Source organism: Nocardiopsis sp. NPDC055879 (assembly GCF_053615935.1).
The window spans coordinates 108197-165544 of record NZ_JBSHCT010000016.1 but is presented as its reverse complement, the minus strand read 5'-3'; the positions used below and the strand labels follow the sequence as shown (position 1 = coordinate 165544).

General features: G+C 69.9%; 49 protein-coding genes and 1 pseudogene (1 of these 50 running past the window's edge). 26 read left to right on the top strand and 24 right to left on the bottom strand.

What is annotated here, in order from left to right; all coding sequences use genetic code 11:
• Nucleotides 1–666: the final stretch of an MFS transporter gene (locus ACWGKS_RS20215; protein WP_358505095.1), read on the top strand. It extends 669 nt beyond the left edge of the window; the window shows 666 of its 1335 coding nt (coding positions 670–1335); the start codon falls outside the window, past its left edge; the stop codon is at nucleotides 664–666.
• A 59-nt stretch (nucleotides 667–725) separates the two neighbouring features.
• Here the strand turns inward: ACWGKS_RS20215 and ACWGKS_RS20210 are convergent, their stop codons facing one another.
• Entirely contained in the window at nucleotides 726–1994 is a 1269-nt protein-coding gene (locus ACWGKS_RS20210) for a M20 family metallo-hydrolase (protein WP_358505098.1), read from the bottom strand.
• 183 nt (nucleotides 1995–2177) lie between these two features.
• Between ACWGKS_RS20210 and ACWGKS_RS20205 the strand changes: the two genes are divergently transcribed.
• Nucleotides 2178–3335: a helix-turn-helix domain-containing protein gene (locus ACWGKS_RS20205; protein WP_358505101.1), complete on the top strand. Its 1158-nt coding sequence runs from the start codon at nucleotides 2178–2180 to the stop codon at nucleotides 3333–3335.
• On the opposite strand, the gene ACWGKS_RS20200 is transcribed toward ACWGKS_RS20205, so the two are convergent.
• A complete protein-coding gene (locus ACWGKS_RS20200; RefSeq protein WP_358505104.1) occupies nucleotides 3332–4135 on the bottom strand; it encodes an SAM-dependent methyltransferase in 804 nt (267 codons plus the stop codon). The two genes, ACWGKS_RS20205 and ACWGKS_RS20200, sit on opposite strands and share 4 nt — an antisense overlap.
• A 120-nt stretch (nucleotides 4136–4255) precedes the next feature.
• Nucleotides 4256–4846, bottom strand: coding sequence for a TetR/AcrR family transcriptional regulator (locus tag ACWGKS_RS20195; RefSeq protein ID WP_358505107.1), 591 nt, complete (start codon nucleotides 4844–4846; stop codon nucleotides 4256–4258).
• A gap of 50 nt (nucleotides 4847–4896) precedes the next feature.
• Here ACWGKS_RS20195 and ACWGKS_RS20190 point away from each other — a divergent pair, with 50 nt between their 5' ends.
• Together ACWGKS_RS20190 and ACWGKS_RS20185 are read left to right on the top strand one after the other, a co-directional pair.
• The gene (locus ACWGKS_RS20190) at nucleotides 4897–5784 is read left to right on the top strand and encodes an alpha/beta fold hydrolase (RefSeq protein WP_358505110.1); all 888 of its coding nucleotides are present in this window, start codon (nucleotides 4897–4899) and stop codon (nucleotides 5782–5784) included.
• A 60-nt stretch (nucleotides 5785–5844) separates the two neighbouring features.
• A complete protein-coding gene (locus ACWGKS_RS20185; protein WP_358505113.1) occupies nucleotides 5845–6666 on the top strand; it encodes a nucleotidyltransferase domain-containing protein in 822 nt (273 codons plus the stop codon).
• A gap of 250 nt (nucleotides 6667–6916) precedes the next feature.
• Here ACWGKS_RS20185 and ACWGKS_RS20180 read toward each other — a convergent pair whose 3' ends face one another.
• A complete protein-coding gene (locus ACWGKS_RS20180; RefSeq protein ID WP_358505116.1) occupies nucleotides 6917–7693 on the bottom strand; it encodes a hypothetical protein in 777 nt (258 codons plus the stop codon).
• A gap of 334 nt (nucleotides 7694–8027) precedes the next feature.
• On the opposite strand from ACWGKS_RS20180, the gene ACWGKS_RS20175 reads away from it, so the two are divergent.
• Nucleotides 8028–9407, top strand: coding sequence for an MATE family efflux transporter (locus ACWGKS_RS20175; RefSeq protein ID WP_358505119.1), 1380 nt, complete (start codon nucleotides 8028–8030; stop codon nucleotides 9405–9407).
• Here the strand turns inward: ACWGKS_RS20175 and ACWGKS_RS20170 are convergent.
• Nucleotides 9348–10853: an MFS transporter gene (locus ACWGKS_RS20170; protein WP_358505122.1), complete on the bottom strand. Its 1506-nt coding sequence runs from the start codon at nucleotides 10851–10853 to the stop codon at nucleotides 9348–9350. The two genes, ACWGKS_RS20175 and ACWGKS_RS20170, sit on opposite strands and share 60 nt — an antisense overlap.
• Nucleotides 10854–10995: 142 nt before the next feature.
• On the opposite strand from ACWGKS_RS20170, the gene ACWGKS_RS20165 reads away from it, so the two are divergent.
• From ACWGKS_RS20165 to ACWGKS_RS20155, 3 genes are all read left to right on the top strand, one after another.
• On the top strand, nucleotides 10996–11685 hold the full coding sequence (locus ACWGKS_RS20165; RefSeq protein WP_358505125.1) for a TetR/AcrR family transcriptional regulator: 690 nt from the start codon (nucleotides 10996–10998) through the stop codon (nucleotides 11683–11685).
• Nucleotides 11686–11849: 164 nt separating this feature from the next.
• Nucleotides 11850–14114 (top strand): transcriptional regulator, encoded by a 2265-nt coding sequence (locus tag ACWGKS_RS20160; RefSeq protein ID WP_358505129.1) that lies wholly within the window; start codon nucleotides 11850–11852, stop codon nucleotides 14112–14114.
• 157 nt (nucleotides 14115–14271) lie between these two features.
• A complete protein-coding gene (locus tag ACWGKS_RS20155; protein ID WP_067605165.1) occupies nucleotides 14272–14499 on the top strand; it encodes a hypothetical protein in 228 nt (75 codons plus the stop codon).
• Between the two features lie 27 nt (nucleotides 14500–14526).
• On the opposite strand, the gene ACWGKS_RS20150 is transcribed toward ACWGKS_RS20155, so the two are convergent.
• Both ACWGKS_RS20150 and ACWGKS_RS20145 read right to left on the bottom strand, forming a co-directional pair.
• On the bottom strand, nucleotides 14527–15093 hold the full coding sequence (locus tag ACWGKS_RS20150) for a TetR/AcrR family transcriptional regulator (RefSeq protein ID WP_358505420.1): 567 nt from the start codon (nucleotides 15091–15093) through the stop codon (nucleotides 14527–14529).
• 186 nt (nucleotides 15094–15279) lie between these two features.
• Complete coding sequence (locus ACWGKS_RS20145; RefSeq protein ID WP_358505132.1) at nucleotides 15280–16692, bottom strand: GH1 family beta-glucosidase; 1413 nt, start codon at nucleotides 16690–16692, stop codon at nucleotides 15280–15282.
• Between the two features lie 205 nt (nucleotides 16693–16897).
• On the opposite strand from ACWGKS_RS20145, the gene ACWGKS_RS20140 reads away from it, so the two are divergent.
• Nucleotides 16898–18436, top strand: a complete 1539-nt coding sequence (locus tag ACWGKS_RS20140; RefSeq protein WP_452523504.1) for a hypothetical protein — start codon at nucleotides 16898–16900, stop codon at nucleotides 18434–18436.
• A gap of 16 nt (nucleotides 18437–18452) precedes the next feature.
• On the opposite strand, the gene ACWGKS_RS20135 is transcribed toward ACWGKS_RS20140, so the two are convergent.
• The 3 genes from ACWGKS_RS20135 to ACWGKS_RS20125 form a co-directional block, all read right to left on the bottom strand.
• Nucleotides 18453–19508, bottom strand: a complete 1056-nt coding sequence (locus ACWGKS_RS20135) for a magnesium and cobalt transport protein CorA (protein ID WP_358505138.1) — start codon at nucleotides 19506–19508, stop codon at nucleotides 18453–18455.
• Between the two features lie 77 nt (nucleotides 19509–19585).
• Complete coding sequence (locus ACWGKS_RS20130) at nucleotides 19586–20233, bottom strand: alpha-ketoglutarate-dependent dioxygenase AlkB family protein (RefSeq protein WP_358505141.1); 648 nt, start codon at nucleotides 20231–20233, stop codon at nucleotides 19586–19588.
• A gap of 47 nt (nucleotides 20234–20280) precedes the next feature.
• A complete protein-coding gene (locus ACWGKS_RS20125; protein WP_358505144.1) occupies nucleotides 20281–22083 on the bottom strand; it encodes a mediator of RNA polymerase II transcription subunit 21 in 1803 nt (600 codons plus the stop codon).
• 129 nt (nucleotides 22084–22212) lie between these two features.
• Here ACWGKS_RS20125 and ACWGKS_RS20120 point away from each other — a divergent pair, with 129 nt between their 5' ends.
• Nucleotides 22213–22662: a hypothetical protein gene (locus ACWGKS_RS20120; RefSeq protein WP_358505147.1), complete on the top strand. Its 450-nt coding sequence runs from the start codon at nucleotides 22213–22215 to the stop codon at nucleotides 22660–22662.
• Nucleotides 22659–22991, top strand: a complete 333-nt coding sequence (locus ACWGKS_RS20115) for a winged helix-turn-helix domain-containing protein (RefSeq protein ID WP_358505150.1) — start codon at nucleotides 22659–22661, stop codon at nucleotides 22989–22991. Before ACWGKS_RS20120 ends, ACWGKS_RS20115 begins: the two co-directional genes overlap by 4 nt.
• Here the strand turns inward: ACWGKS_RS20115 and ACWGKS_RS20110 are convergent.
• Nucleotides 22988–24031, bottom strand: coding sequence for an EamA family transporter (locus ACWGKS_RS20110; RefSeq protein ID WP_358505153.1), 1044 nt, complete (start codon nucleotides 24029–24031; stop codon nucleotides 22988–22990). The genes ACWGKS_RS20115 and ACWGKS_RS20110 overlap by 4 nt on opposite strands.
• Nucleotides 24032–24102: 71 nt before the next feature.
• Here ACWGKS_RS20110 and ACWGKS_RS20105 point away from each other — a divergent pair, with 71 nt between their 5' ends.
• On the top strand, nucleotides 24103–25038 hold the full coding sequence (locus ACWGKS_RS20105; protein ID WP_358505156.1) for a LysR family transcriptional regulator: 936 nt from the start codon (nucleotides 24103–24105) through the stop codon (nucleotides 25036–25038).
• Nucleotides 25039–25072: 34 nt separating this feature from the next.
• Here ACWGKS_RS20105 and ACWGKS_RS20100 read toward each other — a convergent pair whose 3' ends face one another.
• The gene (locus ACWGKS_RS20100) at nucleotides 25073–26002 is read right to left on the bottom strand and encodes a LysR family transcriptional regulator (RefSeq protein WP_358505160.1); all 930 of its coding nucleotides are present in this window, start codon (nucleotides 26000–26002) and stop codon (nucleotides 25073–25075) included.
• A gap of 311 nt (nucleotides 26003–26313) precedes the next feature.
• On the opposite strand from ACWGKS_RS20100, the gene ACWGKS_RS20095 reads away from it, so the two are divergent.
• The 3 genes from ACWGKS_RS20095 (at nucleotide 26314) to ACWGKS_RS20085 (ending at nucleotide 30397) form a co-directional block, all read left to right on the top strand.
• Nucleotides 26314–26856, top strand: a complete 543-nt coding sequence (locus tag ACWGKS_RS20095; RefSeq protein WP_358505164.1) for a GNAT family N-acetyltransferase — start codon at nucleotides 26314–26316, stop codon at nucleotides 26854–26856.
• A 151-nt stretch (nucleotides 26857–27007) separates the two neighbouring features.
• A complete protein-coding gene (locus ACWGKS_RS20090) occupies nucleotides 27008–28210 on the top strand; it encodes a coiled-coil domain-containing protein (RefSeq protein WP_358505166.1) in 1203 nt (400 codons plus the stop codon).
• Between the two features lie 99 nt (nucleotides 28211–28309).
• Nucleotides 28310–30397 carry an FUSC family protein gene (locus tag ACWGKS_RS20085; protein ID WP_358505423.1) on the top strand — a complete coding sequence of 696 codons (2088 nt, stop codon included), beginning with the start codon at nucleotides 28310–28312 and terminating at the stop codon, nucleotides 30395–30397.
• Nucleotides 30398–30421: 24 nt separating this feature from the next.
• Here ACWGKS_RS20085 and ACWGKS_RS20080 read toward each other — a convergent pair whose 3' ends face one another.
• Nucleotides 30422–31081 (bottom strand): cyclase family protein, encoded by a 660-nt coding sequence (locus ACWGKS_RS20080; protein WP_358505169.1) that lies wholly within the window; start codon nucleotides 31079–31081, stop codon nucleotides 30422–30424.
• Between the two features lie 225 nt (nucleotides 31082–31306).
• Here ACWGKS_RS20080 and ACWGKS_RS20075 point away from each other — a divergent pair, with 225 nt between their 5' ends.
• From ACWGKS_RS20075 to ACWGKS_RS20050, 6 genes are all read left to right on the top strand, one after another.
• Complete coding sequence (locus tag ACWGKS_RS20075) at nucleotides 31307–31990, top strand: lysophospholipid acyltransferase family protein (RefSeq protein WP_358505172.1); 684 nt, start codon at nucleotides 31307–31309, stop codon at nucleotides 31988–31990.
• 280 nt (nucleotides 31991–32270) lie between these two features.
• On the top strand, nucleotides 32271–33617 hold the full coding sequence (locus tag ACWGKS_RS20070; RefSeq protein WP_358505426.1) for an FAD-dependent oxidoreductase: 1347 nt from the start codon (nucleotides 32271–32273) through the stop codon (nucleotides 33615–33617).
• 384 nt (nucleotides 33618–34001) lie between these two features.
• Nucleotides 34002–36860 carry a penicillin-binding transpeptidase domain-containing protein gene (locus ACWGKS_RS20065; RefSeq protein ID WP_452523498.1) on the top strand — a complete coding sequence of 953 codons (2859 nt, stop codon included), beginning with the start codon at nucleotides 34002–34004 and terminating at the stop codon, nucleotides 36858–36860.
• A gap of 904 nt (nucleotides 36861–37764) precedes the next feature.
• Nucleotides 37765–38034, top strand: a complete 270-nt coding sequence (locus tag ACWGKS_RS20060; RefSeq protein WP_358505177.1) for a hypothetical protein — start codon at nucleotides 37765–37767, stop codon at nucleotides 38032–38034.
• 100 nt (nucleotides 38035–38134) lie between these two features.
• Nucleotides 38135–38356: a hypothetical protein gene (locus tag ACWGKS_RS20055; RefSeq protein ID WP_358505180.1), complete on the top strand. Its 222-nt coding sequence runs from the start codon at nucleotides 38135–38137 to the stop codon at nucleotides 38354–38356.
• A 136-nt stretch (nucleotides 38357–38492) separates the two neighbouring features.
• Nucleotides 38493–39032 carry a CAP domain-containing protein gene (locus tag ACWGKS_RS20050; RefSeq protein ID WP_358505182.1) on the top strand — a complete coding sequence of 180 codons (540 nt, stop codon included), beginning with the start codon at nucleotides 38493–38495 and terminating at the stop codon, nucleotides 39030–39032.
• A gap of 254 nt (nucleotides 39033–39286) precedes the next feature.
• Here the strand turns inward: ACWGKS_RS20050 and ACWGKS_RS20045 are convergent, their stop codons facing one another.
• The 6 genes from ACWGKS_RS20045 to ACWGKS_RS20020 form a co-directional block, all read right to left on the bottom strand.
• Nucleotides 39287–39640 carry a DUF3040 domain-containing protein gene (locus ACWGKS_RS20045; protein WP_358505185.1) on the bottom strand — a complete coding sequence of 118 codons (354 nt, stop codon included), beginning with the start codon at nucleotides 39638–39640 and terminating at the stop codon, nucleotides 39287–39289.
• A gap of 190 nt (nucleotides 39641–39830) precedes the next feature.
• Nucleotides 39831–40931 carry an ABC transporter ATP-binding protein gene (locus tag ACWGKS_RS20040; RefSeq protein WP_358505188.1) on the bottom strand — a complete coding sequence of 367 codons (1101 nt, stop codon included), beginning with the start codon at nucleotides 40929–40931 and terminating at the stop codon, nucleotides 39831–39833.
• The gene (locus ACWGKS_RS20035) at nucleotides 40931–41755 is read right to left on the bottom strand and encodes an ABC transporter permease (protein ID WP_358505190.1); all 825 of its coding nucleotides are present in this window, start codon (nucleotides 41753–41755) and stop codon (nucleotides 40931–40933) included. The genes ACWGKS_RS20040 and ACWGKS_RS20035 overlap by 1 nt, the downstream gene beginning before the upstream one ends.
• Nucleotides 41752–42603, bottom strand: coding sequence for a molybdate ABC transporter substrate-binding protein (gene modA, locus ACWGKS_RS20030; RefSeq protein ID WP_358505193.1), 852 nt, complete (start codon nucleotides 42601–42603; stop codon nucleotides 41752–41754). The genes ACWGKS_RS20035 and modA overlap by 4 nt, the downstream gene beginning before the upstream one ends.
• Complete coding sequence (locus ACWGKS_RS20025; RefSeq protein ID WP_452523494.1) at nucleotides 42596–42997, bottom strand: TOBE domain-containing protein; 402 nt, start codon at nucleotides 42995–42997, stop codon at nucleotides 42596–42598. The genes modA and ACWGKS_RS20025 overlap by 8 nt, the downstream gene beginning before the upstream one ends.
• 162 nt (nucleotides 42998–43159) lie before the next feature.
• Complete coding sequence (locus ACWGKS_RS20020) at nucleotides 43160–44794, bottom strand: glycoside hydrolase family 10 protein (RefSeq protein ID WP_358505199.1); 1635 nt, start codon at nucleotides 44792–44794, stop codon at nucleotides 43160–43162.
• A 221-nt stretch (nucleotides 44795–45015) separates the two neighbouring features.
• On the opposite strand from ACWGKS_RS20020, the gene ACWGKS_RS20015 reads away from it, so the two are divergent.
• Nucleotides 45016–46299 (top strand): isochorismate synthase, encoded by a 1284-nt coding sequence (locus ACWGKS_RS20015; protein WP_358505202.1) that lies wholly within the window; start codon nucleotides 45016–45018, stop codon nucleotides 46297–46299.
• A 192-nt stretch (nucleotides 46300–46491) separates the two neighbouring features.
• Here ACWGKS_RS20015 and ACWGKS_RS20010 read toward each other — a convergent pair whose 3' ends face one another.
• From ACWGKS_RS20010 to ACWGKS_RS20000, 3 genes and pseudogenes are all read right to left on the bottom strand, one after another.
• Nucleotides 46492–48516: a PhoX family protein gene (locus ACWGKS_RS20010; protein ID WP_452523491.1), complete on the bottom strand. Its 2025-nt coding sequence runs from the start codon at nucleotides 48514–48516 to the stop codon at nucleotides 46492–46494.
• Nucleotides 48517–48937: 421 nt separating this feature from the next.
• On the bottom strand, nucleotides 48938–49090 hold the full coding sequence (locus ACWGKS_RS20005) for a hypothetical protein (protein ID WP_452523519.1): 153 nt from the start codon (nucleotides 49088–49090) through the stop codon (nucleotides 48938–48940).
• Between the two features lie 83 nt (nucleotides 49091–49173).
• Nucleotides 49174–49359, bottom strand: a pseudogene (locus ACWGKS_RS20000) (NUDIX hydrolase); the annotation flags it as partial.
• Nucleotides 49360–49575: 216 nt separating this feature from the next.
• On the opposite strand from ACWGKS_RS20000, the gene ACWGKS_RS19995 reads away from it, so the two are divergent.
• Nucleotides 49576–50241: a Uma2 family endonuclease gene (locus ACWGKS_RS19995; protein ID WP_452523489.1), complete on the top strand. Its 666-nt coding sequence runs from the start codon at nucleotides 49576–49578 to the stop codon at nucleotides 50239–50241.
• 66 nt (nucleotides 50242–50307) lie between these two features.
• Here ACWGKS_RS19995 and menD read toward each other — a convergent pair whose 3' ends face one another.
• Together menD and ACWGKS_RS19985 are read right to left on the bottom strand one after the other, a co-directional pair.
• Nucleotides 50308–52029, bottom strand: coding sequence for a 2-succinyl-5-enolpyruvyl-6-hydroxy-3-cyclohexene-1-carboxylic-acid synthase (gene menD / locus ACWGKS_RS19990; protein WP_358505210.1), 1722 nt, complete (start codon nucleotides 52027–52029; stop codon nucleotides 50308–50310).
• A gap of 253 nt (nucleotides 52030–52282) precedes the next feature.
• Nucleotides 52283–53266: an o-succinylbenzoate synthase gene (locus tag ACWGKS_RS19985; RefSeq protein WP_452523487.1), complete on the bottom strand. Its 984-nt coding sequence runs from the start codon at nucleotides 53264–53266 to the stop codon at nucleotides 52283–52285.
• A gap of 178 nt (nucleotides 53267–53444) precedes the next feature.
• Between ACWGKS_RS19985 and ACWGKS_RS19980 the strand changes: the two genes are divergently transcribed.
• The 3 genes from ACWGKS_RS19980 to ACWGKS_RS19970 all read left to right on the top strand — a co-directional run bounded on the left by ACWGKS_RS19980 (nucleotide 53445) and on the right by ACWGKS_RS19970 (nucleotide 57213).
• Nucleotides 53445–54692, top strand: coding sequence for an AMP-binding protein (locus tag ACWGKS_RS19980; protein ID WP_452456417.1), 1248 nt, complete (start codon nucleotides 53445–53447; stop codon nucleotides 54690–54692).
• 589 nt (nucleotides 54693–55281) lie between these two features.
• On the top strand, nucleotides 55282–56691 hold the full coding sequence (locus tag ACWGKS_RS19975; RefSeq protein ID WP_358505213.1) for a sigma-70 family RNA polymerase sigma factor: 1410 nt from the start codon (nucleotides 55282–55284) through the stop codon (nucleotides 56689–56691).
• Nucleotides 56692–56859: 168 nt separating this feature from the next.
• Complete coding sequence (locus ACWGKS_RS19970) at nucleotides 56860–57213, top strand: hypothetical protein (protein WP_358505216.1); 354 nt, start codon at nucleotides 56860–56862, stop codon at nucleotides 57211–57213.
• The last annotated feature ends 135 nt before the right edge of the window (nucleotides 57214–57348 follow it).

Below are 57348 nucleotides of genomic sequence, written 5' to 3'. Positions count from 1 at the left end.
GAGGAGTCCCCCGTCTTCGAAGAGATGGAACAACAGCAGGAACGCTCCAAGGTTCCGGCCCTGGACGTGTTCCGCCAGGCCTGGGGCCGGCTGCTGATCGCCATCGCCTCGGCCATGCTCGGCGTGGGCGGCTTCTACGTGATGACCACCTTCGCGATCAGCTACGGCACCGACACGCTCGGGCTGCCGCGTCAGCTCATGGTCAACGCCACCCTGATCGCCGCCCTCGCCCAGATCGCCGTCATCCTCGTCTTCGGTCGCCTGGCCGAACGGATGGGCCCGGGCCGGGTGACCATGTGGGGCGGCCTGGCCACGGCCCTCATCGCCTTCCCGGTGTTCTGGCTGATCGACACACGTTCCCCCGTCCTGGTCGTGCTGGCCGTGGCCACCGGGGTGGCCGTGTTGTCCATCGCCTACGCGGTCTCCGGAGCCCTGCTCACCGAACTGTTCCCCGCCAGGCTGCGCTACAGCGGGGTGTCCCTGGCCTACAACCTCGCCGGAGCGCTCAGCGGCTTCCTGCCCTTCATCGCCACCGCGTTGCTGAACAACGCGGGCGGTGGTTCCTGGGTGGCGGCCCTGCTGCTGGCGGGCATCGCCCTGGTCACCGCGTTCGGTGGGTTGTACGGCGAACGGCTGCGGGTTCGCGACGAGGTCGTGGTGCGCTGACCCCGACCGCACACGCGTGGGCCCCGACCGGAAACGCTCCGGCCGGGGCCCACCCGCTCTCAGTTCGACGCCGCGGGGTCGTAGGTACCCGTGGAGGTCAGCCCACCCACGCCCAGGCGACGCACCACCTCGGTCAGCATCGCCGTCCCGGCCACCAGGTCCGCGTCCTCGGTGTACTCGCCCTCATTGTGGGAGACCCCCTCCACCGACGGCACGAAGAGCATCACCGTGGGCACCCGCGCCTTCATGTTGATCGAGTCGTGTCCGGCCACCGTCCTGACCTCGCGATGGCTCAACCCCAGACGACGCGCGCCGCCCCTGGCCAGCTCCACCCCCTCGGGCTGGTAGGGGTCGATCCCCCAGGCGTGGGACAACTCCAGTTCCACCGACACCGACGCCGTCTCCTCCACCGCCGCGACCCGCTCGCGCAGCAATCGGTCGGCCTCGGCCAGCACCCCCTCGTCCTCCGAGCGCAGGTCCAGCAGCAACTCGGCGCGCGAGGCCACCACCACCGGCGAGTTCGGATACACGTCCATGCTGCCCACGGCCGTGTGCAGCGCGCCGGGGAAACGGTCGGCCAACTCACGGGCGGCCACCACCAGCATCGAGGCGCCCAACAACGCGTCCCGACGGTCGCCCATCACGGCCGCGCCCGAGTGCGCCTGCTCCCCACGCACCACGATCCGATACTTACGAGCCGCCCAGCAGGCCGCCACCAGCCCGATCGTGGTCCCGGAGTCCTCCAACACCCTTCCCTGCTCGACGTGGATCTCGGCGCAGAACGCCGCCTCGGGGCCGTCGTCCTCGCCGAGGAGACCGGTGTCGGCCAGGGCCTCGGCCACCGACACCCCGGCCCGGTCCCGCACCGCCAACGCCGTCTCCAACGGCATCCTGCCGGTGTACACGGCACTGCCCATCATGGACGGGGCGAATCGGGAACCCTCCTCGTTGAACCAGTTGACCACCGCCAGGTTGTAGACCGGGTCCACTCCCTCGGCCGCGTCGTCACGGGCCGCACGGGCCACGGCGTGCACCGCGGCCAGGACACCGTAGGCCCCATCGAAGCGCCCCGCCGTGGGCTGGGAGTCCATGTGGGAGCCGACCACCACGTAGGGCGCGCCCGGAACCCGTTCCACCAACCCGAACTGGTTGCCCACACGATCGTGGACCACCCGCATCCCGTGTCCGGTCAGCAGCTCCGACAGCCACCGGCGCTGGGCGATGTCGGGTTCGGTGGCCGCCTGCCGGTCCACCCCGCCCGAAGGGGTGGCCCCAAAGGCGCTCATGGCCTCGAAATCCGCCAGAAAACGGGTGTCGTCGCTGTTCAAGGGGTGAACCTCCCGGGTGAGACGTGATGCGCCCCGAACTCGTGCACGGGGCTCCGTCCATCCTGGGCACACCCGCCGGTCCCGCTCAATCGTCATCCACCCACGTTTTCCCAGCGGTGCTGTGCACATGACCATCCATAACGTGGCAGCATCGTCTTCGCACGTCGGACAGGAGGAGACACCGTGACACAGGCACCGGGACCACGTTCCTGGCCCGGCACACTCGAACTCCTGGCCCGGGACCGTGATCGACTGGTGGAGGACTTCCTCCAACGTCTGCGCTCCCTGGGCCACTACGACGACGAACTCATACCCGCCGACGACCTGCGCCAGACCGCCAGGGACACCTTCGACCTGCTCACCCGGCGAATCTCCGGCCTCCCGGTCTCCGCCCACCTGGGCGACCTGGCGACACGTCTGGGCGTGCGCAGGGCCCGCCAGGGCGTGGCCCGTGACGACCTCCTGGAAGCGGTGCGTCTGGACTTTCGGGTGCTGTGGGCCGGGTTGGTGCGCGCCGGCGGCGTCGACTCCGCGCCCACCCTGGTCCTGCACGTGGAGGAGATCCTGGAGACGGTCGAACAGTTCATCAGCGACGTGCAGGCCGCGTTCCTGGAGGAGCGCGCCGTCCTGGAACGCGACTCCCGCGCGGCGGCGGCCCAGGCCTTCGCCCGACTGTTGAGCGCCGGAGAGCGCACCCCCGAGGTGGCCGAGGAGGTCGCCTCGGTATTGGGGCTGCCTCTGCACGGTGTTCTCGAAGTGACCTTCGTGGCCATTCCACCCGAAGGCGATCGCCCCGTCGACACCCGCGCACTCTCCCGCGCCGGTTGCCTGACATGGGAGTTCAACGACGGCGTGGCCTTGGTGCGTGACCCGGGACGCACGCGCCCGCCCGCACTGGCGGAGAAACCGGCCGGCGCCCGCGTCCGCGACACCCGGGGCCTGGCGGAGGTGCCCGCGGCCATCGAGGCCGCCCGCGTCCTGGCGCGCTACGCCCGCCCCGGGGAGGCCCCGGTGGGTCCCGAGGACGTGTGGCCCGCTCTGGCACGCGACCGGGTGGAGGCCCTGGTTCCGGGCTTCGGCCGACGTGCGGTGGAACGCCTGGAGGCGTTGGAACCCGAGGTGCGCGCCCGGTTGTTGGAAACGCTTTCCCACTACACGGGCACCGGATCGGTCAAGGCCACGGCCGCGGCCCTGTACTGCCACCGCAACACGGTCGTCAACCGGCTCCAGCACTTCCGCGAGGTGAGCGGCCTGGACCCGACCGTCCCGGCCCAGGCCGCCCTGGCCCTCGTGCTGTTCGCCGACCGAGCCCCCGCCCGGCAGGGGCGGGCGGGCGGCTAGTTCTTACGGGCGATACCGCCGTACTCGGCGACCGGGCGGCTGTCCCCCACCTCGGTGGGGTCCGGGCGCCACAGGGAGCAGGACACCACGCCCGGCTCCAACAGCTCCAGACCGTCGAAGAGCGACTCGATGCCCGCCGCCGTCCGGATGGTCAGCTTGGGGGTGCCCCGCTCGTTCCAGGCCTCGGCCACCTGGTGGGCCCTCTCCTGGTCTATGTCATCGGTGGGGTGGGAGACGACCAGGAAGCTGCCGGGCGCCAGGGCCTCGATCAGCCGGTCCAGGATGGAACGTACCTCGGCGTCGTCACCGATGAAGTTGACCACGCCCAGCAGCATCAGGGCCACCGGACGCGACAGGTCCAGGGTCCGCGACGCCGCTTCGAGGATCGCCTCGGGGTCGCGCAGGTCGGCGTCGACGTAGTCGGTGACCCCCTGCTCGGAACCGACCAGCAGGGCGCGGGCGTGCGCGAGCACCAGCGGATCGTTGTCCGCGTACACCACCCGCGCGTCGGGGGCCACTGCCTGGGCCACCTCGTGGGTGTTGTTGTGGGTGGGCAGTCCGGTGCCGATGTCCAGGAACTGCCGGATCCCCTCTTCCCGGACCAGGTGGGTGACGGTGCGCACCAGGAAGGCACGGTCGGCGATGGCGTTGTCGACGATCTCGGGGAAGAAGGAGCGGATCTGCTCGCCCATCTCCTGATCGACCGGGTAGTTGTCCTTACCGCCCAGCCAGTAGTTCCAGATACGGGCGTTGTGCGGGATGGAGCTGTCGATCTTCGCTTCGGGGATCTCGGGGGGCACGGTCCTGCTCTTTCCACTACGGGTCCCGGCGGACGCCGGACGGGGTACGGCACCAGTAAACGGATCTCCCACCTGTCGCACAAGTACCAAAACCCCTTCTACGCCGGGAAATCGGATGTTTCAGGCAAGTCGTGACAATTGGTGGTCGATCGCTGCCACGGCCTCCTCCGAGGACACACAACCGGTGAGCAGATCCGATCCCAGCCCATTGACCACCGCCATCAGCAGACGCGTCTCCAACCGCACCTCCAGATCGGGGCGCAGACGCCCCTCGACCACCGCCGACCGCACCCGGTCGCCCAGCACCTCCATCAGCGCCTCGTCCCCCCGGCGAAGGTCCCCGACCAGTTCGGGATCGCGCAACGCCCGAAAGAACACCGCGATGCCCACCAGCGCACCCGCCCGCCCCTCCTCGTCCAGGGGCAACAGCGCCAGCAGGATGGCGCGCAGCACCCGCACCGAGTCACCGGACACGCCCTCCAGCCTGGACCGCACCACCCCGTCCACCCGAGCACGCAGGGCCACCGCGGCACGGCGCACCAGATCGTCCTTGCTCTCGAAGTAGTACTGCACGCGCCCCAAGGAGACCCCCGCCTCCATGGCGACCTCGCGCATGGTCACCGCCTCCAGACCGCGCCGGGCCGCGATGCGCCACAGGGCCCCCACGATCTCCTCCCGACGCAGTCCGTGATCGACCTTCCGTGGCACCATGCCCGCCTTTCGAGTACCGTTTAAATACAAATGTATTTGAACGGGGGACCATGAACGCCATCGGCCACTACCCCACACCCGCCCACAAGGCCCGCTTCGACTCCGTCTACGACGCCGGCATGGCCACCCTGCCCCCACCACAGGAGACCCACGACGTCCCCACCACCTACGGCACCGTCCGTGTCTACCGATTCGGCACCGAGCCGGGCGAACCCCTCGTACTCCTCCACGGCCGCTGCGGCACCACCGTCATGTGGGAACCCAACATCACCGAACTCATCCGCCACCGCACCGTCTACTCCGTGGACCTGCTCGGCGAGGCGGGCCGCAGCGAACAGACCGCCCCCATCACCGACTCGGCCGACCAGGCCTCCTGGCTGGCCCAGACCCTCACCCACCTGGACCTGGCGCCCGCTCACGTGGTCGGCGCCTCCTTCGGCGGCCGACTCGCCACCGACCTGGCCACACGCCACCCGGACAAGGTCACCACGCTCTGTCTGCTCGACCCGGTCCAGACCTTCGCCCGCCTCTCCGTGGGCCTGGTGGGGCGCACGGTTCTGCTCTTCCTTCCCGGCATCGGACCGCGCTACCAGCCCCGCTTCCACGACTGGATCCACCAGGGAGAAGAGGTACCCGAGGGCCACCCCGCCCTGCGCACCATCATGGCCGCCCAAAGCGAGTTCACCCTGACGCTGCCCTACCCCGACTACCCCACCGACGAGCAGATCCGCGGCCTCGACATGCCCGTTCTGGTCGCCATCGCCGGACGCAGCGTCATGCACCACCCGAAGCGCGCCCACCGACGCGCCCTCGACCTCCTACCGAACGCCCGGGTCGAACTGTGGCCGGACGCCCTCCACGGCCTCGCCGCACAGGACCCCGAACGTGCCGACCGCGCCATCCTGGAGTTCGTCGCGGGCACGGAAAACCGCTCGTGACCGCGCCGGGCCGAACGATAGGTTCGGTGACGCCACGACCCACCGAACCTGGAGGCCCGGGTGAAGCACTCCGACGAGGAGAACGCTCGCATCGCCGCACAGGGCACCGTGTTGCGCTGTCAGGTCGGCTCCCGCGTCCACGGCCTCGACCTGCCCGGCTCCTCCGACCGCGACGAGATGGGCATCTGCCTCGAACCGCCCGAGTACGTCATCGGCCTGCGCTCCTTCGACCAGTACATCTACCGCAGCGGCGCCGAAGACACCCGCTCCGGCCACGACGACCTGGACCTGACCGTCTACTCCCTGCGCAAGTGGACGCGTCTGGCCCTGGACGGCAACCCCACCGTGCTGCTGCCGCTGTTCGTCCCCGAGTCCGAGATCGTCACCGTCACCGACGTCGGCCACGATCTGCGCTCCAACGCCCACCGGTTCGTCTCCCGCAGGGCGGGAGAGCGCTTTCTCGGTTACCTGCGCGCCCAACGCGACCGGATGGAGGGGGTTCGCGGCGGCAAGCACACCAACCGCCCCGAACTCGTCGAACGGCACGGCTTCGACACCAAGTACGCCTACCACATGGTCCGGCTCGGCCTTCAGGGCGTGGAACTCCTCTCCACCGGCCACATCACCCTGCCCACCCCCGAACCCGACCGCTCCTGGCTGCTCGCCCTGCGTCGCGGTGAGCACACCCGAGCCCAAGCCCTGGAACGCACCGGCGACCTGGAGGACCGGCTCACCGACCTGTGCCGCTCCTCGTCCCTGCCCGAGTCACCCGACGCCCGATGGGCCGACCGGTGGCTCTCCGACACCTACCGACACCATTGGGACCAGGGACACGCTGGTCGGGGCCGCACCCCGAGTGGCCCCGCCGCGACGGCGAGATAGGGTGAATCACCGAAGAGATACATGCCGCGTCCGGAACTCCGGACGGCCCGGCGTGCCGGTGCCGGGGACACGGCCCCCGGCACCCGGAGGACGACAAGTGAAGGAAACACCATGGTCGGAACCATCGGATTCGTGCTCATGATCATCAGCCTGTCGATGATGATCATCTCCGGTCTCCTCGCGGCCGTCGTGAAGACCCGATAGCACCGCGTCGGCGGGTGCGCCTCGATCGCACCCGCCGCCTCGCGCGCTAGCTCGGATTCTCCACCTTCTCCAGGGTCAGCCGCGCCATCTCCCGGCCGTCCGCGTCGGTGATCACCACCTCGTCGCCGACGATCTCGTAGAGGGTCTGCCCGGACTCGGCCACATAGCCCTCCTCGGTCCGTTCCGCGGGCACGACCATCGCCTCGCCCTCACCATCGAGGAACTCTCCGAAGTAGAACAGCTCTCCCACGCTGTTCGAGCACAGCATGATCCGGTGGCGTACGGTCTCGTACGCCGACTCCAACGCGCCCGGCCCCTCCCCCGGTACCAATTCCGAGACCCGGTCGGGGCAGAACTCCTCGACGGCGGGCTCCCCCGGCACCCCGTCCGTGGCGTCTCCGGCCAGGTTCGGCGGCACCCACACCAGGATCAGCACCACCGCACCGACCACCACCAGTGCCAGAGCACGCACCGTCCCTTGCGGCCACCGCGGCAGACCCCGCTTCGACCGTCGACGGTGGGATTCGGCCCCCGGCCCTGCTTCGGTGTCGCCCTCGTCCGTTCTCGTGGTCTCCCCACCCGAGCGGGATCCCGCCGGGACGAACATCGAACCCGATTCCGCGCGTCGCGGCGGTCGCCTCACCCGGAGCGGTGGCGCCTCCTGGGGTGAGAAGGCCGTGCTCTCGGTCGGGGCCAACAGGTCACCCTCGTCGGAGTCCTCACGCGTACCCACGGCGCGCACCGTGTCGCACACCATGCAGGTGTGCTTGGACGGTTCATTGCGGGCGGCGCACATGCCACACCGCCAGAGCCCCACTGCCATGCGTACGCGCCCCTCCGCCACGTGGCGGCCCGACCGTCGTCTCGGCCGCCGGATCAGAGAACATGCAACACCCATGGATACGTGCGCACAAGGGGAGGGCCGCGCGATCCACACTTCACACCCGTATCGGACCACGAGGTCGGTCCGGGGCATCCGTCCACTACGCCCCGAACCGACCCCTTCGCGCGAGAACCGCGCGGGAACAGCCTACGGAACCCGATACGAGGATGAACTCGGACTCCCGAATCCGCACCTTTATGACGTAGATTGTCCGATTCGCTCCAGTTCTCACGCTGGTAGGTTGACGCCGACTCCTCGACCACGAAAGTAGGCCATGTCCTCCTCGGCCGACGCCCCTGGATCCCCCGACGAACCATCCACGGGCAACGCCGCCACTCGCCCCATCCCCGCCCTGATCAGGGACATCTCCGCCAAGACGTTCCCGCTGTACCTGTCGATGGTCGCCGGTGTCGTGGGCACCCTGGTCACCGCCGCCGTCCTGGGCCACGCCGGCACCGCGTCCCTGGCGGCCTACGCGATGACCGTCGCCGTGTTCAACCCAGCCGTCATGATCGTCCAGGGCGCACTACGCGGCTCCATGCCCTTCGTCGCCCAGAGCGGCGACGATCCCGGCGAGCTCGAATCCACCTTCCGCGACGCGATGTGGCTGGCCCTGTGCGCCGGCGCCCTGGGCGGCCTGGCGGTGACCGCCGTCCCCGCCCTGTCCACTCTCATCGGCGTACCCGAGGCGACCCTCGCCGCCTTCGGCCCCTTCCCCTACCTGATGGCCCTCACCCTGGTGGTCGTCTCGTTCCAGGCCTCGGCCACCACGCTGCTGATCGCCCTGGGCCGCTCCAAGGAGGCCCTGTGGGTGGGCCTGGTCGGCACCGGATCCTCGGTCGTGCTCATCCCGGCACTGGTCCTGGGACCGGGGCCGCTGCCCGCCCTGGGCATGACGGGCGCGGGCGTGGCCATGTTCGTCAACGCCACCGCGGCACTGTCCACCGCCCACCTGTTGTTGCGCCGCCGCACCGCCTTGAACGGGCGCCGCGTCGGCCTGGGCCGGCCCGTTTGGAGCACCGTGTGGCGCATGGCCCGGGTCGGGTTGCCCATGGGCTCCACCATGCTCATCAAGTTCGGTGTGCTGGGCGTACTGGCGATGGCCGCGGCGACCGCCGGCGTGGCCGACGCCGCCGCCCACCAGATCATGGTCACCCTGGCCACGTTCGTGTTCCTGCCGGCCACGGCCGTTGGCCAGGCGACCGTGCCGTTCATGGCCCGGGCCGCCGCCGACACCGACCGACACGGCTACCGAGAGGTGCGCCGTTCCCTGTTGGCCGGGGTCTGTCTGGCCCTGCCGGTGGTGGCGGCCAGTGTGCTGCTGGTCTTCCTGGTGGCCCACCCGCTACTGGGTGTGTTCACCCCGGACCCTCGGGTGCGGGCGTTGGTGATCGCCCTGCTGCCGGTGTTGTTCGTCGTGGTGGTGGCCGACGGGACGCAGGTCCTGCCCGGCATGGGCCTGCTCGCCATCAAGCGCACCACCCCGACGCTGTACACGTTCGCGGTCTGCTTCGGGGCGTTGGCCCTGGTCGCCTTCCCCGTCGCCGCCGCCGGCGGACTGGCGTGGCTCTGGGCCGCCTACGCGGTGGCTTCCCTAGGCCTTGTCCTGGGCCAGGCCGGCAACTTCCTCAGGTTCACCGTGACGCGTCCTTGACCACCGGACGGACTCGACCGGTTCGGCGGTCTTCCCACGGCCGGGCAGGAACGCGGCGATGACGAACGCGGTGAGCGCGGCCAAGGCGCCCAGACCCAGGATCAGGGTGAAGGCGTCGCGATCGGGGAAGACCTCTCCTGCCGCGCTCATGGTCACGGTGGCGATCACCACTCCGGCGACGGCGCTGGCCACGGAGGTGCCGATGGAACGCATCAGGGTGTTGAGGCTGTTGGCCGCCGCGGTCTCCGAACGAGGGACGGCCGCCATGACCAGGGCGGGCATCGCACCGTAGGCCAGGCCCACACCGGCTCCGATGACGGTCGAGGCGATCATGAGCTCCCAGATCCCCGACATGAAGACCATGCTCAGACCGTAGCCCAGCGCGACCAACAGGGCACCGGCCATCAGGGTCGTCTTCGGCCCCCTGGCTCGGGAGATGCGCGCCGAGACCGGCGACATGGCCATCATGACCAGGCCGTTGGGCGCCATCACCAGGCCCGCGATCAGGATCGTCCGTCCGAAACCGTATCCGGTGAGCTCGGGGAGCTGGATCACCTGGGGGATCACGAGGGACATCGCGAACATCGAGAAACCGAACACCACCGAGGCGGCGTTGGTCAGCAGCACCTGGCGTCGCACGCTGACCCGAAGGTCGACCAGCGGCCTCGGCGTGCGCAGCTCCCACCAGACCCAGATCGCCAGCACCACCGCCGCCACGACGAGCATGACGCCCGGGATCCCGCTCCCCCAACCCCAGTCGGACCCCTTGGAGACGGCGAGCAGCGATAGGAGCAGGACGATGGACAGCCCGAAGGAGCCGAGCAGGTCGAATCGGCCACCGGTACGGACTCCGGAGTCGGGGATCAGGGCGCGGACCAGAACCGCGACCACGACCGCCAGCGCCGCGGCGATCCAGAACATGACGTGCCAGTCCGCCTTCTGCACGACGAACGCGGCGGCGGGCAACCCCAGCGCGCCGCCCACGCCGAGCGAGGCGCTCATCAGCGCGGTCGCCCCGGCGAGCCGCTCGGCCGGAAGCACGTCGCGCATGATGCTGATGCCCAAGGGGATCACACCCGCGGCCAATCCCTGGAGCACCCGTCCGACCACCATGATCGGCAGGTTCGTGGCCAGGCCGCAGAGAACGGAACCGGCCGCCAGCACCGCGAGGCTGATCAACAGCATGCGGCGCTTGCCGTACATGTCTCCGAGTCGACCCACCGTCGGGGTGGCGATCGCGGCGGCGAGCAGCGTGGCGGTGATCGCCCAGGCGGTGTCCCCGGGGGTGGCTCCCAGGAGTTCGGGGAGCATCGGCACCAGGGGAATGACCAGGGTCTGCATGAGCGAGACGACGATGCCCCCGAAGGCCAGGACCGCGACGACCACTTGTGGCCGCGGGTATGAGGCCTTCTCGTTCTCCGCCGCCTCGGCGATAGCTTGGTCCATAGAGCAGATCCCCGTTTCCGAACACACGAAGACACCCGAACTTTAAGTCAGGTGCATGACTTAGTCTTACTGTAGAGGGGAGAAGGTCCCTCCCGAGCACGGAGTGAGCGGTGGGGAAGGGCACGTCGATACGGTGGATCCCATGAACGACAGGGTGACGAGATCGGATCGGGTCTCCGCGACGAAGGAGAGGATCCTCGTCGCAGCCGAGCGACTCATCGCCGAACACGGGCCCTCCGGTGTGTCCAACCGTCGGATCGGTCAGGCGGCGGGCCAGGGGAACAACACCGCCGTCACTTACCACTTCGGCTCCAAGGCCGCTCTGGTGCGCGCGATCGCGCGCAAGCACACCGAGGGGATCGAGGAGATCCGCCTTGGGATGGTGGCGAGCGTCGACGGCTCCACCGAGGTCAGGGACTGGGTCTCCTGCATGGTGGAACCCTTCGTCCAACACCTCGCCGACCTGGGCACGCCCTCCTGGTACGCGAGGTTCACAGTCCAGGTCATGAGCGACCTCTCCCTGCGCGAGATCGTGACTCGGGAGGCCCTCGACTGCTCCTCCCTCGTCCGAGTGGGGGAAGCGCTGCGCGCGTGCCTGCCCGACCTTCCCGACGAGGTCCGCGCCGAACGCCAGGACATGACGCGGCAACTCATGCTCTTGACGTTGGCACAGCGCGAGCGCGCCCTGAGTGAGGGTACGGACACGCGCCGAGACTCCTGGAACCGCGCCGCCGTCGGACTGACCGACGCCCTCACCGGCCTCTGGCTCGCGCCCGTCACCGATGTCCCGGAACCGGGCGAGCCGGAGGTCGTGCGTTCCACGCGCTCCTGAACACCTGTGCGGGCGCACAAGCCACGGATAAGGGCTTTCGCGCCCGCCACACGGACGCTAGTGTGCGAGCAGGCCCCGCCACGGGGCGTCACGGTGCGTAGCTCAGCAGTAGAGCGCCCGGCTCTAGCCCGGGAGGGCGCGGGGGCGGAACCCGCCGCACCGGCATGGAACACCGACCTCCCGTCCACGTCGGCCGGACCTACCCCGCGAGCCGACTCGCCAAGGCACTGAGCACCGCCGCCTCCCACGACGACCCGGACGTGCGCCGGGCCGCCGAGCGGCGTGCCGCGTCCTGGTTGCGTGTCCTGGGCGGCATGGGCGATGGCACCCTGGCCATCGGGTCGCGCACCCCGGTGCGGGACCTGCCCGCGTGGGTCACCCCCGAGGTCGTGCACGGTGGATTCGCCACCGGTGCGGCCGCCGCCGGTGGTCCGCTGCGCCCGCACGAACTCGAACTCATCGAACGGCACGGGCTCAGGGCCGACCGCGGCTCGCTCTACTCCCATCACCTGACCGAGACCGGGCTGGCCCACCTGGGCGCGCTGCTCGACAGCGGCGGCTATGAACTCGACCAGCCCGAACAGGCCGCCCTGCTCACCGTGGTGTGGCTGCTACGGGCCGGGGACACCGCCGCCGCCCTGCGGCTACTGAGCGCCCTGGACCCCTTCGCCGCGTCGCTGTGCCTGACCCCGCGCCCGGCCCCTGCCGTGGACCTGCCCAAGGGATCGGTCTTTCGCTGGTCGGTGGCGCAGGTGCGCACCGGGTTGGAGAGGGCCGCCCGTGAGCCCGCCCCTCGACCGACCACCCAGCGCGAGGCGCTGCGCGTGTGGAACCCCTTCGCCGACCGGGTCCTGGCGCACTGGTGGGAGACGGTCGAGGACGAAGTGGTCGACTCGCGCCGCACCGAGGGCTGGAAGGCGCACGGCGCCGAACTGCTGGCGGAGTACGAACGACTGGCCGCCGAGCACACCCTGTGTTCCAAACACCGTGATCCCAAGGAGAACCTGGGGATCCTGCTCGCCGCGCTGCGCGAGGCCCTTTCCGAGGAAGGGCTGAGCACACGCCGACGCGGCCTGCTCCGGCACGCGGTGGACTCCATGGTGGCCAAGCGGGGCGTGCCCGGTTCCGCCGAGCACACCGCCCTGCGCGCCGCCCAGGCCGTGCAGGCGGCGCCGCCCACCCACGACGTGTTCGCGACCATGTTGTCGGATCGGTTGTCCGCCTTCGCCGCCAACTCCGGGCTGGCCGACCCCGAGTCGGTGCTGACACCGGTCTCCCCCTTGGAGGAGGAAGAGTTCGACATCCCCGAGGCCACGGCGATCCCGGCGCCCCTGCGAGAGCGGGTGGAGCGGGCGGTCATCGCCCCCTTGGACACCCTGGTGGAACGCGGGCTGATCCCCTCCGCCGAGGTTCTGGCCTCGCTGGTGCCCACGTTGGCCGCCACCGCCGAGGCCGCCGCGATCGAGGACCCGACCCTGAACCGGCTGGTGGCCGTGCACCACCGCGCGTTCGCCGCGCGGCGTTCCCTGTTGCTGCTGAACCTGTCCTCGCAGGTGCGGCGAGAGGAACTGCCCTGGGTCCGGGAGGCGGCTCCCCACCACGCCACGGACGACCTGCGCCGGTCCGCGGCCCGAACCCTCATCACCCGTCTGGGCGAGACGACGTTGACCCGTTTCCCGGGGACCATCACGCCCAATCCATTGGTGCGCGAGCTCAACGGGCTGGCCGGCACCGCCGACTCACCGGTGCGGTTCGTGGAGGAGTTGGCCGCCGACATCTTCATGCGCGACTTCTCCGCCAAGTTCGTGCGGGCCGCCAAGGTGGCCGCCGACCTGCTGGGTGATGGCCTGTACGCCCGCTACTACGGGATCGACACCGCCCGCGTACTCGCCTTGGACGACGAACACGACCCGGCCGGTTTCGCCGCCCTGTGCGTCGAACGGGCCGGCGACCCCGACTGGTCGGTGCCCGGCAACGGCATGATCATCGAGCAGGCCCAGATCCTGACCACGCACAACCTGGCGGCCCTGACCCTGTCCGGCGCCCGCCCCGCCGACGGGTGGGCCGAGGCGGCGCGCCGGGCGCACCTGCACACGGTGCGGCTGGTCGAGACCCTGCCGAGGGTCTTCGACGTCTTGGCGCACGTGAAGAACGCCGCGTTCTCCTGGCGGCAGACGGTGTTCCTCTTGTCCCGTTGCTCGCCCGAGGAACAGCGGGCGAGCGTGGAGTGGATGCGGCACCTGTCCGAACGGCAGCCGTCCCACGTGCGCGACCGCCTGACCCCGGTGGTGGCCGGGCTGCGCGCGGCCGTGGCGGGACGACCCCCAGAATCGAACGGGGGGACGGTGTTCCTGGGGTGGACGATCCGGCCGCACTGGATGTCGGCGATCGCCCCGGAGACGCTACGCTCCCCCAAGGGCGCGGTTTGAACCGACAAAGCCGATGGGTGGCCGGATCCGGCCATCCACACGAGAGCGTGCACGTGCACCTGCACCGCCGGTGATAACACTGGAGTACGCAGTCGCCCACCTCGGACCGGGAGGTCGGCTCCGCCGTCGGCCACACGCCGTAGTTAGGGTGAGACGCATGTCGATATGGGCGCGGGGAGACCGCACCGGGAGAGTCGGTGAGGCTCTCCTGATGCTGGAGGGGCAGGGGATCATCGACGGTCTGGAGATCCTCCCCTCCGAGGACAAGCCCTACCGTGTCCGTGTTCCCGCCGGCATCGTGCACATGGACGAGGACGAGGCCTCCATGTTCGCCCTGGGTGCGGTCGTGGGCGCCTTCGGGGACGTGGCCCGCCAGCGCGCCTGACCCGACTCGACTCGCCCCCACGGACCCCTACCGGCGGCCCATGGTCCGCAGGATCGCGTCCAGCAGCAGGTCCCGCACCATGGTGCGGTGTTCGAGTTCGTGCGGGACCGTCAGCTCGTTGTTGAAGGTGGACAGGCACATGCCCACCGTCATCTCGGCCAGGGGCCCGGCCGGGCGCCCGTCCTTGGGCAGCTCCTCCACGAAACGGGCGACCTCGATGGCCTCGCGGACCGCTTCGATCCACGGTTCGACGCGCCCACGCCACCATGTCCGCTGAGGGCCGGGCTCCGCGCCCATCCCCGAGGCCGCCGCCAGCAGCGCGCCCGATTCCAGCCACAGCTCGATCCAGCCGTCGACCAGACGTCCCATGTAGCCGTCGATGGATTCCATGCGCCCGAACGTCAGGTCCACCTGGGAGACGAACGCGGTCAGGCGCACGTCCACCGCCGCCTGGAGCACCTGGTTCTTGTGGTTGTAGTAGCGGTAGACGGTGGAGCGGTCGATGTCGACGCCCTCGGTGATCTCCTTGTAGGTGACCTGGCTGAAGGGCTTGGTGCGCAGCAGTTCCACGAGGCTGTTCTGCAGCTGGAGCATGCGCTGCGCGGCGCGCAGGCTCCCGCTGGTCCCCGGACTCGAATCCTGCGGCGCCGTCATACCCGATCCGTCCGTCATGGGCTCCCACAGCCCTCGCGTAACTAACGGAGTCCAGCTTGCCCCAGATCGAAACGGATGCCAACACGGCGTTGGCCACCGGGACACCCCTGTGGAACGGGGTTCCGGTCAGGCACCGTCGGCTTTCGCGCGCGCGGCCCGGTGGGCGGTCAGGTAGTCGCGGTACCAGTGGAAGCTGTCCTTGGGGTGGCGCTCCAGCCGGTCGTAGTCGACCCGCACCAGTCCGAACCGGCGGTCGTATCCATAGGCCCATTCGAAGTTGTCCAGCAACGACCACACGAAGTACCCGCGCACGTCCACCCCGGCCTCGATGGCGCGGCCCAGCGCCGCCAGGTGGTCGCGCAGGTAGTCGACGCGGTCGGTGTCGCGCACATGGCCGGTGTCGTCGGGGGCGTCGGGTTCGGCCGATCCGTTCTCGGTGATGAGGATGGGCGGCAGGCCCGGGTAGCGGCGGTCCAGGTCGACGAGCAGGTCGGTGAAGCTCTCGGGCACCACCGGCCAGCCCATGGTGGTGTGTCGGACGCCCTCGTAGGGGACCTGTTCCACACCGATGTCGACGGCGGTGCGTCGGGTCGGGTCGGGTTCGACGTGCGGGGCGTCGCGCAGCATGATCGGTCGGTAGAAGTTGATCCCGAGGAAGTCCAGGGGCTGCCCGATGGTCTCCAGGTCGCCCTCGACGCGGTGGGCGCCCTCGGCGAGCGCGCCCCACACCTCCTTCTCGTTGTCGGGGTAGGCACCGGTGAAGATGGGGTCGAACCAGGTGCGGTTGTGCAGGGTCCGAGCCCGCTCCACCGCGGCGTGGTCGGCCGCGGAGTCGGTGGCGGGCACCAGGTGGTCGGGGTTGAGGGTGATGCCGACCTCCCCCGCGGCGGCGGCCCGCAGTTCACCGACGGCCATGCCGTGGGCCAGGAGCAGGTGGTGGGCCGCGGCCAGGGCGGGCGCGCCCTCCTTGGTGCCGGGGGCGTGGCGCCCGATGGCGTGCCCGACGAACGCCGAACAGAAGGGTTCGTTGAGGGTGATCCACCGGTTGACGCGGTCGCCGAGGCGTTCGGCGACGATCGCGGTGTACTCGGCGAAGCGGTGCGCGGTGTCGCGGACCCGCCAGCCTCCCTCGTCCTCCAGGGCCTGGGGAAGGTCCCAGTGGTAGAGCGTGAGCACGGGTTCGATGCCGGCGCCCAGGATCGTGTCGACCAGCCGGTCGTAGAAGGCGAGCCCCTCGGGGTTGGGGCGGCCGCTACCGGTGGGTTGCACGCGCGGCCAGGAGACCGAGAAGCGGTACAGGTCCACACCCAGTTCGGCGAGCAGGGCGACGTCCTCGCCATAGCGGTGGTAGTGGTCGCAGGCCACGTCGCCGCTCTCACCTCGGGCGACGCGTCCGGGGGTGCGGCAGTAGGTGTCCCAGATCGAGGGACCTCGACCGCCTTCGTCGGCGGCGCCTTCGACCTGGTAGGCGGCAGTGGCGGTGCCGAAGAGGAGTTCTGCGGGAAGCACGGGGTCTGCCTGGGAGTACGGGCCGGCCATAGGGTTCACCCTCCTTTGGGAGCGCTCCCAATTGTGATCCACGCGACCCCGAAGATCAACCACCACCGCGCGTTCGATCGAACACGCAGGGTGACGTCGAAAAGGCTACCGAGACGAGACCTACCGCGCCGAACCGGATCGGACCCGGCACCGTCACAACCTCCAGCGCGCCGCGTCCCCCGCGCGCCGTAGAAAGGGCGAAGGCATGAGTTGGACCGACTACTCGCAGAACGTGCGCATCCGTGACCTACAGGAGAGTCTCGACAGCGCACACTCACAGATGGCCCGTGAGCGCAGCCGCATGCGCTCGGAGCTGGGACGGCTCAAGGGCGGCCTGGAACAACGACTGGATCGGGTCTCCGCCACCCTGGACGCCTTCATCGAACTCAGCGACCTGCGCGTCACCCTCACCATGTTCGACGGCGCCGCCATCGCCCGGCACCGCACCCTGCAGATGATCGACGGCTCCGTGCCGAGAAGCCTCGAACTCGACGACGTGCCCGGCTACTGGCTGGCCCCGGCGGCCCGAGGCCTGCACTGCCTGCTCGTCGGCGACCTCGCCCGGGCACGGGTCCGCTTCGACGAGGCCGCCGCGATCGACCCCGAGCGCGCCCGCAGCTTCAGCGCCCTGGCCGCCGCGCTCACCAGCGCCGAACACGCCCGCGCCCTCGGCGAGAACACGGCCGCCGACCTCCTCCCCCACCTCCCGGTACCGGGCACCCGGCTCACCCGCGGCCAGCGCGCCCTGTGGTTGCTGAGCGCCGACGGTTCCCTCGGCGAGGACGCCCGCGAACGACTACTGCTGTCCAGCCTGCGCCACTGGTCGGCCCAGGGAGTCCGAGCACCGAAGGTGGAGGCCTGGTTCGCCACCACGCCCTCCGGCCGCGGGCCCCGATCCGAAAGCGGACTCGCCGCGCGTTCCGGTGCGGCCCGCCGCCTGTCCGAGGTGCGCGAACGTGTCACCCGCGTCACCACGCTCAGCGCGGAGGACAGCCCCACCGAGGTGCTCGCGCCGGACCAGGACAGCGCCGACTTCCTCCTGCAGACCCTGCGCCTGTTGGTGGAGGAGGGCAGCCCGGAGGAGGCACCCCTGCTCGCCGAGGCCAACCGACTGCGCGCGGTGATCGAGGGATCCGGCGAAGAGATCGTCCTGCCCTCCTGGGGCGAGAACGTCGAGGAGGTCGGCACCCTGCTCCAGCGCGACCTGGTCTCCGAGAAGGCGCCCCCGCACCGTCGGACCTTCGCCCTGGTGTTGCAACGCGGCGCCGTGCTGGAGGGGGCCGAGGAGCTGGCAGCCCGGGCCACCGAGTCCGCGCCCGACCGGACCAGCGTGACGCTGCGGGGCACCTCCGTCACCATCACCGCCTCCGGAGCGGACCGCGGACAGCTGGAGCAGGCCCGAAAGAAGGCCGAGGTCGCGGCCACCCCCGGCAGCGACTCCCGCAGCATGCTGTGGATCACGATGGCCACGGCCGGCGTGCTGCTGATCCTGTCCCTGCTGACGATGCACGGTTTCCTATGGTTCCTGACGCTGGTCGCTCTGGGCGGCATCGGGCTGGCCTACCGCTCCACCACCAAGGAACGGGAGAATACCGAGCAGGTCCGCTCCCATGAGCTGCGCCGGATCAACGAGCAGGTCGAGAAGGCGGTCCGTGAGTGGCACGAGAACCAGGCCGAGGCCGAGCGGAACCAGGCCATGGCCGGCGAGGACCTCAAGGAGATCCGCCGCCTGCTCAACCCGTGAGTGCGTCCCCCGGGCCCTACAACCAGCCGTTGCGCCTGAAGATCAGGTACAGGACGAGACTGACCATGGCCATGGCGGCCAAGGTCAGCGGCCAGGTGAACAACCAGTGGAAGCCCGGCTGGGGGGCGATGTTCATCCCGTAGACCGAGGAGATGAGCGTGGGCACCACCAGGATGCCGCCCCAGGAGGAGACCTTCCTCATCACCTCGTTCTGGGCCTGGTCCACGAGACTGCTCTCCACCGCCATGATGTCCTGCAGGAGTTGACGGAAGCCGTCCACGCGTTCGCGGATCGCGGACACGTGGTCGGCGACGTCGCGCAGGTAGGTGATCAGTCCACCTTGCGTTTCCCCCTTCGATCGCTCCCAGCGCTCGGTGAGTTCGTCCAGGACCTCGCCGAGCGGATCCACGGCCCGTTGCAGGATGATGACCTCGCGCATCAGGCGGTAGATACGCCGTGAGACACCCTTCTCCTCGCTGAAGACCTGGTTCTCCACCTCGTCCACGTCCTCCTGGAGTCCGGCGACCGCGGGCGCGTAGTCGTCGACCACGCGGTCCAGGACGGCGTAGACGATCCCGAGCGCGCCCCGCTCCCTCAGGTCCGCGTGTTCCGTCAGGCGGGCGCGGATCCGCTCCAGGTCCGGCCCGACCCCGTGGCGGAGGGTGACCACGAGGGAGGGGGCGCCGAAGACATGGAGTTCACCGACCTGCAATCTCTCTTGGTCCTCGTCGTAGACCGTCGGGCGCAGGGCCACGAACAGGGTGTCTCCATAGGTCTCGATCTTGGGCCGTTGGTGGGCCACGATCGCGTCCTCCACCGCCAGGTGGGGCAGGTCGAAGTGGTCGGCGACCTCCTCCACCTGCTCGCGGTTGGGTTCGCTCAGCGCGACCCAGGCCACGGTGGCGGGATCCGCGGCGATCGCCTCGTCGACCTCGGTGAAGCCGTCGACCTCACGCGTTGGCTCCCCCTCCCGGTACAGGAGGATCCGGCGTTCCCCGGACGGCGCGTCGACGGGCAGGACGGCGTCCTTCCTGCCCAGGGCCATGATGCGCTCGGGCGCGGATTCGGTCATGGGTCGGCCTCCTTCGGTTCTCCCCACGCCCGATCCTGGCCAAGGCGGGGACCTTCGGCCAGGAGGACACGCTCCGATCAGTCGCCGATCCCGGAAGCCCGGACGGTGATGTTGAGCCGTCCACGCAGGCCGAGCGCGGGATCGGCGGTGCCGGGACGCACCCGGGGCACCCCGTGGTAGGCCATCCGGGAGGGGCCACCGAAGACGAACAGGTCGCCGCTGCGCAGTTCGACGTCGGTGTAGGGCCGGTTGCGGCTCTCGGTGTTGCCGAAGCGGAACACACAGGTGTCGCCGAGGCTGGCCGACACCACGGGGGCGCGGGAGAGTTCGTCGCGGTCCTGGTGCATGCCCATGCGGGCGTCGGCGTCGTAGAAGTTGACCAGCGCGACGTCGTAGGGGTCGCCCTCGTGGGGCGCTCCATAGGCCTCCCCGACCGCGCTTCGCGCCAGGTCGCCCAGCAGGTCGGGGAAGGGCCGAACCGGGGTCCCATCGGGCAGGGAGCGGCTGTAGGAATACGGTTTCCAGTGCCATCCCAACGAGACCATCGCGACGCTCATCATCCCGCCGCGCGGCATGACGTGCCGTCGCATCCCGGCGGGTCCGCGCGACCACTCCCGGCAGCGTTCGAGCAGTTCGCGTTGGGAGTCCAGGGGGATCCTCCCGGGCAGGTGGACCGCTCCGGGCGCCACGTGCACCGGTGGGGAGCCGAACAGGGCGTCGTCCATGGACCCCATTGTGCCCCGTGCGGGCGTGCCTCGCACGGGGCTCGGCTTCAGCGTCGGACGAGGTCGCGGATGTTGACGATCAACAGCACCACGACGATGAGGCCGATGGGGACGGTGACGGCGATGCGCCAGTCGGCGACGAAGGCCATCACCACCCCCAGTAGGACCGCGGTGATCACGATCAGGGCGGCCACCCCGGTGAGGTACTGGACGAACCTGCGGCGGGCCACGGAGTCGATGGCGGCGAACAACAGCACGACGCCGAGCATCGCCCACAGGGTCATCTGACCGTCGAGCAGGAACAGGGTCAGCGCCAGCGAGATCAGCAGCAGCGGGGTACTCAGGGCCACCCACAGGTACAGGAAGCGGGTGGACTGCTGCTCCCCCGAGGCGTAGGGCATGTGCGGGGCCTTGAGGTGCCCGGTCGGCGTGGGCACCAGCGGGATGGCGCTTTCCAGGGCACGCAGGTGGGTGTCGCGTTCGTCCGCGGTCAGGACGCGCTTTTCGTAGACCTCCGCGAGTTCCTCCTCCAGGTCCTCGATCCGCTCCTGGTACTCGTGGGCGAGGGCTCGGGACTGGGCTTCTCGACGCAGGACCAGGCGCGCGGCCTCCAGCCGGCGCAGTTCGTCACGGCGACGAAGGATGTCGGCGTCGTGGGCACGCACGTTCCCCTCAAGGGTCCGCACATGGGCGCGTAGTTCGGCGCGGGCGGCGGACTCGGTGGGGGCGACCTTCTGCAGCCCCACCCAGGCCAGGGGGTCGGCCCAGGAGCGGCGGATGGTGCCGTCGCGTTCGTAGCGGGGCCCGCTGGGGGCTCGCTCGCCGTCGAAGAAGTCGCCGGTGTCGCGCCCCCACAGGCCGCGGAAGCCCTTGACCCAGGAGGTCTCGTCGTCGATGAGGACGGCGTTCCACTCCCGGTCCCCTCCGGGGCCCAGACGTTCGCCGTCACCACGGGCGTAGTCGACGAAGGGCACTCCGATGCCGTGCCGGTTGATGGCGCTGTCGGCTCGGAAGAGGCGGCTGGTGAATCGTCGCCAGAATCGGACCAGGCCGCGCAGGATCGCCGGGTCGACCTGGATGAGGTAGTCGCCGGGCAGCATCTGGTGGGAGTGGGAGCCGGCGCCGACGTAGACCATCGGATGGTCCCCGTCCCGGTGCAGGTCCGGGTCCTGCCAGGAACGGCGCAGATCGTCGCCGTGGTACTCGTGCGAGGAGGCGCCGACCCAGACCGGACGAGTGGTGCCGTCGGGGTTCTCCACGACGTAGATGGTGACGCGTTCCCAGTCGGCCTCGTGGTCGTTGACCCCGCCGTAGATGGTGCGCCAGTCGTTCATCGCGTAGAAGAACCAGTACTGGAGGATGGTGTAGCCGCCCTCGCGGGTGACGCGCCCGTAGTAGGTGGCGCCCCCGTTGTCGACCCGCTCACGGAAACGTGTGACGGCGGCGAAGGTGACTCCGCCGGGGACCGCGCCGCGGATGAGCAGGGACAGCTTCATCAGGATGTCGAGGACGCGGCCGAGCACGCCCACGGCGGCCAGACGGCCGCTCTTGGGGATGACCGAGCGCGCGATGCCCTTGAAGCGTCGGGCTTCCTCGCGCAGGGTCTCCTCTTGGACGAAGCGCAGGTGCTTGTGCCGGCGCGGCCATTCCTCCTCGGCCTGCGCGAGGCGATCGAGGGTGAGCTCTCCGACGGGGACGATGACGCTCTCGCGTCCGCCGGGTTCCTCGATCCAGAGGCTGCAGTTGCGGACGTAGGCGTCCACGTCGGTGGGGAAGAAGAGTTCGCCCTTGGTGCACACGAGAACCGGTTCGTGGGCACGCAGGAGTTCGAGGTCAGTTGTCTCGGCCATGATTCGCACCAAGTTAGTGCATTCGGCGCCGGGCGCGTGCTTCTCGGGAACGTGGGACGTGCCATGCCCCGGTAGGTTTCTTCGTGGAAATTACTTGCCAGACTGGAAAGTCAATGCCAACATAGAAACATGACGACCACGGAAGGCGTGCACATGCGCAGGGAAGATGCCTGGGACGCACTGGAACAGGCCCAGAACTTGAACGAGAGGGTCCGCCCCATGGGCGGTTGGTACGCGTTCTACGGAATCGCCTACGGGATGGTGAGCCTGGGACTGGTGCTGTCCTTGGGCATCACCAACTCCGCGGTCGGATCGCTGGTGGCCAGTGTGGTGGCGGTGACGATCATCTGCCTGCTGAGCGTCTACTCGGCGCGACAGCCGGTCAAGCCCCTGGGGTACGGCCCACTGCACGCGTGGGGCATCGCCGCCTGGGGCGTGATCTACGGCGTCGCCCTGTTCGTGGGCATGTACGTCTTCCCCGGAGACCTGCTCTGGTGGGCCCCGATGGCGGTGCTGAGCGCCCTGCCGACCACGGTCACCGGACTGATCGCCCTGCGTCGCAGCAGGAACACGAAGTGAACCATCCACGCGTTCGACTGGACGAGGTCATCCACTCCCCCGTCCGCTTCTCCGTCGTGGCCGCACTGGCCTCGGCCGACACCATCGAGTTCCGCGTCCTACGCGACCTGGTGGAGGTCAGCGACTCGGTGTTGTCCAAGCAGATATCCACTCTGGAGGACGCCGAGTACGTCGCGGTGAGCAAGTTCCGGGTGGGTCGGCGTACCCGCACCTCGCTCACGCTGACCTCGCAGGGGCGCAGGGCGTTCGACCAGCACGTGCGGGCGCTGCGCGACATCGCCGACGGGATGACGTTCCCCCCGTCCAAGGACGATCGAGAAGGCGATTAGGCCGCGGTGACCCCGCGCACCGGCTCCCGGTCCTCGAACCCTTCAGGATCGAGGACCTCGGCGTGTGCGGGGGTGTGCGGCCCGGAGGCGCCGTCCTTCACCCCCGGACCCGTTCGGACCCGGCGCTCGCGCACCACCTTCTTCTCTGGGACGGCCGGCCTGGAACCACGGTCCCCGCGCGCCGCACCGATACCGGCGATCACCACCAACCCCATACCCACCAGCTGGACGGTGACCGGCGCCTGACCGATGACGATCATGCCCATCACCAGGGCCACGGCCGGCTCCAGACTGGAGAAGGTGCTGTAGCCGGTCCGACTCATCCGCTGCAGGGCGATCATCTCCAGCAGGAACGGCACCATCGGGAACAGCAGGGCGATGAGCAGGGTGAACCCGATCAGTTCGAGGTTCGGTTCGGCGATCACGGCCGGGGCGCCCAGCGGGGCGGTGACCAGCGCGCCGACCACCATCGACAGGGTCAGCCCATGGACGGCGCCGAAGCCCGCGCCGACCTTCTGGGTGAGGATGATGTAGCCGACCACGCAGACCGCGCCGGCGAGCGCGAAACCGACACCGACCAGGTCGAGGTCGCCGTGCCAGGGACGGGTCAGGCACACCACGCCGACGACGGCGGCGACGATCCACACGAGTTCGCGACGTCTGCGCATCGCGGCCACGGCCACCACGAGGGTTCCGAGGAACTCGATGGAGGTGGCGGTGCCCAGCTCGATCCGCGCCGTCGCCTCGGAGTAGAACATCATCATCCCCGCGCTCGCTGTGCCCAGGATCACCACGGCACCCAGCTCACGCCGGGTCGCAGCGCGCACGGCCCGCCACAGAGGGCGACCACCGATCGCCAGCAGCAGTACCGCGGCCCAACTGAGGCGGAGCCAGGTGACCGTGGCGGGCCCGGCGTGCTCGAACGCGGTGACGGCGAGCGCGCTGCCGGTGTGCAGCGTGAACATGCCGATGAGCAGCATCAGCGGAGCCGGGACCCGGAAGCGGGCAGGGCTGAATGAGGGGAGGAATGAGCGGATCACCCGATCATTCGATCCAAGCTCTTCGTTTCTGTCCACGAACTCATGGTTGATGGACCATGTAGTTTCGGTGGATGGATTTCACGCGTCTGCGTCTCCTCGTGGAACTGGACCGGCTCGGCACCATGGCGGCCGTGTCCGAGGTCACAGGCATGAGCACCTCGGCGGTCTCCAAGCACCTCGCCGTTCTGGAGAAGGAGGCGGGGGTGGACCTGCTCGCCCCCGACGGACGCCGGGTACGGCTCACCCCGGCCGGGCGCAGGCTCGCCGAACACGCGGTGCACATCCTCGCCCGGGTGGAGGCGGCCCGGGCCGAGTTCGCCGGTGAGGGCGACCCGGTGGGCCGCGTCGACCTGGTCATGTACACCTCGGCGGCGCCGATCGTGCTGCCCGCGCTACGCCGGTTGAGCCGTGATCACCCGGGGATCGACATCCACCTGACCGAGTACGAATCGGAGCAGGCGCTGGCGCTGTTGCAGGATGGCGAGGCGGATCTGGGGGTGGTGTACCAGTACAGTCTTCTCCCCCGACGTTTCCCGGGGACGCTGACGGTGCATCCGGTGGGAACGGAGGGGCTGCTGTTGTCCCAGCCCTCTCTTGGGGCGGACAGCCGCACCCTCACCCGTCGGCGCCTGCGTGAGTTGGCCGACGCGGCCTGGATCGCCAGCCCCTACCGGGGAGACGAGGAGGCCCTGGTGCACCGGATGTGCGCCGACGCGGGGTTCACTCCGCGGATTGTGCACCGGATCGACACCCTGGAGCTGTTCGAGGAGTTGGTGGCCACCGGGCTGGGCGTGGGCGTGGTGCCCCGACTGTCGACGGCCACCCGGCGCGGGGTGGCCCACGCACCCCTCGGCGAGTTGGGCGGGGTGCGACAGGTGTACCTGGCCGGGCGTACCGGCGGCTGGTCCTGGCGACCGATCCGGGTGGTCGCCGCCTATCTGCACCAATCCGCCGAGGACGTACTCGACGACGTTCCACCGTTGCCGTGGTCCACGACGGCGGAGTGATCAGGAGGGTCGGGGAAGGGGTGGGCCCGCCGGGTCAGCCCGCGATCGCGAAGGGGCCCACCGAGGGCACCGGCACCTTGCTCGCGGCCTCACGGACCGCGGCGAGCAGGGGTTCGGGGGTGGCCCCGGCCCGGGAGAGCACGATGATGTGCCGGCGTGCGGTCTCGCGCACCCCGCGCACGACGATCTGTGGGTGGTTGAGACCCGTCCAGGCCAGACGGGGCATCAGGGCGACGCCCAGACCCGCCTGGACCATGGAGAACACGGCGCTGAAGTCGTCGACGGTGTGCAGCACGTGCGGCTGGAATCCGGCCTGGTTGGCGGCGGCGGTCACGCAGGCGTGCCAGGCGGTGCCCGGCCCGGACAGGATCCAGCCCTCGTCGGCCAGGTCATCGGCCAGGTGGAGGCTGGTGCGGGTGGCCAGGGGGTGTTGGTAGGGCAGGATCGCGTCGAAGAGCTCGACCATCACCCGGTCGGTGCGAAAGTCCGGGTCCCCCGCGGACGGCAGGTGGCTGGAGGACATGGTGACGGCCACGTCCAGGCGGCCCGAGCGCACCATCTCGGCGCTCTCCTCGGGCTCGGCCTGCACGACCTCGAAGCTCCACCCGGGGTGGCTGTCGCGCAGTCGAGCCAGTGCGGGCGCGACCAGGTCGCTGATGGCGGTGGAGAAGGAGCCGACGCGAACGACGCCGCGGTCCCCGTCGGAGTACTCGGCGAGGTCGGCGGTGGCGCGTTCCATCTCCGCGAAGATCACGTGCGCCCGCTTGAGCAGCACGCGCGCGGCCCCGGTGAGCAGGAAGCGCCGGCCCTGGCGTTCCACCATCGGGACACCGGTCTCCTTGGCCAGGGCGGCCAACTGTTGGGAGACGGCCGAAGGTGTGACGCTGAGCGCCTCCGCGGTGGCGGCCACCGTGCGGTGGTGGTCGAGGGCCTGGAGGAGCTGCAAACGTCGGACATCGATCATGAACCCAATTTATGGCAGGGCCCTAAGGTTTCGATGTGATTTCGATCCGATCATGGGTTCTTTGCGGGTGATTCGCTGCACACGACCCCACCGAACACGCCACACTCCCGCAATACCTCCATAGGAAAGATTCGTATTTTTTCTCGATTAGCGATGCCGCGCGTGGTTTTTCCACGTGTCGCGCCTTCCCCTTCCATTACCGGCACGTACAGTCAGACTCACAGCTCAACCACGAATCCGCATCGGGCGGCTTCCAGGCTTCCAGTGCCCAAGCTGGTGGAACGGGTGAGAAGAAAATGCAAAATTCGCTGATGACCAAACCTCGACCGAACAACATCGGTGTTCTCGGTTTTCGCTACCTCGGCGCCCACGAGGTGGAGGAGCTCGCGGACCTGTGGGGCGCACTCCACCAGCAGCACACGGTGACCGCCCCGCACCTGGAGGACATCATCAGCGCCGTGAGCCTGGACGAGTCCTGGCGTCGGCGTCGCGCCCAGTACCTGTCCTGGATGTCCGATCCCGACACCATGGCGATCCTCGCCGAGAACGAGGGCGACCTGGCCGGGTACGCGATGGTGACCCTCCGCGAGAACGCGCAGGGCAGCTGGGACCGGGGCGCACAGGTCGCGGTCGTGCAGACCTTCGCCATCGACCCCGAGTACACCGGCACCGGGGTGGGCTCCAAGCTCCTGGAGGAGGTCCGCCGACAGCTGGCCGCCATGAACGTGCGGGACATCGAATTCTCCGCGATGGCCACCGCCTCCGAGGACATCCGGTTCCTGGAGCAGGAGGGTTTTCGGCCCTTCGTCACCACCATGGTGTGCCGCGTCGACGGCTTCGGCGCCCACGACTGACCAAAGGTCACCTGGCCGGCCTCCCCTTCGGGTCGGCGACTCGAACCGGCCCCCGCGCGGTCATACCCACGTCCCGCGCGGGGGCTTCCCCGTGTCGGACCCCGGCGACACACCCCGGCGGCTCGAAGGCCGAAGACGCTACGCTCGCCCCGTGGCCTCCTCCGACTCGAACACCTGTGTCTTTCCCGGCTGTACCCGACCGGTCCCTCGCGGCACCGCCCCCGGACGTCCGCCGCAATACTGCGACCTGCCCGAACACACGCGGTGGCGGGCCTGGAAAGAACGCCAGCGGCTGGCCCAGGAGGCGGAGAACGCCCAGAGCGAGGCCCTCGCCGAACAGCGCGAACACGCTCCCGCCACCACCCCGCAGGCCGCCGAGCCCGTGACCGCCGCGCGGCTGCGCGCCGACGACCTGCTCACCCGCTTCGCCGTGCAGACCGAACAGCTCGGAGCGACCCTGACCGCGGCCACCGAGGCCTTCACGACGATGTCCGACCCCGCGGCAGCCGAGGCCCAGGTGGAGGCGGCCCGTCTGGAGTCCGCGCGCAGGGTCTCGGAGGCCGACTCCGCACGGTTGGAGGCGGAGAACCGTCGCCGCGAGGCCGAGGCGGCCAGGCGGGCCGCCGAGGAGGCCACCGCCGCGGCGGTGGCCGACACCCAGGACGCCGAGCGCATGGCCGAGGACGCCTTGGGTCGTAGGGACGCCGCCGAGGCCGAGCGCGACCGGTCGGCGGAGTCCGCCCGGGCCGCGGGGCTGGAGCGCGACGCGGCCGTGGCCGAGGCCAACGCCGGGTTGGCCGCCGCCGAGCGTCGGATCGCCGACACCGTCGAACGCGCCCGCGCCGACCTGGAGCGTGAGCGCACCGAGGCCGCGCTGCGTCTGGACCGCTCACGTGGCGAGTTCGAGCGGGCACGGGCCGAGCTCAACGAACAGTCCCGGTTGCGTGAGGAGGCCGATCTGGCCGCGCGGGAGGCCCGCGCCCGCGCCGAGGCCGCCGAGGATCGGACCCACCGGGCCACTCGGGACCTGGAGGCGGAGCGGTCCCGGTTCGACACCGAGTTGGAGCGTGCCCATCAGCGGTCGGAGTCGGACCGCGCGGCCGCCGAGGCCGAGCGGGCGCGCCTGACCGCGGAGTTGGAACGGGCGAACGCCGAACGCGAACGTCTGGCCGCGGAGTCGGAGTCCCAGCGCCGCAACTCCGAGCTGACCTTGAACGAGGCGCGCGAGGCCGGGACGGCACGGCTGTCGGTGGCCGAGGAGGCTCGTGACCTCGCCTTGGAGCGGGCCGAGCGGGCCGAGTCGGAACTCGATTCCCTGAGGGAGCGCGCTCGCGAGGAGGCGGGATCCGCCTGAGCCCACCCCCTCATATGACTTACGTCCCCTTTTGCACCTTTTATTCGGCTTAGGATGGTGGCCGTGCGAGATCTGGGAACCACTGGTGAAACCGGCCCGATGCCGCTGGGCGATGGTCGGTCCGACCAAGCTCCCCGGCGTGCGACCATCGGCGATCGCCCCAGCCCCCGAATGGACCTTCGGGCGCTCTTCGGCCTGGAGGCGGGGCACTGGGCGTGGCGGACCGCGGTGCACGCCACCGTGGCGATGACGGTCTCCTTCGCCCTGGCCACGATGCTCTTCGGCCCCCAGCTCGGCACCCTGGCCGCGCTCGGGTCCATGACCGTCCTGTACGAGAAGAAGACGCCCTACTCCTACCGCGCCGCCGCCCTCGCCCTGGTGGGGTTGGGTTTCGTCGCCGCGGTGACCTTCAACTCCCTGGCCTCGTCCTTGTCCCCTTGGGCGGCGGTGGCCTCCATCGGTCTGACCGCCGGCGTGAGCACATGGGTCTGCGCGGCCTGGCGGGTGGACAAGCCCGGACCGATGTTCTTCGTCCTTGTCGCCACCATCTCCACCATCGCCCCCGGCGGGGTCGCCGAGGTCCCCCTGCACGCACTCATCGCCGCGCTGGGCGCCACGGTGGGCTGGACGGTCTCGATGTCCGGTGCCCCGTTCCGGTCCCGTCGTCCCGAATACCACGCGGTGGCCGAAGCCTTCCGGGAACTGGCCGCCCTGCTGCGTTCCGTGGGCACGCCCGAACTCGACCACGCCCAGCACCAGGCTTCGGTGGCGGTGGCCGAGGCCTGGCGGATCGTGTTGTTGGGGCAGACCCGGGGTTACAGCCCCACCCCCGAGGCGGCCCGCCTGCGCGCGCTGCTGCGCTGGGTCTCCGACGTCCATCTGGCCGCGACCCAGGTGTGCATCGCCCGAACCACGCCCCTGCCGGCCCAGGCCGCCGAATTCGCCGAGCGGCTGGCACCGGCCGTCGCCGACCCCTCTCAATCCCCCGACCCCGAGTCCCTGCACGAGTTGCGCCGTGGGATGCGGCCACGCTCGTTGGAGTCCCGCCTCTACGGCCTGTTGACCAGGACCGCCCAGACCGCTCGTCGTAGCGCCGAGGACGAGGACGTCGAGGACGACCATCGCTCCGCCGGCCTGCACGACGAGCGTTACCCGGCCCTGGCGAGCGCCCTGCGCTCCAGCCTGAGTTCGGAGTCCCTGATCCGGCCCACCGCGCTGCGCATGTGGCTGACGGTGACCGCCGCCGGGATGTTCGGTCTATGGATGGGGCTGGACCACTACTACTGGGTGGCGCTGACGACCACCTCCGTGTTGCAGGCCGGCAACGTGGCCCTGGCCTTCAACCGTTCGGTGCAGCGCTCCCTGGGCACCCTGCTGGGTGTGCTGGCCGGGGTGGGACTGCTCATGTTGAACCCACCGCTGGCCGTGGTGATCATCCTGGCCGGGTTGTTCCAGGGCACCACGCAGCTCGTGGTGGCCCGCAACTTCTTCTACGCCTCGATCGTGTTGACCCCGATGGCGCTGATGCTGTCCTACACGGCCCAACCGGCACCCCTCGCCGACCTCGCCGAGTCCAGGTTCATCGACACCGTGGTGGGTTCGGTGTTCGGTCTGGCCGGGGCGCTGCTGCTGTGGCGCAAGGCTTCGGCGACCCGCCTGCCACAGGCCATCTCCAGTGTGCTGGAGCGCACCCGCCAGTGCATGATGGCGGTGTTGGACCAGGACTCGGAGATCACCGAGGAGCACCGGTACCGGCTACGCAGGGACATGCGCGCGGCCACGGTGAGCCTGCGGGGTGTGTACGAGAGCGCCCTCGGCGACGCGCCCCGGGCGGCCTCCACCCGACCGCTGTGGCCGGTGGTGGTGGCCACCCAGCGCATCGGTTACCTGGCGCTGGCCGCGCTCTCCCAGGACCGCGGCCCCGATCCGGTCGGCGTCATCACCCTGCAACGCGTGGACCTGGCGTTCGGCGAACTCATCTCGGCCATGGAGGAACGGCGGACCCCGCGGCTCGGCGCGCTGCCCAGACTGCCCGCCTACCCGCGCATCAACATGGAACTGCGGGCGCTGGCCACCGCCATGACGACCGCGGTGGCCCAGGACGAGAGGTCGGCCCGACAGGAGGCCGAGCGACGGGCCCACCGTGAACAGCGTCGCGCCCAGCGGGACGTGGACGCCGACCTGTAGCGGCCTCGGCGGGCCCGCCGAGGCTCAGTCCTGGTCGAGGACCGCGAACGCCCGGACCGGGAAGGCCGCCACCGCGCGCACCTTGGCCGGGACCGCGTGGAAGGTGAACCCCTCGGCGGGCAGCCGGTCGAGCAGGCACAGGTGGCTGACGATCGGCACCCCCGCGGTGAGCAGGGTGGCCTGGGCCGGACGGGACCCCTCGGTGGCCGGCGAGGTGTCGTCGACCCCGATCGAGTCGATGCCGACCAGGGTGACCCCGGCCTGGACCAAGGTCTTGGCGGCCGTCTCGGTCAGGTGCGGGTGGTCGTGGCCGCCGTAGGTCTCGGTCCGCCAATGCCGGTCCCAGCCCGTGCGGAGCAGAACGGCGCGACCGCGCAGGTCCAGCCCGGCGAAGGCCTCGGGTCCGATCCGTCGTCGAGCGGTGGCGTCGACCACGATCCCGGGCAGGCAAGCGACCCGGTCCAGGTCCAGATCGGCGGGGTCCGCGGCGTCACGGTAGGGGTGGGCGGGGATCTCGACGTAGGTTCCGGTCGCCCCGACCATCGAGACCCTGCCGCTACTGTCGCCGTGCCCGGGGACCCCGCCCGCGACGGTGGTGCTCTCCTTGATCACGGGTTCGGGCAGCCCGGGGCAGGTGCTCATTCCGTCGGTGATCTGGTGGCTGACGTCGACCAGTTTCGGCATGGCTGTGCTTCCTCGCTCGTATCCGTCAGGAGGGCCTCTGAACCGGGCCAGAGGTCTAGACCACGACCCTAGCGCGCATGGCACAGGTCACGACAGGGGTTGAGGACCCCGATCGAACGGCATCCGGCCCCCGCTAAGCTCGTAGGCACCGCGGCGGACCGTCGACCCCCGACCGTCCGCGCACCCCCACAGCAGATTCACCCGCCGAGAAGGGGCGACTCCATCGTGTCAATGTACGGAGCGGCCAAGGCCCTCGTCGCGCCCGCCAGCCGCATGGTGTGGCCCCAGCGCGTGGAGGGCGTTCACCACGTCCCCACGAGCGGCCCGGTGATCCTGGCCGTCAACCACCTGGCGCTGATCGACCCCCTCTTCGTCGGTGTGGCCTGCCCTCGACCGGTCCGCTTCATCGCCAAGCAGGAACTGTTCGACGAGAGCACCTTCGTGAAGCGGATCATCGCGCGAGCCCTGCGGGCCCTGGGCCCGCTCTCGGTGGACCGCCGGCCCGGCCAGAGCTCCCAGGAGGCCATGGACAACAGCCTGGCCGTCCTGGAGAGCGGCGAGGTGTTCGGCATCTTCCCCGAGGGCACCCGTTCTCCCGACGGCCGCCTCTACAAGGGACAGACCGGGCTGGCCTGGTTGGCCCTGACCACGGGGGCGCCGGTGGTCCCGGTCGCGCTGACCGGAACCGAGCGCATCCTGCCGCCGGGGCGCAAGGTCCCCTCCTTCAACCGGGTGGGGCTCCGTTTCGGCGAGCCGGTGGACCTGTCGCCGTGGCGGGACAAGGCGCACAAGGCCAAGCCCCGCCGGGAGGCGACCGACGCGATCATGGGAGCGATCGCCAAGCTGTCCGGGCAGGAGCAGGTGGCGCGGTTCGCCGCCTCGGTCAAGGCGGAGCTCGAACAGGGGTGATTTTCCCCACAGAGTTTCCGGGGCTCATTCGCCCTTGACGAGACGTTGACCCGAAGTCGAGGGCCCTTTTTCAAGCTCGAATCCGCGCCCCGGCCTGGCTTTCGAGCACACGAGCCCCTCGGGTCACTCTCGCTTGTCCCATCGGCGAGAGAAGAATTCCCTACCCTTATAGTGGGTTTTCCCGGTGGCCACACCGGATAGATTAGGCAAGCCTTACCTTTCGATGGCGTCCGACCCTGGCGCGAAGACTTGGAGCTGTGCGATGACGCGACCACTGCGAGTGGGAATCGTGGGTGCGGGCCCGGCGGGCATCTACGCCGCGGACCTGCTCACCAAGGACGAGACCCTGTCCGCGTGCGGCACGTCCGTCAGCATCGACATCCTCGACAAGCTGCCCTCGCCGTACGGCCTGGTCCGTTACGGTGTGGCCCCCGACCACCCCCGGATCAAACAGATCCAGGGTGCGCTGCACAAGATCCTCGACAAGCCCCAGGTCAGCTTCTACGGCAACGTCGAGTACGGCGTGGACCTGAAGCTGGAGGACCTGCGCCGCCACTACGACGCGGTCGTCTTCGCCACCGGCAGCGACCGCGACCGACCCCTGGACATCCCCGGCGTGGACCTGCCCGGCAGCCACGGCGCCGCCGACTTCGTCTTCTGGTACGACTCCCACCCCGACGTCAACCCCTCCTGGCACGTGGAGGGCACCAGTGTCGCGGTGATCGGCGCGGGCAACGTCGCCGTCGACGTCGCCCGTATCCTGGCCAAGGACGCCGACGACCTGCTCTCGACCGACATCACCGACAACGTCTACGAGGGTCTGCGCGCCAAGCAGATCACCGACGTGCACGTGTTCTCCCGCCGTGGCATCGCCCAGTGCAAGGCCACTCCTATGGAGTTGCGCGAGCTGGACAAGCAGCCCGGTGTGGAGGTCCTGGTCTACGCCGAGGACTTCGACATGGACGAGGGCAGCCTCCAGGCCTGCGATGACTCCAACCAGGTCAAGACCAACGTCAAGGTCCTGCAGAACTGGGCGATCCGGGACGAGCGCGGATCCGAGCGCCGCCTGCACCTGCACTTCCTGCACGCTCCCGCCGAGATCCTGGGCGAGGACAAGGTCACCGGGATCCGTACCGAGCGCATGGAGCTGACCGGCGACGGCAACGTCAAGGGCACCGGCGAGTTCGTCGACACCGAGGTCCAGGCCGTCTACCGCGCCATCGGCTACCTGGGCTCGCCCCTGGCCGACCTGCCCTTCGACGAGGAGCGGGGCGTGGTCCCCAACTCCGAGGGCCGGGTCCTGGACCTGGACGAGAACCCCATCGACGGCGTGTACGCCACCGGTTGGATCAAGCGCGGCCCCGTCGGCCTCATCGGCCACACCAAGGGCGACGCCCTGGAGACCGTCACCAACCTGGTCGCCGACCGCGACTCCTTCACCCCCGCCACCGAGCCCGACCCGGTCTCCTTCCGGGCCCTGCTCACCGAGCGCGGTGTCGAGTACACCACTTGGGAGGGTTGGCAGCGCATCGAGGCCAAGGAGGAGGAGCTGGGCGCCGAACGCGGCCGCAAGCGCCTCAAGCTGCTCAGTCGTGAGGAACAGACCAGCGTCGCACGTCAGGCTTAGCCTCGCGCGTGATTCCCGGCCGGTCCCGCGCCCCTCTGCGGGACCGGCCCTTGCCCTTTACCCACCCTTGGCGCTTCTGGCACCGTGAGATTGCACATTCGGCTCTCTCCCGGTTCGTGGAACAACTGCCCGGACCGATGGGTTAGAGTCACTGTTGGTCGGTGTGGTAGCAAGTGTCCCCCGGGCCTCAACTATTGCCTTCGCGGAATACCGCGTCCGGCACCCGCCCCTCGGGGTGGGACGGACCGGACGGCCAGGAGCCCCGTTGTGCCCCGCGCCGAGAGGCGACCGCCATGCCGACCATCAACCTCTTGCCCCGCTCCCACCGAAGTGGGAGTGGGGCATCTTGGTCTCTCCCGGAAACGCAACGAAGGACGGTCAGGCGTGGACGATTGGTCCCCCCGACAGCCGGATTCCTCCGGACCGCCCGACGATCGGTCGGACGGTGACGGCGCTCTGCAGCCGCGCCCGGAGAACCCCTATCGCATCCCCCAGCGGCCATCAGGGGCTCGTCCCAAGGACTCTGGGGGCTTCGGGTTCGGGCATCCGCGTCCCGCGGACCCCGAGCCGGGTGAGCCCGCCACCGAGGCATGGGAAGTGCCGCGGGAGACCGGTGAGACCCAGGACCGCGAGAGCGTCGCCGAGCCGGCCCTCGACCACGGTCCCCGCCCCTGGGACGTGAGCCCCACCGATCCCGTGTCCCAAGATCGCGAACGGCCCGCGGAGAACTCCTGGGACACCGCCGACCGTAGCTCGTGGGACACCCCGGGCGACGGCTTCGAAGAGCCTCGGGAGGGTTCCACCGAACCCGTGTGGGAGAGCCCGACCTCCGCCGGCGAACCCGAGCCCGGCGCCGCCGGCTGGGGTCTGGCCCCCGAACCACCCTCCGGTCAGGACAGCTGGGACCACGGCCACGTCGCGGAACCGGAGCCATGGAACGCCCCGCCCCCCGAGGCGTCCTGGGATCAAGCACAGAGCGGTCGAGGCGACTCGCCCGAGCGGCCCGCGTGGGAGGAATACGGCGGACAGGCCGGCGACCCGCGCAGGCTCTGGGGCGAGGAGACCTTCCCCGAACAACCCGCCGAAGAGTGGGGCGGCCCCGCCCAGAGTCCTTCCTGGGAGCACCGGTCGGCCTCCGGAGCAGGCGAGGAGCGGTGGGGCACCCCGCCGGAGGCGGAGTCCGCCCCCGGCGAGCGGGGAGGCCCCGTCGAACCCGTACAGGAGCAGTGGGGCGCGCCGAGCACCGGCGCCCACACAGGATCGGGACAGCACGCAGGGTCGGGACGGTCCACCCCGGAACAGCCCTCCATCGAGTCCTGGGAGACGCCCTACCGCGGACAGCCCACCTACGGGGGCGACACCCCCTACCCGGGTTCGGCCCCGCTCGGGCCCGAGGAGGGGTCCGCCCCGCGGGCGGACCAGCAGGGTCAGGGATACGAGTACCTCTACAGCGGTCCGGGCGGCCAGGGCCCCGGTGGGCCCGGTGGCCCCGGCGGGCCCGGCGGTCCCCAGGGTCCGCACGGCCCCGATGACGGTGACGGCTACTACGACGACTCCTACGACGCCGGGCCGCCGAAGAAGAAGTCCCGTCGCGGGCTGCTCATCGCCCTGGCCTCGGTCGTGGTCGTGCTGGCCCTGATCGGTGGTGGCGTGGGCTGGTACGTCTACACCCTGCCCGAGCCCGAGGAGGCCACCGGCGAGTACGAGGCCGCTTGGGAGGAGCAGGACTTCGCCCGTCTGGCCGCCGTCACCACCGGTGACGACGCCGAGGCCATCCTCGGTGGGATCGACGCCGGGCTGGGCGTGGACGGTGTCGACGTGGAGATCGGCACACCGGTCACCGACGGTGGCACCGGCAGCGCCTCCTACGAGGTGACGTTGTCGCTGACCAACGCCTCGGACTGGGGCTGGGAGGGCGAACTCCCGCTCGTGCGCGAGGACGGTGAGTGGTGGGTCGACTTCTCACCCGAGGTCGCCTACCCCGGGCTGGGCGAGGGTCAGGTGCTCGCCCGCACCGCCGTGTTCGGTGAGCGCGGCCAGATCCACGCCGCCGACGGCACCCGGCTGGACACCCCGGACACCTCCGGTTCGCTGCAGATGATCGTCGGCACGCTGGGCGAGGCCGACGAGGACGACATCGAGAGATTGGGCCCGGCCTACAACATCGGTGACACCGTCGGTAAGAGCGGGCTCCAGCGCACCTACGAGGAGCGCTTGGCCGGTGAGGCCGCTACCACCATCCTGATGGTGGACGCCGCCGAGGCCGAGGACCCCGACTCGCTGGAGGCCACCGAGGAGAACACCTTGGCGACCCTGGACGGGTCCGACGGCGAGTCGATCACCACCAGCGTCGACATGGGTGTCCAGAACGCGGCGTCGAACGCCATCATCGACGCCGACGACCCGGCCGGGTTGGTCGCGATCCGCCCCTCCACCGGGGAGATCCTGGCCGCGGTGAACGTGCCCGGTGGGTTCAACCGGGCCTTCGAGGGCCAGTACGCGCCCGGTTCGTCGTTCAAGATCGTCACCTACAGCGCACTGTTGGACAACGGTCTGTCCACCGACGCCACGATGGACTGCCCCAAGGAGTACGAGCTGGGCGGGTGGCCGTTCCGCAACGCGGGCGACGCCGAGTACGGCGAACAGTCGGTGACCGAGGCGTTCGCGACCTCGTGCAACACCGCCCTGGTGCACGAGATCGGTGAGCACCTGAACCCGGAGACGTTGCTGGCCAGTGCCGAGCAGTTCGGGATGAACAAGTCGCTGGACATCGGTGTGGCCACTCACGAGCCGAGCTTCCCGCCGGTGGACAGCACCACCATGATGGGCGCGCAGGGCATCGGTCAGGGTCAGATCCTCACCTCGCCACTGCACATGGCCACGGTGCCCGCGGCGGTCGCCGACGGTTCATGGCGCCACCCGGTGCTGGTGACCGAACCGGCTGCGGAGGAGCTGCCGGAGCCGACCGCCATCGGCAACGCCGAGGCGCTGCGGCCGATGATGCGCGCGGTGGTCACCGACGGCACCGCCAAGGGCGTCGACTTCGAGGGCGAGGTGTACGGCAAGACCGGCACCGCCGAGTACGGGACCGCCGAGGACGCCGACGAGGACGACGAACTGCCCAGCCACGCGTGGATGGTCGGTTACAAGGGCGACGTGGCGTTCGCCGTGGTGGTGGACGGTGGTGGAGGCGGTTCGGCCGTGGCCGGTCCGCTGGCCGCGAAGTTCACCAACGCGCTCTAGGTGTACTGAGCCGAGGGCCCGCCCGGTGATCCGCTCCCTGGGAGATGGACTGGAAATCCGGTTCCATCGACCGGGGAGCGGCCCCATGGGAACGGCTGACCTGCCCATCTCCCCACACCAGGTCGCGGCGGGACCCGGCGACCGGGACGAACGTGTCCGCGCCGACCGTCGGCCCAGGGGCCTGGCCGGGTGACGGAAGGGCGCGGGTCCACAATGCGTCGCCCCGATGCCTTGGCCGCGAGGCCAGGACCTGTCCGAGTCGGGCGAGCACGCGCGGGGCCGCCCCCGAGTCCGGCGACGGCCCCCTCTGCACCCAGGGTCAGCGGGCTTCGGTTCCTCCGGGCCGACTCGTCTGGAGCCTTCGGTCGCTGACGGAATCGGACCGCGACGAGTTCCCCCCTCCCGTGGCCACCTACCGGCCGGCCGACACCACCACGCACTTCGCAACCTCCTACACGGGTCCACGAGAATCCCTCCGTGCTCGGGCGGGCAAGGACGAGCACAAGGGCGTGGCGTGGATTCGTTGTTCGCCCGGAACAGGCTCGGCCCTCGAACCCGCCGACCGACCAGGGACGAGAGTGCCCGTTTCGAACGGCCGGGCGGTACGGGAGCCCCATATGTGCCCGCCCTCGACCATCAGAGCCGTGTCCGAGTCGGGCTTTTTCGGCTACGAGGACGAGTTCATCCCCCACACCACTGTCGCCCCTTCGACGCGCAAGAAGGAGGACGGGATTACTCCAGAGAGAGTTATTATTACTTTGTGCAACTCTATAATTAGATAACGTTATCGGCAGGGGTGTTCGGGAATTCCAACCTGTGGCGCCGAAAGGGCTTCGCCGACCGAGGGTCGACGGAGCAGGCGCCCGGACCGGCAGGGTGTCGGTCCACATGGGAAGGGCAAAGCATGAACCGCAAGACTGTCGCTCGTATCGCCTTCGCCGCTGTCGTCGCTCCGACCCTGGCCTTCGGTGCTCCCGCCGCCGCGATGGCGGACAGTTACTTCTCCGCCGAGTCGACCGCCGCCGGCTTCAAGGGCGCCACCAGCAACAGCGTGAAGGCCGTGGCTGTGGACGGTGACCACAAGCACGGCGGTGGCTCCTACTACGAGCACGACTCCAGCGCCGCCGGCTTCAAGGGCGCCGCCAGCCACAACATCACGAGTGCGGCCAACTGACTCTGACCCTGCCGGGCGCGGCGCGTCCCGAACCGCCGCGCCCGGCCACGCACCGGAGGAAGAGGTAGCACCAATGCCCTCAGTAAGAGGAGCGCTGTGCGTGGGTATCGCGACACTCGGCTTGACGGTGGGCGCGCCCTCACTGGCGATGGCCGACGCGGGTTTCCAGCACGACTCCAGCGCCGCGGGGCCGGAGGGCGCCACCCTGAGCGTGGTTCGCAGTCACGTGAGCGATGACGGAAACGTGAGCTACGAACGTGTGACCTACACCGCTGGGCCTGAGGGCGCAGCGGTGGACCGGGTCAACAGCATGGCCGAATGAACCATCACGGCCAGGGCGGGCAGTCATCGACTGCCCGCCCACATGTGTCCGAGCCAGGAGCCCGACCGCGCACACGGCTGATCGCACGAACGGTGAGCGGAAGGAAGAGATGCGCCACCATTGGAAACCCATACTCATGGGAACGGCTCTGACGTTGTGCTGCGCGGGTGTGACGGGCGGAGCACACCCCGACACGACCGGCACGAACCCGGGTGCCACGCTCCCGGTCGCCCAACCCGGCGTCACCGGCGAATGGCCGCCGACCTGGCTCGAAGCCTCGTCGACGCAGGCGTGGTCCGAGGCCGAGGAGGAGACCGTGCACCTGGTGAACCAGGAGAGGGCCCGAGGCGGCTGCGATCCGGTCGAGGTCGACGAACGCCTCGCTCGGGTCGCTCTCGAACACAGTCGACACATGGCCCGACAAGGCACGGTCACCCACGTCGGTTCCCAAGGCCGCTCCTTCACCGAACGGGCCAAGGCGGCGGGTTACGACCGGCCCTCGGGCGAGGTCACCGCAGCCGGCTACGACACGGCCGCGGAGACGGTGCGGACCTGGATCGAAAGCCCGGGGCACCGAGAGGTGATCATGAACTGCGACTCGGTGGACACCGGTGTCGGAGTGGTCACCGCCGAGGACGGCGTCTACTGGACCCAGGTCTTCGGCTTCGGCCCCTGAGGCCGCCTCCTGCCACGGAACGGCCGTTGCGCCCGCACACACCGCGTCTTCCGTTCGCGGTCGGGTTCACCGACACTCTGAAGCCGACACGCGTGGGGGAAGGTTCCGTCGACCGACGGGACCTTCCCCCTACGTTCGAGAGCCGGCCGGTTCCTGCCGTGGTCGCCCGAAGGGCCCCGCTCCGGCACACGGTGCCCCGAGCGCGACGCGCCGGGTCCGTTCGGCGAGCCTCGGCGGGCGTGGGACCCGAGACGCTACCCGACCGGGTCGGCGGGCTCGGCCGGTTCGTCCACGGTCTCCCCCTCTGGGACCGGGTCCGACACGGTATCGGTGCCCTCGCTGTTCTGCGAGGTTCCGGTGGATCGTGGCTGCTCCGGTTGTGGGGCGCTCGGTGTCAGAACGAACAACAGCACCAAGAGCCCCGCGGTGACCGCCGCGATCAGGGCACAGGCCACCCATGGTCGCCAGCTCTGTAACCCCGGGTCGGCCGGGACGTCCGGGTCCTCGGTTCCGAAGGCCTCAAGACGGCCGGCCAGCTCCGGAGCGTCCTCGCTGAGTTGTTTCTCGATCTCGGCGAGAATCCTGCGTTCGTGTTCTCTCAGGGACATGGCACCCTCCTCAGCCGCCGGGGGAAGGACTGTGTCGTCGCCGGGTGCTAACAGTCTCCCCCAGGCGGGCCGCCCTTATCCAAGCGTCCACAGGATTTTCCTGGTCCCTTTTCATCCGATTCGTGAAATCGGGGCGAGAGGCCCGTTCCCGCGAGGGTCATAGGTCCTGGACCGACGGGGAAGGAGGTCCTCAACCGGGGTAGCACTCGACCTCGGTGGCCTTGACGCCGGCCCAGACCTCTTCGCCCCGGGCGAGCCCGAGTTCGGCCAGGGCCGCCGGGGTGATGTCGGCCGCCAGGGACAGCCTGCCCTCCAGGTGCACCCGCACCTGGTCGCCGAATCGTTCGATCCCCTCCACCCGTAGCCGCCACATGTTGCGCGGGCTGCCGTGCGGGTGCTCCTGGTACAGGGCCACAGAGCGCGGCGGAAAGGCCACCAGGACGGGCCCGTGGCGCGCCTCACGGGTCTCCACCCTGGGAGGTTCTCCCCCACCGTCCGTGTCCAGGGTGACGGTGCTCTCCCGCGCCCGGCCCCGGAACAGGTTGAGCCCCACCAGTCGGGCGACGTATGTGGTGCGGGGGCGGCGCGCCACCTCGGCCGGAGTGCCCTCCTGCACCAACCGGCCCTCCTCGATGACGGCGATGTGATCGGCCAGCACCATGGCGTCGAGCGGGTCGTGGGTGACCAGGACCGTCACCCCCTCGAACTCCTCCAGCAGGCGCCTCAGGCGTGAGCGCACCGCCACCCGGGTGCTGGCGTCCAAGGCGGCCATGGGTTCGTCCATCAGCAGCATGCCGGGACGCACCGCCAGGGCACGGGCCAGGGCGACCCGTTGGGACTGGCCACCGGACAGTCGCCGGGGTCGGGAAGCGATGTGGTCGGCCAGGTCCATGTGCTCCAGCAGCGCGCGAGCGTGTTCGCGGGCCTCGACGCGCCCCACGCCCTGGCAACGCGGCCCGAAGGCGACGTTGTCGAGAGCGCTCATGTGCGGGAACAGCAGGTAGTCCTGGAAGACCATGCCGATGGGGCGGTGTTCGACGGCCGTGGCGGTGTGGTCGTCGCCGTTCAGGCGGATGTGCCCGCCGGTGAGCGAGACCAGACCGGCCAGGGCGCGCAGGGCCGAGGACTTCCCCGCCCCGTTGGGTCCCAACAGCGCCAGGACGCGTCCGGGCGGGCAGGAGAGGTGGACGTCCAGGTCGAACGAACCTCGGGTCAGTCGCAGGTCGGCGTCCAGGCCCGGACGCGGAACGGGATCGGGTTCGGTCGGGGTGCGGGTGACCGGGGCGGCCATCAGGAGTTCACCCACCTCTCGCGCAGGGTGGCCAGGACGGCCAGGGAGACCAGGAGCAGGACCAGACTGAGCACGATGGCGGCCTCGGGATCGCGTTGCATGGCCATGTAGACGGCCAGCGGCATGGTCTGGGTGGTTCCGGGGAAGTTCCCGGCGAAGGTGATGGTGGCACCGAACTCGCCCAGGGCGCGCGCCCAGCACAGGATCGCGCCCGCGCCGATGCCCGGCAGCACCATGGGCAGGGTGACACGGGTGAAGACGGTGACGCGGCTCGCACCCAGGGTGGCGGCGGCCTCCTCATAGCGTCGGTCGGCGCCGCGCAACGCCCCTTCGACACTGATCACCAGGAAGGGCATGGCCACGAACACCTGGGCGATGACCACGGCGGCGGGGGTGAAGGGCAGGGTGAGTCCGAACCAGGCGTCCAGGTATCGTCCGACCAGCCCGTTGCGGCCCAGGACGAGAAGCAGGGCCACACCTCCGACCACCGGTGGGATGACCAGGGGGATGGTGACCAGTGCGCGCGCGAAGCGACGGCCCGGAAACTCTGTGCGCGCCAGCAGCCAGGCCAACGGGACGCCGAAGATCAGGGAGACGAGGGTGGCCACCGTGGCGGTGGACAGCGACAGCCACAGGGCGGCCAGTACCTCGGGCTCGGTGACGCGCCGGACCATGGTAGACCAGGGCGCGCGCACGAGCAGCCCGGCGAAGGGCAGGATCAGGAACGCCAGGCCGGTCAGGGCAGGAAGGACAAGGATCCAGGGCACCCGCCCCGACCGGGTGCGCGGGGCGCGCCGGTCGGGGCGGGGCGTGAGGGCGGTCATGGCGTGCCGAACCCCGCGTCCCGCAGGACGGGGGCACCCTCGGTGGTGACGAAGTCGACCCAGACGGCGGCCAGGTCGGGGTCGCCCGAGGCGGAGAGAACACCGATCGGATAGTCGTTGATCGCCTCCTCGGACTCGGGAAAGTCCAGGCCTCGCACGCGGTCCCCGGCGGAGATGACGTCGGTGGCGTAGACCAGACCGGCGTCCACCTCCCCCAGTTCGACCTTGGTCAGGACGGCCCGCACGTCCTCTTCGAGGGTGACCGGGGTGATGTCCAGGTCGGCGGCCTCCAGCGCGGTCGCGGTGGCGGAACCACAGGGCACCTCCTCCGAACAGAAGGCCACGTCGACGTCGTCCTCGGCCAGGTCGTCAAGGCTCTCGACGTCGGCGGGGTTGTCCGGCGGCACGGCGATCCGCAGGTTGTTGGTGGCGAAGATCCGACCACCCTCACCGTTCTCGGCGGCCCAGTCGGCGTCCAGGCCCTCGCCGGCCACGACCTGGTCCATCGTGTCGGTGTTGGCGGCGGCGAACACGTCGGCGGGTGCGCCGGAGTCGATCTGTTGGGCGAGCTCGCTGCTACCGGCGAAGTTGAAGGTGACCTCCACCCTCGGATTCTCCTTCTCGAAGGAGGCGGCGATCTCCTCGAACACGTCGATGAGGGACGCGGCGGCGAAGACGGTGAGTTCACCACCGGGGGCGGCGCCGTCGGCCCCTCCCCCGGCCCCTTCGTCGGTGTCGGTGGTCCCACCCGAGCAGGCGGTCAGTGCCAGGACGAGTGCGAACGTGGCCGCGGTCGGCCCTTGGGCGACACGCCTCGCACGGGGGGCGCGGGTGGTGGACTCACGCATGGTGTTCTCCGGTGGTCTCGACGACGACGTTGGTGGACTTGACGACGGCGGTGGCCACGCTCCCGACCTCCAGGCCGAGTTCGTCGGCGGCCTCACGGCTCATCAGGGAGACCACCCGGTGCGGTCCGGCCTGGAGTTCGACGGCGGCCATCACCTGGTCGCGGACCACACTGGTCACCAGTCCCCGGAAGCGGTTGCGGGCGGAGGAGACGCGACGGCCGGGGTCATCATCGGCGCCGGCCCGCATGAAGGAGGCGAGTTCGGCCCCGTCGAGGTTGCGGCGTCCGGTGGCGTCGCGTTCGGCGGCCAGTTTCCCCGAGTCGACCCAACGTCGGACGGTGTCGGCGCTGACCCCGAGAAGCTCGGCGGCCTCACTGATCTGGAAGGTGGGCATACGAAGAACCTACTAGTCGCATAAGCAAGGGTGAAATGGAGCTTCCGCTAGCAGATCATAACTTTTCACTCGTTCTTCTGGGGCATGAACCGATTCCGCGCACATGAGAGGGGCCCGTCCCCCGTAAGGGGAACGGGCCCGTCGTGTGTTCCGACGACCGGATCAGCTGCGCACGTCGGCGACCTCGCCGACCGGGCCCTCGGCACGGTAGTCGTCCAGCGCGGTGACCACGTAACCGGCACCGTCCTCCATGGGATCGGTGTCGGTCAGGGTCGACCCACCGGTCATGCCGACCAGGTTGTCCGCGGTCAGCGCCGTGCAGTAGGCGTCCTCGTCCCCGGACTCCAGAGCCTGGACGGCCTCGGCCGACAGTCGGTACAGGGCGTAGAAGCGGGCGTCCTCGATCTCGCCCCACTCCACCTCGACGCCGCGATCGACGTTCTGCGCGGTCACGTCGTCGACCGCGCCGACCAGGGGCTCATCGCCCTCGGGGTTCTCGATCACCGGTGGCAGGGCGGCGTTGGCGTAGTGGCCGTCGAGCAGGTGGTCGACCACGTCGCCGTTCTCGCGCAGGTTCTTGATGGAGAAGTAGATGTCGCCGGAGACCTCGTCGAGTTCACCGGAGTAATCGAGTTGGTTGCTCAGGGCGTCGTCGCCGGTCCAACCGTCCTCACCCAACCGGTAGGCGCCCTGGCCGACGTACAGGTCGACGTCGGTGCCCTCGACCTCGTTCGACCACCAGTCGGTCATCGCCTCGTAGTCGGCGGTCTCGAAGCCGCGCTCCCAGTAGAGCTGGGGGGCGATGTAGTCGACGGTGCCCTCCTCGATCCAGGTGCGGGTGTCGGCGTACTGGGCGTCGTAGGACTGCAGTCCGGAGCTGGGCGAGCCGGAGGAGTCGGTGCTGTCGTTGCGCCAGATGCCGAACGGGGAGACACCGAAGCTCACCCAGGGCTTGCTCTCCTGGATCCTTCCGTGCACGTCCCGCATGAGCTGGTCGACGTTGTCGCGCCGCCAGTCCCCACGGTCGTCGAAGTCGCCCCCGTGGGCCTCCCAGCTGGCGTCGTCGTCGAAGGTCGCGCCCTCCTGCGGATAGGGGTAGAAGAAGTCGTCGAAGTGCATGCCGTCGACGTCGTAGCGGTCGACGACGTCCATGATGACCTCGGTGACCCACTCGCGGACCTCGGGGTTGCCCGGGTCGACGTAGGCCTCGGTGCCGAAGTCCACCAGCCACTCGGGGTTCTGCTTGACCGGGTGGTCGTCGGCGAGGTTCTCCACGTCCGGGTCCTGCAGGCCCACGCGGTAGGGGTTGAACCAGGCGTGCAGCTCCAGACCGCGCTCGTGCGCCTCCTCGACCGCGTATTCCAGCGGGTCGTAGCCGGGGTCGCCGCCCTGTTCACCGGTGAGGTAGCGGGCCCACGGCTCCAGTTCGGAGTCGTAGACGGCGTCGGCGGTGGGGCGGGCGTGCAGGAAGACGGCGTTGAGGCCCATCTCCACCGAGTCGTCGAGCCAGGCGTCCAGTTCGGCCTTTTGTTCCTCGGCCGACAGGCCGGGCTCGGAGGGCCAGTCGATGTTGCGCACGGTGGTCAGCCACGCTCCGCGCATCTGACGCTTGTCGTCGTGGGCCTGGCAGGAGACGGGGGCCGCGATGCCCTCGCCGCCCGGCTCGGGGGCATCGTCGGAGGAGGGGCCCTGGCCGTTGGCGGAGCAGCCCGCCAGCAGCACGGTGGCCGTGGCCGCGATCGCCGCCCACCGTCCCCCGGCGCGCGGCTTGGTCAGGGCCCGTGCCATGGATCGCATCAAGTTCTCCTTCGGGGATGTCCGCGCGTCGCCGTTCGGCCTGGCGCCACGCCGGGACCCAGATTAGGGCAAGATGTCAAGTTTCGGATACGATTCGGCCAATGTGTGGATAACATCGCACAGGACGTACCACGGGAATGTCGTCCCAGGTCAATGGAGCACCCCGAGGACGGACGCCCGGACGTGCCCGCTCCCCGGGCGAGGTTCTAGACTCGGGTCCCGTGAACGCAGTGCAGAGCCCACCCGAACTCTTCGTCCATACCGTCCCGTTGCGCGACCACGTCGGCGACCTGATCGACCGGCTGCCGGAGGGGACACCACTGGCCTGGTTGAACGGAGACGACGGCCTCGTCGCGTGGGGTCGGGCGGCACGCTTCGAACCCGAGGTCGCCCCCGAGGGCACCGCCCCCACCGACAACTCCCGCATCGGGCAGGCGGCCCGATGGTTCGCCGACCTACTGGACAACGCCCGGGTCGAGGACGAGGTGGGGCTGCCCGGCACCGGCGCGGTCACCTTCGGCACGTTCACCTTCGCGCCCACCTCCGCCGGTTCGGCGCTCGTGGTGCCCAGAGTGCTCATCGGCAGACGCGGTGACCGCACCTGGTTGACCACCATCGGCGACGAGCCGGGCGAACACCCCGAGCAAACACTGCGCACGGTCACCGAACCACGCCCCGTGGGCTCCCTGAAATGGAGACCCGGGTCCCTCACCCCGCAACGGTGGAAGGACGTGATCACCTCGACGGTCACGCGCATCAAGGCCGGCGAACTCGAAAAGGCCGTCCTGGCCCGCGACGCCCACGCCGAGGCCGAAGCGCCCTTGGACGTGCGCATGCTGCTGAAGCGCCTGCACGCCCGCTTCCCCGACTGCTTCACCTTCTCCGTCGACGGCATGGTCGGGGCGACCCCCGAACTCCTGCTGCGGGTGGAGGGTAGTGAGTTCGATTCCCTGGTGCTGGCCGGTACCCGCCCGCGCGGAGATGACGAGGGATCCGACCTGCGTCTGGGTCAGGAGATGATGACCTCCGCCAAGGACGTGGAGGAACACGCCTTCGCCGTGGACTCACTGCGCGCCTCCATGGAGCCGCTCACCCAGGAACTCACCGTCCCGGACCGGCCGCACCTTCTCAAGCTCGCCAACGTCCAGCACCTGGCCACCAGTGCCCACGCGCGTCTGGCGCCCGGGGTGTCGGCCCTGGACGCCGTGGCGGCGCTGCACCCGACCGCCGCCGTGGGCGGTACCCCCACCGAGGCCGCCATGCGGCTGATCGCCCGGACCGAGGGCATGGATCGTGGCGGATACGCAGGCCCCGTGGGCTGGCTGGACGGAACGGGCAACGCCGAGTGGGGCATCGCCCTGCGCAGCGCACGCGTGGACGGGGCGAGCGCACGCCTGTACGCGGGCGGTGGGATCGTCGCCGGGTCCGACCCCGAGTCCGAACTCGCCGAGACCGAGGCCAAGTTCCGTGTGATGCGCGAGGCCCTCACCGACCCTGGGACGTGAACCGGCCCCGGTCCTCCCCCACGACGGAGAGACCGGGGCCGGTGGTCGGTGTCGGTTACGCACCGCCGCTGGGGCGCCGCGCAGCAGGGTAGGTGTTCGCGGAACACGCCCTAACGCTTCGTCCCACCCGTCGCCCGCCACCACCCTCAACGGACGCCTTCGGCGCAGCCGTTTCGGGTGCTCGGGCGGGTGTCAGTTACCGACGTCGCGGCCGCCCTTGTGCCAGGCGCACACCACCGACGGGCGCGGGAAGTCGCCGTCGGGCCAGACACTGGTGGGCTCCTCGACGGTGCCGTTCTCACCCGGGTGTTGCGGGGCGAGGAACACCGTCTTCTGGTCCTGGGAGATGAGCGGACCACAGGTCTCGGCCTCGACCGGGACGGTGGCGAAGGTCCGCAGCTCACCGCGGAAGCGACCCTCGACCGGCATCACGTGCAGGGCGTCGTTGGTCTGCAGGGTGCCCGGCTGACCATCGGTGGAGATCCACAGGTTTCCGTGCTTGTCGAACGCCAGGTTGTCGGGGGCCGAGATCGCCATGACCTTGGACTTGTCGAAACCGGCGTAGTACGTGGAGTCGTCCTCCGGGTCGCCGCACACCAGGGGCACGACCCAGGTGAACGTGGTGGCCGCGGAGTCGGCGCCGTCCTCGATGATCTCCAGGACGTGACCGAACTTGTTGGGGCCGCGGGGGTTGGGCTCGTCGGCCTGACCCGGTTCGCGGGAGGTGTTGTTGGTCAGCGCACAGTACACCTTGCCGGTGACGGGGCTGGGCTCGACGTCCTCGGGACGGTCCATCTTGGTGGCGCCGACCTTGTCCGCGGCCAGGCGGGTGAAGATGAGCACCTCGGCCACGGAGAACCCGTCGACGAAGCTCTCGGAGTCGGTGCACAGCGCGGTCCACTCGCCGGTGCCGTCGAACTCTCCGTCGGAGGGCAGCGTGCCGGTGCCGTCGATCTCCTCGGCGGGGCTGTTGCCCTCCAGCCGCGCCACGTAGAGCGTGCCGCTGTCCAGCAGCGTCATGTTGTGCTTGTGCGAGCCCTCGACGTACTTCTTGTCGCTGACGAACTTGTACAGGTAGTCGAAGCGCTCGTCATCGCCCATGTAGGCGGCCACCCGGCCGTCCTCGGTGATGTTGACGTTGGCGCCCTCGTGCTTGAAGCGGCCCAGCATGGTGCGCTTGACCGGGGTGGAGTCGGGGTCGTGCGGGTCGATCTCCACGATGTACCCGAAGCGGTGGGCCTCGTTGGGGTGCTCGGCCAGGTCGAAGCGCTCGTCCACCCGGTCCCAGCGGCGACCGGAGTAGTCACTGGAAAAGCCGTAACGGGCGTAGGACTCGGTGTCGGGGGCGCCAACGAAGTACTGGTTGAAGTTCTCCTCGCCGCTGAGGACGGTGCCCCAGGGCGTCATTCCGCCGGCGCAGTTGTTGAGCATGCCCAGCACGTTCACGCCCTCGGGGTCGGCGTCGGTGCGCAGCAGCTCGTGCCCGGCCGCCGGACCCGCCACCCTGAACGGGGTCTGATCGGTGATACGACGGTTGAAGGGACGCTCGCCCTCGGTGATCAGCTTCCACTGACCGGTGCCGTCGACCCGCTCCAACTCCACCACGGAACCGCCGTGCGCGGCCATCGCGATCTTGATCCACTCCGGGTCGGCCGACTCACCGTCGGTGTACCCGGCGAACATGATCTCTTCGTTGGTGTACTCGTGGTTGACCCACAGCAGACCGTGGTCGTCGTCCAGGGTGAAGAAACCGACGTAGTCGCAGTTGTAGCCGAACTGCCGGGCCTGCGCCTGAGCGGTCTGGTTCGCGAAGTCGAACTCGGGGGCATCGGGAAGCACCGGGTCGCCCCAGCGGACGATGACGTGGTGGTCGTAGCCCTCGGGGACGGTGATCTCGTCACGGTTGTTGGGCAGCACGGTCTTGAACGTGGGGCGCGGCGCGGGATGCGGGCGGTTCGGTCCGCGGTCCGCCGCGGCCGGGCTCAGGGCGGCCACGCCCAGGGAGCCCGCGCCGGCACCGACCAGTGCCCCCTTCAGGGCGGAACGGCGGGACAGTACGCCCTGGAAGATGTCGCCGAAGTAGGCGTTTTCGCTCTTGTTGGGGGCGGGGTGGAAGCAGGCGTTGCCACAGCGGTACAGGCACGTCTTCGCGGATCGACCACCGCCGACACCGCCGATGAGCGGCAACAGACGGCGGCGGGGCGCGGATTCGGGCACGCGTTCTCCTCGGAATGGGTAACTGCTCCGCGGTCCCGAGGGGGCTTGCGGGGCTCCGCTCGGGGGTGCGGAGTGGTGCGGGCAGTGGGTCCTGCCGGTCGTTATCGACCTTGGCCGAGGTTCCACACGTTCGGGTGAAACCGGTGTGAACGCCCCTACAACTCCTCTACACGGCTGAGGTCATCCCACATAGAGCAGTAGTACGAACACCCACGGTCGGACCTCGTGGTGATCCTCGCCTACCCGTTCCGCCACGTCCACATGCCTCGCCCAGGTGGGCAGGGTCACGATCCGGTCATCCCGTCGAGTTCGTCCGCCATGCCCTCGGCGTCGGGGCCGTCGACCGCGCAAAGGAACTCCGGCTTCGCGGCCGGGGTCATCCCGTGCCCGTTCTCGTTCGCCCGGGGCGAGGCCGGCCCGCTCAATCGAAGAGCCGCCCGATCAACGCCCCCTGGCCGGACCGCCACACGTGCGCGGCGGAGAGGGGAACCCAAAAGCACTCGAACCTGATGGGTTCGCCCACTCCGTCGTCCTCCTCGGCCGAGGACCAACGTTCCGGGACCGGGCCGTCCACCGCCGGTTCGAAGACATGGCGGCGCTGGACCTCGAACCGGTAGGGGTGAGTTCGTACTCCACCACGCCGAGCGGGCGCACCACGCGCAGCCCGTCCAGACCGGTCTCTTCTCTCAGGCCTCGCGCAACGCCGCCGCCTCGGGGGCCTCCCCCGGCCGAACCTCCCCGCGGGGACCTGAAGACCCACATCCTCGGGGCGTGGTCCACGTGCCGGAACACCAACAGGTGTCCCTCCCGCGCTACGCAGCACAACGCCTTGTCCCGGACCATCCGTTCGCCCACTCGGCGACCCGGGCGTGTTTCGTCCTGGAGTGGGCTGTTCTGTCCTGTGGTCACACCTGGCTCCTTCGTTCGCCGTCCTCGATGAGGAACCCGAGTGCGTAGGCAGGACCGTTTCCCGTGTGCCACCCTCAGGGAACATCCATCGGTAACGCACCATGGCCCGGATGGGGAAATCGCCGAAAGCACCACGGCAAGGTGATGAGGATGGCTACCGTGAGCAACGAGAACGATCCGACCACCGAAGGCAGTCACGTGTCCGCTCCGACAGTCTCCCCGCAACGAGAGTCAGAGGTCACCGACGGCGTGGTCATCCCCATGCCCCCACAGGACGGTTTCACCGCCGAGGACCTCGACCGCATCCCGGATCTTCCGCCGCACACCGAACTCATCGACGGAAACCTGGTGCTGGTGAGCCCGCAGAAGCTGTTCCACATGCTCGTCCTCGAACTATTGGGGGACGCACTGAAAGCACACGCACCTGGATACCTGCGTCTGGCGAGAGAGTTCTCGGTCAAACTCGACGAACGGCAACGGCCGGAGCCGGATCTGATGCTGGTGCGAGCAAACGCTTTCCGGGAACTGGACCAAACGTGGTTTCCGCCGGAGGTCGTCGAACTGGCGGTGGAGGTGGTCTCCCCGGAATCGGAGATCAGGGACCGGGAGCGCAAACCCCAGCTCTACGCCCGTGCCGGTGTCCGATTCTTCTGGCGGATCGAACGGGATGGGAACGACGCCGTGCTCTACGAGTACGAGAAGGACCCGGCCTCTCCCTCCGGTGGCTACGGCAGGCCGACCATCCACCGGGGAACCCTCAAGACCTCCGTCCCGGTGAAGTTGGAGTTCGACCTGACGGACATCCTGCACCGTTGACCCAAGTGACGAAGGGGAGACATCGACCTCCGATGTCTCCCCTTCGTCACGTCGCCCCGACCCGGGTCAGAACGTCCCGGCCACAGCGGTGTCGACGGCGTCCTGCAGCCGGCGGCGCAGGGCCGCGCTACCGGCGCGTTCGGTGCACACCTCGATGATTCGCAGGCTCTCGCCCAGAAGGGCCTTGGGCAGGTCGGTGGCCCACTCCACCCGGGTGTAGGGCAGGTCCGACAGGGCGGCCACCCTCTCCATGGACACCCCGTGCGGGGTGCCGAACACTCTCTCGAAGTCCGGATGGCCGGCCTGTTCGAGACCGGAGAAGATTCCGCCGCCGTCGTTGTTGACCACCACGATCGCCAGGTCCGGGCGCGGCTCACCGGGGCCGATGATCAACCCGTTCTGGTCGTGCAGCAGCGCCAGGTCGCCGAGCAGGGCGTAGGTTTGCCCCTCCCCCTCGCTCTGATGGGCCAGCGCGGCACCGATGGCCGTGGACACCGTCCCATCGATGCCGCTCACGCCCCGGTTGCCCACCAGACGCACCCCGCAACGGGGGTGCATGGTGGCGTCCAGGTCGCGGATGGGCATGCTGGAGCCGGCGAACAACAGCGAACCCGCGCTCATCTGCGAGGCGAGGTCACGGGCCAGACGCGGCTCGGTCAGGGTCTCCTCGGCGTCCAGTACCCCGTCGACGGCCGCGCGGGCGGCGGCCTCGGCGCGTTCCCAGGAACGCGACCAGTCGGTGCACGCCGACTCGTCCCGGTTCGGTCCGTTGGGCGGGGCGACCGCGGCGACCACGTCGGTGGCGGTACGGGCGGGGTCGGAGAAGTCGTTGAGCATGCTCGCCGCGGGGTCACCGACCGTGGCGGCGGTGACCACCACGTGCCGTTCCGCGCGGCGGAGGTAGGCGAGGATCTGCCGGGAAAGGTTGGGTTTTCCCACGCTCACCACGAGTTCGGGGGTGTGGGCGTCGGCGAAACCCGGCACGGCCAGCAGTTGCCGGTAGGTGGAGACCGCGCCCGAGCGGCGGGCGTTGGAGGTGGGTTCGGCCAGCAGCGGCCATCCGGTCAGTTCCGACAGCGCCAGGAACGGCACCGGGTCGTAGTCGCCGTCGCCGCAGACGATGACGCCGCGTTCGACGTCGGGCAATACGTAGGGCGCGGGTTCGGTACGCGGGCCGGGCCGTGAGATCCAGGGGCGACCGTCGGCGCGTCCGTCCAAGGGCTCGGTCCACTCAGGGCCGCCACCGGTGGGCTGATCGGGGGTGAGGGGGTCGCGGAAGGCTACGTTGAGGTGGACGGGTCCGGGGCGTCCGCCCTGGGCCGCGGCCCAGGCACGACCGCTCAGCGAACGCCAGTAGGCGACCATGCCCGGCGCGTGGTCGGGGGTTCCGACCTCGGCGAACATGCGCACCGCACCGCCGTACAGACCGATCTGGTCCACCGTCTGGTTGGCGCCGGTGCCGCGCAGTTCCGGGGGCCGGTCGGCGGTCAGCACCAGCAGCGGCACCCCGCTCTCGTCGGCCTCCATCACCGCCGGGTGGAAGTTGGCGGCCGCGGTGCCGGAGGTGCACACCACCGCCACCGGGCGCCGGGAGGCCCGGGCCAGCCCCAAGGCGAGGAAGGACGCGGAACGTTCGTCCACGCGCACGTGGACACGGATCCCGGGGTGCGCGACCAGCGCCAACGCCAGAGGGGTCGAGCGCGACCCGGGCGCGACGACGGCCTCGGCCAGTCCGCAGCGGGCCAGTTCGTCGACGAGGACCCGCGCCAAGGCGGTAGACGGATTCATGCAAAGTCTTTCGTTCGTCGAGGTGTCGACCCAGTATCACCGCGCGACCGGACCGCATCGCACGGCGCCCCGTATCCGTGACGGCCACGCTCCCACGCGCGTGTGCGTCGCCGGGGCCGCTTCCAGTGAACCCCGTTCGGGCGCTCCCTGCGACCGAACCCGGCTGTGATCTCATGCCCATCCGGCCGGCCACGCCCGGCGCGTTGACGGTAAGCACAGGTCGAAACGGGGGCGAATCGCGCTCTCCAGGTTCTCAGGGTGTCTCCGCCTCGGCCGCGTTCCGGGCGCGTTCCCGCCAGGCCGAGGCGTCGACCTCCACCCGGGAAAGCGCTTCCTCGTCCACCGTGACCGGCCGGACCGGCAAAAAGCCGTCGACCGGCAGGAGGGGGTCGGTGGTGACGTCGGCGGTCAGCATCTGCATGGTCGCCAGCCCGCAGGCGTAGGGCAGTTCGGGCAGGGCGGCGGCCAGAGCCACACCCGCGGCCAACCCCACCGAACTCTCCACGGCACTGGAGACCACGACCGGCAGGCCACAGGACTCGGCCACCCGTAGCGCGGCCCGCACCCCGCCCAGGGGTTGGACCTTGAGCACAACGATGTCGGCGGCCTCGGCGGCGCGCACCCGAAACGGGTCCTCGGCTCGACGGACGGACTCGTCGGCCGCCACCGGCACGTCCACCCTGCGGCGGACCGCACCCAGTTCCTCAAGGGAGGCGCAGGGCTGTTCGACGTACTCCAGGTCGAAGCGGTCCAGTTCGCGGACCATCCGAACGGCGGTGTCCACGTCCCAGGCACCGTTGGCGTCGATCCGTACCCGGCCGGAGGGGCCGATGGCCGAACGCACCGCCTCCACCCGGGCGATGTCCTCGCCCAGGTCCTGGCCCTTCTCGGCGACCTTCACCTTGGCCGTGGAGCACCCTCCCGCGGTCACGATCGCCGCGGCGCGTTCGGGGTCCACCGCGGGCACGGTGACGTTGACCGGGACCCGGTCGCGCACGGGTTCGGGCCACCCCTGGTGGGACGCCTCACGGCAGGCCGCCCACCAACGGGAGGCCTCGCGCGGCCCGTACTCGGCGAAGGGCGAGAACTCGCCCCACCCGGCGGGCCCGTGCACGAGCAGCCCCTCTCGTACGGTGATACCGCGGAAACGATTGCGCAGACCGATCGCGAAGGCCCGCCCCCGAACGGGCTCCCCCACCTGGCCGACCGTCCCGTCCCCATCGATCACGCAGCTCACCGCTCCTGCTTCTCCCTCACACGGAAATCTTTGGCGCACACCCGAACCGGAGAGGTTCGCAGGCCCCGGTGTCCGCAGGTCGATCCTTCGCATTCTGTCAGGCGGACCGAGGAACACGGGCACGGACCCGACTCCGACGATCCGGACCGCCCCGCAACCCGGACTACCCTGGGGCACCGTGGCAGCAGTCGAAGAACACCGGTCCCCGTCCCCTCGCACGCAGGACGGACGTCCCCTCCAGGCCGTACGCGGTCTGTCCCCCGAGCGTTTGGAGGCGATGCTCGTCGAGGCCTTGGACGGCACGGGGCCGGCCCTGCTGCCCATCCCCGACGGCACCCCCGACACTCGTGTCACCGAACTCCTCGTCTCCATGCGCCCCTCGTCACTGCGCGCCCCGGAGGGGGTCGTCCCCCTCGACGACGGTGTCGCGGTGGGACCGGACGCGGCGTTGGTCATCACCACCTCGGGTTCCACCGGCGCCCCCAAGGGGGTGGAGCTGTCCGCGACCGCGCTGCGGACGTCGGCCCGTGCCTCCGTGGCCCGAATCGGCGCCGCCCCCGGTGATACCTGGCTGTGCGTGTTGCCGGCCGGACACATCTCCGGAGTGCAGGTGATGACGCGCGCCTACGTCACCGGGACCCGTGCCGTGCACGCCCCCTTCGACGTGGACGGTGTCCTCGAAGCGGCCGAGAGGCTGCGCCCCCACGTCTCCCTGGTCCCCACCCAGCTGCGTCGGCTCCTCGCGGCAGGCGGCGACCTGTCGCTGTTCGGCACGATCCTGCTCGGCGGCGCGGCGGCCGAACCCGACCTGTTGGAGCGCGCCCACGCCGCGGGGGGTCGCGTGATCACCACCTACGGCATGAGCGAGACCTGCGGCGGGTGTGTCTACGACGGTGTCCCCTTGGACGGGGTCCGGGTACACGTCGACGCGGAGGAGGACGGCGCCCCCGGGCGGATCCTGCTGGGCGGTCCGACCCTGTTGACCGGCTACCGCATGCCCCCGGAGACGGTGGTGGACCCGGGCGTCCTGGCCGACGACGGCACCGGGCGACGACTGCGCACCAACGACCTGGGGCGGTTCGGGCCCGACGGTCGACTCCAGGTGTTGGGCCGCGTGGACGAGGTGATCAACACCGGCGGGCACAAGGTGGTCCCCGGCCAGGTCAACACCATCCTGAGCGAACATCCGAAGGTCGCCGAGTCGGTGGTGGTGGGCCGCCCCGACCCCGAATGGGGCGAACGGGTGTGCGCGGTCGTGGTCCCGGTCGATCCCGCCGACCCGCCCCTGCTGGACGAACTGCGCTCCCACGTGCGCGAGCGGCTGCCGGCCTACGCCGCGCCTCGGGAGTTGGACGTGCGCGCGAAGCTGCCGATGCTCGCCTCCGGAAAACCGGACCTGGTGGCGCTGCGCCGCCCCGCGTCCTGATCGGGCCCTCCCGACCGAGGTTTTCCGTCCCGGTCGGCATCGCGCCAGGAGCTGCGGGAATTCGGCCCGTACGCAGCGGCGTTACCGGTAGTACCCGAACCCATGGGACCCTGGCCGCGGCGGGCGCCGTCCCCGGCACCTCGATCACCCGCCGGCCCGGGTTGTTCCGGGAGCGCACGCGGTGTTTCCACCCTTTCGACCACGATCGATCCAGATCGGAACCGAAAAGGTGGGGAACTTCCCAAAGCTCCCCGACGTCTATCCGAGTATCCGAGATCTTCGGCCCCCGTTCCGTAGGAGGTCCGCAGTTGGCGGCAGCCATCGGCTCATCCGCACGCGTTCGCGCGGCCTCCCCCATGTCGGGACGATCCCGCCTCGGGGTTCCCGAAGGCCGACATGACGGCGTCTCCACTACCCGCACTCGCCCGACCCCCGCCACTCATGGCCCGGTGATCTATACCACCATCCTCGATATCCAATCGAGACAGGGAACATTTGACTCGCCGACACGTTGGACATATTGGCGCGTCCAGTCGGCGGTGATCCTCCGCCACGTGCCATACGTCTTGGAAGGGAGGGATGTGCCCCTATGACGAGCACCGCCCTAGCAGCCTCCGGCCACTCGGCCCAGGCCCCCGATGGCGCAGCTCCGAAACCGGCCCCCGAGGCCGGCGCGGCCCTGACCGACCTGATCGCCCAGGGACGTGCTCAGGGACACCTGTCCCTCTCCGAACTACGTACCGCTTTCTCCGCGGCCGGAGTCACCTCCAGTGACGGCCGCTCCATCCTGCGTGAACTCACCGACCACGGGGTCCGGCTCGCCGACGGGGGCGAGGAGTCCGTGAAGGTGGCCGAACCTGACGCCGAGGACGACGTGCTGGAAAACACTCTCATCGCGACGGTGCCCGACACCGACGAGGCACCCAAGACCGCATCCGGCAAGGTCGCGGCGCGAAAGGGTCCCTCCACCCGAAGGAAGACCCGCACCACGCGACGCACCAAGAAGACCGAGACCTCTCAGGCCTCCATCGACCCGGAGACCGGTGAGGCCGACCTCGACGACCAGTCGCCCGCCATGGGCGACTCGGTCCACACCTACCTGAAGGCGATCGGGCGGCGGCAGCTGCTCACCGCCGAGCAGGAGGTGGACCTGGCCAAGCGTGTCGAGGCCGGACTCTACGCCGAGTACCGGCTCGGTCAGCACGGCGAGATCGACGAGTCCTTCACCAGGGCCGACGTCGAGCGCGAGGAACTCGAATGGGTGGCCGAGGACGGCCGCAAGGCCAAGTCCCACATGCTCGAGGCCAACCTGCGTCTGGTCGTGTCGGTGGCCAAGAAATACAGTGACCGGGGGATGTCGCTGCTGGACGTGGTCCAGGAGGGCAACCTCGGCCTCATCCGCGCGGTGGAGAAGTTCGACTACACCAAGGGCTTCAAGTTCTCCACCTACGCCATGTGGTGGATTCGTCAGGCCATCCAGCGCGGGTTCGCCGACTCCGCGCGCACCATCCGCCTGCCCGTACATGTCCTGGAGCTCCTCAGTAAGGTGAGCCGGCTGGAGCGTGACATGCACCAGGCTCTGGGCCGCGAACCCACGCCCGAGGAGCTGGGTCACGAGCTCGACAAGACCCCGACCCAGATCGAGGAGCTGCTGCGGGTCACCCGACAGCCCATCAGCCTCGACTCGACCATCGGTGAGGACGGCGAGACCCGCATCGGTGACCTGATCGAGGACGTGGACGCCTCGGAGGCCTCCGAGGTGGTCGACCGCCAGCTCATGGCCGACCAGCTGCGCAACGCCCTGTCCGATCTGGAGCCGCGCGAGGCGACCATCATGTCGCTGCGATTCGGGCTGATGGACGGTCGACCGCGCACGCTGGACGAGATCGGCAAACACCTGGGACTGACCCGCGAGCGCATTCGGCAGCTGGAGAAGCAGTCTCTGGCCAAGCTGCGCCACCCGAGCCGGGCCCAGCAGCTGTTGGACTTCGCCAGCTAGGGATCGCGACGGACACGGGGCCGTCCTCCATTTCGGAGGACGGCCCCGTCCGTGTGTGCGGGGCCTTGTACGGCGCGCCGATCACGATCTCGGGGAGAACCCCGAGATCCCCCTGGAATCGACCTCCCGTCTTAACACGGCCCCGTGCGCGGTGGGACCATGGCGAACATGACGAACCACCCTCGGGGGAACAAGGACGAGATCGCCGCCGCCTTACGCGCGAGTCGCGAGCTGGGGCCCGAATACGACGACGCGATCTCCGCTTCCCTGGTGGAACGGGTCGACGACGCCATCGAGGAGCGCGTCGAACATCATGTCGCCCGTCAGATGGGCGCGCAGGAGTCCCGGAAGGGCGTGGCCTCCAACACCGTGCGGATGGTCTTGGCCCTGGTGTGCCTGGGCATCAGCGTTCCGGCCACGGCCATCGCCGCCGCGGTGGCCGGTGGCGCCGGCTCCATCCTCGTGGTGTGGCTGGGCCTGATCGGCTTCTACCTGGTCGCGGTGGCGGGTCTGCGCCGCTGAGGGCCGGGCCGGTATGGGGTGAGAGCGGGCGGGGGGGGGGGCCAGCCCGGGCCCCCCCCCCCCCCGGGCCCGACCCCAAAAACCCCCCCGCCCCCCGGAGAGTGTTGTGGGTAGCCGCGGGCCACCCCGGGCGCC

Coding starts and splice junctions, on each gene's coding strand:
- ACWGKS_RS20195 (WP_358505107.1), bottom strand. CDS start 4,846: ATGGTGCCACGGAAGGTCGATCACGGACTGCGTCGGGAGGAGATCGTG.
- ACWGKS_RS20190 (WP_358505110.1), top strand. CDS start 4,897: ATGAACGCCATCGGCCACTACCCCACACCCGCCCACAAGGCCCGCTTC.
- ACWGKS_RS20180 (WP_358505116.1), bottom strand. CDS start 7,693: ATGGCAGTGGGGCTCTGGCGGTGTGGCATGTGCGCCGCCCGCAATGAA.
- ACWGKS_RS20175 (WP_358505119.1), top strand. CDS start 8,028: ATGTCCTCCTCGGCCGACGCCCCTGGATCCCCCGACGAACCATCCACG.
- ACWGKS_RS20170 (WP_358505122.1), bottom strand. CDS start 10,853: ATGGACCAAGCTATCGCCGAGGCGGCGGAGAACGAGAAGGCCTCATAC.
- ACWGKS_RS20165 (WP_358505125.1), top strand. CDS start 10,996: ATGAACGACAGGGTGACGAGATCGGATCGGGTCTCCGCGACGAAGGAG.
- ACWGKS_RS20160 (WP_358505129.1), top strand. CDS start 11,850: ATGGAACACCGACCTCCCGTCCACGTCGGCCGGACCTACCCCGCGAGC.
- ACWGKS_RS20155 (WP_067605165.1), top strand. CDS start 14,272: ATGTCGATATGGGCGCGGGGAGACCGCACCGGGAGAGTCGGTGAGGCT.
- ACWGKS_RS20150 (WP_358505420.1), bottom strand. CDS start 15,093: ATGCTCCAGCTGCAGAACAGCCTCGTGGAACTGCTGCGCACCAAGCCC.
- ACWGKS_RS20145 (WP_358505132.1), bottom strand. CDS start 16,692: ATGGCCGGCCCGTACTCCCAGGCAGACCCCGTGCTTCCCGCAGAACTC.
- ACWGKS_RS20140 (WP_452523504.1), top strand. CDS start 16,898: ATGAGTTGGACCGACTACTCGCAGAACGTGCGCATCCGTGACCTACAG.
- ACWGKS_RS20135 (WP_358505138.1), bottom strand. CDS start 19,508: ATGACCGAATCCGCGCCCGAGCGCATCATGGCCCTGGGCAGGAAGGAC.
- ACWGKS_RS20130 (WP_358505141.1), bottom strand. CDS start 20,233: ATGGACGACGCCCTGTTCGGCTCCCCACCGGTGCACGTGGCGCCCGGA.
- ACWGKS_RS20125 (WP_358505144.1), bottom strand. CDS start 22,083: ATGGCCGAGACAACTGACCTCGAACTCCTGCGTGCCCACGAACCGGTT.
- ACWGKS_RS20120 (WP_358505147.1), top strand. CDS start 22,213: ATGACGACCACGGAAGGCGTGCACATGCGCAGGGAAGATGCCTGGGAC.
- ACWGKS_RS20105 (WP_358505156.1), top strand. CDS start 24,103: ATGGATTTCACGCGTCTGCGTCTCCTCGTGGAACTGGACCGGCTCGGC.
- ACWGKS_RS20100 (WP_358505160.1), bottom strand. CDS start 26,002: ATGATCGATGTCCGACGTTTGCAGCTCCTCCAGGCCCTCGACCACCAC.
- ACWGKS_RS20095 (WP_358505164.1), top strand. CDS start 26,314: ATGACCAAACCTCGACCGAACAACATCGGTGTTCTCGGTTTTCGCTAC.
- ACWGKS_RS20085 (WP_358505423.1), top strand. CDS start 28,310: ATGCCGCTGGGCGATGGTCGGTCCGACCAAGCTCCCCGGCGTGCGACC.
- ACWGKS_RS20080 (WP_358505169.1), bottom strand. CDS start 31,081: ATGCCGAAACTGGTCGACGTCAGCCACCAGATCACCGACGGAATGAGC.
- ACWGKS_RS20060 (WP_358505177.1), top strand. CDS start 37,765: ATGAACCGCAAGACTGTCGCTCGTATCGCCTTCGCCGCTGTCGTCGCT.
- ACWGKS_RS20050 (WP_358505182.1), top strand. CDS start 38,493: ATGGGAACGGCTCTGACGTTGTGCTGCGCGGGTGTGACGGGCGGAGCA.
- ACWGKS_RS20045 (WP_358505185.1), bottom strand. CDS start 39,640: ATGTCCCTGAGAGAACACGAACGCAGGATTCTCGCCGAGATCGAGAAA.
- ACWGKS_RS20040 (WP_358505188.1), bottom strand. CDS start 40,931: ATGGCCGCCCCGGTCACCCGCACCCCGACCGAACCCGATCCCGTTCCG.
- ACWGKS_RS20035 (WP_358505190.1), bottom strand. CDS start 41,755: ATGACCGCCCTCACGCCCCGCCCCGACCGGCGCGCCCCGCGCACCCGG.
- modA (WP_358505193.1), bottom strand. CDS start 42,603: ATGCGTGAGTCCACCACCCGCGCCCCCCGTGCGAGGCGTGTCGCCCAA.
- ACWGKS_RS20025 (WP_452523494.1), bottom strand. CDS start 42,997: ATGCCCACCTTCCAGATCAGTGAGGCCGCCGAGCTTCTCGGGGTCAGC.
- ACWGKS_RS20020 (WP_358505199.1), bottom strand. CDS start 44,794: ATGCGATCCATGGCACGGGCCCTGACCAAGCCGCGCGCCGGGGGACGG.
- ACWGKS_RS19995 (WP_452523489.1), top strand. CDS start 49,576: ATGGCTACCGTGAGCAACGAGAACGATCCGACCACCGAAGGCAGTCAC.
- menD (WP_358505210.1), bottom strand. CDS start 52,029: ATGAATCCGTCTACCGCCTTGGCGCGGGTCCTCGTCGACGAACTGGCC.
- ACWGKS_RS19975 (WP_358505213.1), top strand. CDS start 55,282: ATGACGAGCACCGCCCTAGCAGCCTCCGGCCACTCGGCCCAGGCCCCC.
- ACWGKS_RS19970 (WP_358505216.1), top strand. CDS start 56,860: ATGACGAACCACCCTCGGGGGAACAAGGACGAGATCGCCGCCGCCTTA.